At 68.1% G+C, this 57,671-nt stretch carries 49 protein-coding genes and 2 pseudogenes (2 of these 51 only partly in view); 19 read left to right on the top strand and 32 right to left on the bottom strand.

The window, feature by feature from the left end:
- The 10 genes from ACQHI0_RS02370 to hrcA all read right to left on the bottom strand — a co-directional run.
- On the bottom strand, positions 1 to 1,511 hold the 5' portion of the coding sequence (locus ACQHI0_RS02370) for a serine/threonine-protein kinase (RefSeq protein WP_427906292.1). It extends 115 nt beyond the left edge of the window; the window shows 1,511 of its 1,626 coding nt (coding positions 1–1,511); it begins with the start codon at positions 1,509 to 1,511; its stop codon lies off the left edge, out of view.
- A 183-nt stretch (positions 1,512 to 1,694) separates the two neighbouring features.
- Positions 1,695 to 4,529: a hypothetical protein gene (locus ACQHI0_RS02365; protein WP_427906291.1), complete on the bottom strand. Its 2,835-nt coding sequence runs from the start codon at positions 4,527 to 4,529 to the stop codon at positions 1,695 to 1,697.
- A gap of 90 nt (positions 4,530 to 4,619) precedes the next feature.
- A complete protein-coding gene (gene era / locus ACQHI0_RS02360) occupies positions 4,620 to 5,531 on the bottom strand; it encodes a GTPase Era (RefSeq protein WP_427906290.1) in 912 nt (303 codons plus the stop codon).
- Positions 5,524 to 5,859, bottom strand: coding sequence for a cytidine deaminase (locus tag ACQHI0_RS02355; RefSeq protein ID WP_427906289.1), 336 nt, complete (start codon positions 5,857 to 5,859; stop codon positions 5,524 to 5,526). The genes era and ACQHI0_RS02355 overlap by 8 nt, the downstream gene beginning before the upstream one ends.
- On the bottom strand, positions 5,852 to 7,225 hold the full coding sequence (locus ACQHI0_RS02350) for a hemolysin family protein (protein ID WP_427906288.1): 1,374 nt from the start codon (positions 7,223 to 7,225) through the stop codon (positions 5,852 to 5,854). Before ACQHI0_RS02350 ends, ACQHI0_RS02355 begins: the two co-directional genes overlap by 8 nt.
- Entirely contained in the window at positions 7,222 to 7,770 is a 549-nt protein-coding gene (ybeY, locus tag ACQHI0_RS02345) for an rRNA maturation RNase YbeY (RefSeq protein ID WP_410875054.1), read from the bottom strand. The genes ACQHI0_RS02350 and ybeY overlap by 4 nt, the downstream gene beginning before the upstream one ends.
- A 107-nt stretch (positions 7,771 to 7,877) precedes the next feature.
- Complete coding sequence (locus ACQHI0_RS02340; protein ID WP_427909055.1) at positions 7,878 to 8,942, bottom strand: PhoH family protein; 1,065 nt, start codon at positions 8,940 to 8,942, stop codon at positions 7,878 to 7,880.
- Positions 8,943 to 9,142: 200 nt separating this feature from the next.
- Positions 9,143 to 9,883: a 16S rRNA (uracil(1498)-N(3))-methyltransferase gene (locus ACQHI0_RS02335; RefSeq protein ID WP_427906287.1), complete on the bottom strand. Its 741-nt coding sequence runs from the start codon at positions 9,881 to 9,883 to the stop codon at positions 9,143 to 9,145.
- A gap of 5 nt (positions 9,884 to 9,888) precedes the next feature.
- Entirely contained in the window at positions 9,889 to 11,043 is a 1,155-nt protein-coding gene (gene dnaJ, locus ACQHI0_RS02330) for a molecular chaperone DnaJ (RefSeq protein WP_101463914.1), read from the bottom strand.
- Positions 11,044 to 11,173: 130 nt separating this feature from the next.
- Entirely contained in the window at positions 11,174 to 12,208 is a 1,035-nt protein-coding gene (gene hrcA / locus ACQHI0_RS02325) for a heat-inducible transcriptional repressor HrcA (RefSeq protein ID WP_427906286.1), read from the bottom strand.
- 335 nt (positions 12,209 to 12,543) lie between these two features.
- Between hrcA and ACQHI0_RS02320 the strand changes: the two genes are divergently transcribed.
- Both ACQHI0_RS02320 and ACQHI0_RS02315 read left to right on the top strand, forming a co-directional pair.
- Complete coding sequence (locus tag ACQHI0_RS02320) at positions 12,544 to 12,993, top strand: hypothetical protein (protein WP_427906285.1); 450 nt, start codon at positions 12,544 to 12,546, stop codon at positions 12,991 to 12,993.
- Positions 12,990 to 14,423 carry a hypothetical protein gene (locus ACQHI0_RS02315; RefSeq protein WP_427906284.1) on the top strand — a complete coding sequence of 478 codons (1,434 nt, stop codon included), beginning with the start codon at positions 12,990 to 12,992 and terminating at the stop codon, positions 14,421 to 14,423. The genes ACQHI0_RS02320 and ACQHI0_RS02315 overlap by 4 nt, the downstream gene beginning before the upstream one ends.
- A 66-nt stretch (positions 14,424 to 14,489) precedes the next feature.
- Here the strand turns inward: ACQHI0_RS02315 and ACQHI0_RS02310 are convergent, their stop codons facing one another.
- From ACQHI0_RS02310 to ACQHI0_RS02300, 3 genes are all read right to left on the bottom strand, one after another.
- Positions 14,490 to 14,732 (bottom strand): hypothetical protein, encoded by a 243-nt coding sequence (locus tag ACQHI0_RS02310; RefSeq protein WP_266298616.1) that lies wholly within the window; start codon positions 14,730 to 14,732, stop codon positions 14,490 to 14,492.
- A 249-nt stretch (positions 14,733 to 14,981) separates the two neighbouring features.
- Positions 14,982 to 16,169 carry a radical SAM family heme chaperone HemW gene (gene hemW, locus ACQHI0_RS02305; protein WP_427909054.1) on the bottom strand — a complete coding sequence of 396 codons (1,188 nt, stop codon included), beginning with the start codon at positions 16,167 to 16,169 and terminating at the stop codon, positions 14,982 to 14,984.
- Between the two features lie 180 nt (positions 16,170 to 16,349).
- Complete coding sequence (locus ACQHI0_RS02300; RefSeq protein WP_427906283.1) at positions 16,350 to 16,778, bottom strand: SgcJ/EcaC family oxidoreductase; 429 nt, start codon at positions 16,776 to 16,778, stop codon at positions 16,350 to 16,352.
- 434 nt (positions 16,779 to 17,212) lie between these two features.
- Here ACQHI0_RS02300 and ACQHI0_RS02295 point away from each other — a divergent pair, with 434 nt between their 5' ends.
- From ACQHI0_RS02295 to ACQHI0_RS02265, 7 genes and pseudogenes are all read left to right on the top strand, one after another.
- Positions 17,213 to 18,997, top strand: a complete 1,785-nt coding sequence (locus ACQHI0_RS02295) for a nitrite/sulfite reductase (RefSeq protein WP_427906282.1) — start codon at positions 17,213 to 17,215, stop codon at positions 18,995 to 18,997.
- Positions 18,998 to 19,017: 20 nt separating this feature from the next.
- On the top strand, positions 19,018 to 19,737 hold the full coding sequence (locus tag ACQHI0_RS02290; RefSeq protein ID WP_427906281.1) for a phosphoadenylyl-sulfate reductase: 720 nt from the start codon (positions 19,018 to 19,020) through the stop codon (positions 19,735 to 19,737).
- Positions 19,734 to 20,687 carry a sulfate adenylyltransferase subunit CysD gene (cysD, locus tag ACQHI0_RS02285; protein ID WP_427906280.1) on the top strand — a complete coding sequence of 318 codons (954 nt, stop codon included), beginning with the start codon at positions 19,734 to 19,736 and terminating at the stop codon, positions 20,685 to 20,687. The genes ACQHI0_RS02290 and cysD overlap by 4 nt, the downstream gene beginning before the upstream one ends.
- Positions 20,687 to 21,982 carry a sulfate adenylyltransferase subunit 1 gene (locus ACQHI0_RS02280; protein WP_427906279.1) on the top strand — a complete coding sequence of 432 codons (1,296 nt, stop codon included), beginning with the start codon at positions 20,687 to 20,689 and terminating at the stop codon, positions 21,980 to 21,982. Before cysD ends, ACQHI0_RS02280 begins: the two co-directional genes overlap by 1 nt.
- A 233-nt stretch (positions 21,983 to 22,215) precedes the next feature.
- A pseudogene (locus ACQHI0_RS02275) lies at positions 22,216 to 22,599 on the top strand (sirohydrochlorin chelatase); the annotation flags it as partial.
- Positions 22,600 to 22,770: 171 nt separating this feature from the next.
- Complete coding sequence (locus ACQHI0_RS02270; protein WP_427909053.1) at positions 22,771 to 23,235, top strand: CbiX/SirB N-terminal domain-containing protein; 465 nt, start codon at positions 22,771 to 22,773, stop codon at positions 23,233 to 23,235.
- A gap of 228 nt (positions 23,236 to 23,463) precedes the next feature.
- The gene (locus ACQHI0_RS02265; protein WP_427906278.1) at positions 23,464 to 24,384 is read left to right on the top strand and encodes a hypothetical protein; all 921 of its coding nucleotides are present in this window, start codon (positions 23,464 to 23,466) and stop codon (positions 24,382 to 24,384) included.
- Between the two features lie 164 nt (positions 24,385 to 24,548).
- On the opposite strand, the gene ACQHI0_RS02260 is transcribed toward ACQHI0_RS02265, so the two are convergent.
- Complete coding sequence (locus tag ACQHI0_RS02260; protein WP_427906277.1) at positions 24,549 to 25,172, bottom strand: TetR/AcrR family transcriptional regulator; 624 nt, start codon at positions 25,170 to 25,172, stop codon at positions 24,549 to 24,551.
- 103 nt (positions 25,173 to 25,275) lie between these two features.
- Here ACQHI0_RS02260 and ACQHI0_RS02255 point away from each other — a divergent pair, with 103 nt between their 5' ends.
- Together ACQHI0_RS02255 and ACQHI0_RS02250 are read left to right on the top strand one after the other, a co-directional pair.
- Positions 25,276 to 26,691, top strand: a complete 1,416-nt coding sequence (locus ACQHI0_RS02255) for an MFS transporter (protein ID WP_427906276.1) — start codon at positions 25,276 to 25,278, stop codon at positions 26,689 to 26,691.
- 15 nt (positions 26,692 to 26,706) lie between these two features.
- Positions 26,707 to 27,402, top strand: a complete 696-nt coding sequence (locus ACQHI0_RS02250) for an SGNH/GDSL hydrolase family protein (RefSeq protein WP_427906275.1) — start codon at positions 26,707 to 26,709, stop codon at positions 27,400 to 27,402.
- Here the strand turns inward: ACQHI0_RS02250 and ACQHI0_RS02245 are convergent.
- Positions 27,386 to 28,357, bottom strand: coding sequence for a helix-turn-helix transcriptional regulator (locus ACQHI0_RS02245; RefSeq protein ID WP_427906274.1), 972 nt, complete (start codon positions 28,355 to 28,357; stop codon positions 27,386 to 27,388). The two genes, ACQHI0_RS02250 and ACQHI0_RS02245, sit on opposite strands and share 17 nt — an antisense overlap.
- Before the next feature lie 94 nt (positions 28,358 to 28,451).
- Here ACQHI0_RS02245 and ACQHI0_RS02240 point away from each other — a divergent pair, with 94 nt between their 5' ends.
- The gene (locus ACQHI0_RS02240; RefSeq protein WP_427906273.1) at positions 28,452 to 28,862 is read left to right on the top strand and encodes a VOC family protein; all 411 of its coding nucleotides are present in this window, start codon (positions 28,452 to 28,454) and stop codon (positions 28,860 to 28,862) included.
- A gap of 99 nt (positions 28,863 to 28,961) precedes the next feature.
- Here ACQHI0_RS02240 and ACQHI0_RS02235 read toward each other — a convergent pair whose 3' ends face one another.
- Both ACQHI0_RS02235 and ACQHI0_RS02230 read right to left on the bottom strand, forming a co-directional pair.
- On the bottom strand, positions 28,962 to 29,759 hold the full coding sequence (locus ACQHI0_RS02235; protein WP_427906272.1) for an HAD family hydrolase: 798 nt from the start codon (positions 29,757 to 29,759) through the stop codon (positions 28,962 to 28,964).
- A gap of 370 nt (positions 29,760 to 30,129) precedes the next feature.
- On the bottom strand, positions 30,130 to 32,352 hold the full coding sequence (locus tag ACQHI0_RS02230; protein ID WP_427906271.1) for an Hsp70 family protein: 2,223 nt from the start codon (positions 32,350 to 32,352) through the stop codon (positions 30,130 to 30,132).
- A 526-nt stretch (positions 32,353 to 32,878) separates the two neighbouring features.
- Between ACQHI0_RS02230 and ACQHI0_RS02225 the strand changes: the two genes are divergently transcribed.
- A complete protein-coding gene (locus ACQHI0_RS02225) occupies positions 32,879 to 33,640 on the top strand; it encodes a glucose 1-dehydrogenase (protein WP_427906270.1) in 762 nt (253 codons plus the stop codon).
- A 55-nt stretch (positions 33,641 to 33,695) separates the two neighbouring features.
- On the opposite strand, the gene ACQHI0_RS02220 is transcribed toward ACQHI0_RS02225, so the two are convergent.
- From ACQHI0_RS02220 to ACQHI0_RS02190, 7 genes are all read right to left on the bottom strand, one after another.
- Entirely contained in the window at positions 33,696 to 35,282 is a 1,587-nt protein-coding gene (locus ACQHI0_RS02220; protein WP_427906269.1) for an FAD-dependent oxidoreductase, read from the bottom strand.
- A 12-nt stretch (positions 35,283 to 35,294) separates the two neighbouring features.
- A complete protein-coding gene (locus ACQHI0_RS02215) occupies positions 35,295 to 36,299 on the bottom strand; it encodes an AurF N-oxygenase family protein (RefSeq protein ID WP_427909052.1) in 1,005 nt (334 codons plus the stop codon).
- Between the two features lie 270 nt (positions 36,300 to 36,569).
- The gene (locus ACQHI0_RS02210; protein WP_427906268.1) at positions 36,570 to 37,565 is read right to left on the bottom strand and encodes a sulfate/molybdate ABC transporter ATP-binding protein; all 996 of its coding nucleotides are present in this window, start codon (positions 37,563 to 37,565) and stop codon (positions 36,570 to 36,572) included.
- Positions 37,562 to 38,368: a sulfate ABC transporter permease subunit CysW gene (cysW, locus tag ACQHI0_RS02205; RefSeq protein WP_427906267.1), complete on the bottom strand. Its 807-nt coding sequence runs from the start codon at positions 38,366 to 38,368 to the stop codon at positions 37,562 to 37,564. The genes ACQHI0_RS02210 and cysW overlap by 4 nt, the downstream gene beginning before the upstream one ends.
- A complete protein-coding gene (gene cysT, locus ACQHI0_RS02200) occupies positions 38,365 to 39,165 on the bottom strand; it encodes a sulfate ABC transporter permease subunit CysT (RefSeq protein WP_427909051.1) in 801 nt (266 codons plus the stop codon). Before cysT ends, cysW begins: the two co-directional genes overlap by 4 nt.
- Positions 39,166 to 39,302: 137 nt before the next feature.
- On the bottom strand, positions 39,303 to 40,352 hold the full coding sequence (locus tag ACQHI0_RS02195; protein WP_427906266.1) for a sulfate ABC transporter substrate-binding protein: 1,050 nt from the start codon (positions 40,350 to 40,352) through the stop codon (positions 39,303 to 39,305).
- Between the two features lie 210 nt (positions 40,353 to 40,562).
- Positions 40,563 to 40,652, bottom strand: coding sequence for an Ms4533A family Cys-rich leader peptide (locus tag ACQHI0_RS02190; protein WP_019045829.1), 90 nt, complete (start codon positions 40,650 to 40,652; stop codon positions 40,563 to 40,565).
- Positions 40,653 to 40,726: 74 nt separating this feature from the next.
- Between ACQHI0_RS02190 and ACQHI0_RS02185 the strand changes: the two genes are divergently transcribed.
- Positions 40,727 to 41,776: a M48 family metallopeptidase gene (locus ACQHI0_RS02185; protein WP_427906265.1), complete on the top strand. Its 1,050-nt coding sequence runs from the start codon at positions 40,727 to 40,729 to the stop codon at positions 41,774 to 41,776.
- A gap of 111 nt (positions 41,777 to 41,887) precedes the next feature.
- Here ACQHI0_RS02185 and ACQHI0_RS02180 read toward each other — a convergent pair whose 3' ends face one another.
- Positions 41,888 to 42,118 carry a hypothetical protein gene (locus ACQHI0_RS02180; protein ID WP_427906264.1) on the bottom strand — a complete coding sequence of 77 codons (231 nt, stop codon included), beginning with the start codon at positions 42,116 to 42,118 and terminating at the stop codon, positions 41,888 to 41,890.
- A gap of 140 nt (positions 42,119 to 42,258) precedes the next feature.
- Here ACQHI0_RS02180 and ACQHI0_RS02175 point away from each other — a divergent pair, with 140 nt between their 5' ends.
- A complete protein-coding gene (locus ACQHI0_RS02175; RefSeq protein ID WP_427906263.1) occupies positions 42,259 to 44,223 on the top strand; it encodes a glycoside hydrolase family 15 protein in 1,965 nt (654 codons plus the stop codon).
- 63 nt (positions 44,224 to 44,286) lie between these two features.
- On the opposite strand, the gene ACQHI0_RS02170 is transcribed toward ACQHI0_RS02175, so the two are convergent.
- Together ACQHI0_RS02170 and ACQHI0_RS02165 are read right to left on the bottom strand one after the other, a co-directional pair.
- Positions 44,287 to 46,089: a hypothetical protein gene (locus tag ACQHI0_RS02170; protein ID WP_427906262.1), complete on the bottom strand. Its 1,803-nt coding sequence runs from the start codon at positions 46,087 to 46,089 to the stop codon at positions 44,287 to 44,289.
- Between the two features lie 45 nt (positions 46,090 to 46,134).
- Positions 46,135 to 48,270, bottom strand: coding sequence for a hypothetical protein (locus tag ACQHI0_RS02165; RefSeq protein ID WP_427906261.1), 2,136 nt, complete (start codon positions 48,268 to 48,270; stop codon positions 46,135 to 46,137).
- Positions 48,271 to 48,548: 278 nt separating this feature from the next.
- Between ACQHI0_RS02165 and ACQHI0_RS02160 the strand changes: the two genes are divergently transcribed.
- Genes ACQHI0_RS02160 through ACQHI0_RS02150 form a run of 3 tightly spaced genes read left to right on the top strand, consistent with a single transcriptional unit; the run spans position 48,549 to position 50,982 of the window.
- A complete protein-coding gene (locus tag ACQHI0_RS02160) occupies positions 48,549 to 48,968 on the top strand; it encodes a hypothetical protein (protein ID WP_427906260.1) in 420 nt (139 codons plus the stop codon).
- 35 nt (positions 48,969 to 49,003) lie between these two features.
- The gene (locus ACQHI0_RS02155; RefSeq protein ID WP_427906259.1) at positions 49,004 to 49,696 is read left to right on the top strand and encodes a response regulator transcription factor; all 693 of its coding nucleotides are present in this window, start codon (positions 49,004 to 49,006) and stop codon (positions 49,694 to 49,696) included.
- A complete protein-coding gene (locus tag ACQHI0_RS02150; protein WP_427906258.1) occupies positions 49,693 to 50,982 on the top strand; it encodes a HAMP domain-containing sensor histidine kinase in 1,290 nt (429 codons plus the stop codon). The genes ACQHI0_RS02155 and ACQHI0_RS02150 overlap by 4 nt, the downstream gene beginning before the upstream one ends.
- Before the next feature lie 14 nt (positions 50,983 to 50,996).
- Here the strand turns inward: ACQHI0_RS02150 and lepA are convergent, their stop codons facing one another.
- Positions 50,997 to 52,871, bottom strand: a complete 1,875-nt coding sequence (gene lepA, locus ACQHI0_RS02145; protein ID WP_427906257.1) for a translation elongation factor 4 — start codon at positions 52,869 to 52,871, stop codon at positions 50,997 to 50,999.
- A gap of 126 nt (positions 52,872 to 52,997) precedes the next feature.
- Here lepA and ACQHI0_RS02140 point away from each other — a divergent pair, with 126 nt between their 5' ends.
- The gene (locus ACQHI0_RS02140; RefSeq protein ID WP_427906256.1) at positions 52,998 to 53,549 is read left to right on the top strand and encodes a type II toxin-antitoxin system PemK/MazF family toxin; all 552 of its coding nucleotides are present in this window, start codon (positions 52,998 to 53,000) and stop codon (positions 53,547 to 53,549) included.
- Positions 53,550 to 53,602: 53 nt separating this feature from the next.
- Here the strand turns inward: ACQHI0_RS02140 and ACQHI0_RS02135 are convergent, their stop codons facing one another.
- From ACQHI0_RS02135 to ACQHI0_RS02120, 4 genes and pseudogenes are all read right to left on the bottom strand, one after another.
- Entirely contained in the window at positions 53,603 to 54,379 is a 777-nt protein-coding gene (locus ACQHI0_RS02135) for an aquaporin (RefSeq protein ID WP_427906255.1), read from the bottom strand.
- 66 nt (positions 54,380 to 54,445) lie between these two features.
- Positions 54,446 to 55,288 (bottom strand): transglutaminase family protein, encoded by an 843-nt coding sequence (locus ACQHI0_RS02130; RefSeq protein WP_427906254.1) that lies wholly within the window; start codon positions 55,286 to 55,288, stop codon positions 54,446 to 54,448.
- Positions 55,285 to 56,263 (bottom strand): annotated as a pseudogene (locus ACQHI0_RS02125) (alpha-E domain-containing protein). Before ACQHI0_RS02125 ends, ACQHI0_RS02130 begins: the two are co-directional and overlap by 4 nt.
- Positions 56,264 to 56,267: 4 nt before the next feature.
- A protein-coding gene (locus ACQHI0_RS02120) for a circularly permuted type 2 ATP-grasp protein (RefSeq protein ID WP_427906253.1) crosses the window boundary here: on the bottom strand, positions 56,268 to 57,671 show its 3' portion. Its footprint extends 270 nt past the window's final position; only the last 1,404 of its 1,674 coding nucleotides appear in the window; the start codon falls outside the window, past its right edge; its stop codon occupies positions 56,268 to 56,270.

Here is a 57,671-nt window from a genome sequence, read left to right as displayed (position 1 = left end):
CCGGTGACCACCTTGTCCTGCCCGATATTGTTGCCCCAGTGCAGGTTTCCGGTCCCCGAGGCGCGCTGCCACTGCTCGCTGCCCTCGACCTGGTCGGAGCTCGGCGGGATCAGCATCAGCGAGCGATCGGTATTGCAGATGATGTTCAGCGACAGGACGGGGTCACGATTTCCGACGCAGTGCATGCGCGCCCGCGGGCCGGCGATCTTGTCGGTGGGAATGTGTTCGATTCGCTCGTCGACCATGTAGCAGGCGGTCATCTCCTGATAGCCGATGCCGTACGGGTTGCGGGGCAACAGGTCGGCGAACGCGTCGGCGATGAAGTTGTACGCGCCCCACGCGGTGGCGGGCGGCAGTGGTGGCGGTGAGGTGGTCACCTGCGCGCCCGAAGCGGTGTCGCCGGATCTGGTGGCGCCGAGCGCGGCCGCCGTCACGATGGCGACGACCAGCACCGCCGCGGCTGCCAGCCGCACGCCTCGGCGGCGGATCAACTTCGCGAACGGGGTGCGGCGCGGCAACAACACAGCGGCGAACGGATCGGCGTCCAGCAGTTGCTGGACAGGATAGTTCGGACGGCCGGCGTCGCCCGCGGGCCGGGGCTCCGGGGCGCCCGCCGAGGACAACGAACCGGCCGCGCCGGGCTGGTTTGGGTCGACCGGCGTGCCGTCTTGCCCGGCCAGCGCATCGCGCGACGCCGCTGCCAGTTCACCGCACGAGGCGAAACGCTGCGCGGGGTCCTTCGCCAAGGCCTTGGCGATGACGGCATCGAAGGCCACCGGCAGGCCCGGTCGCAGCGTCGACGGCTGGGGTGGCACCTCGTGCAGGTGGGCATACATCACCGCCGCCGCCGTCTGACGCGGGAACGGGACTGTGCCGGTGAGCAATTGGAACAACGTGCAGCCCAGGGAGTACACATCGGCGCGGCGATCCACCCGGTCACCGCCGAGTTGTTCGGGAGCCACATAGGACAGGGTGGCGGTGAGCCCACCACCCGAGGCCAGCGTCGCGGTGTCCTCGGCCTGACGGGCAATGCCGAAGTCGGTGACCAACACACGATCCTGATGCCCCGGCTGCTCGGCGACAAGAATGTTCGCCGGTTTCACATCACGATGCAGCAGCCCCGCGCGGTGCACCTCATCGAGCCCGCGAGCGGCTTCGACGACGATGTGCACAGCACGTGCCAGGTCGAGCCCCGCGGGTTGGCGACGGATGAGTTCGGCGGCATCGGAACCGGCGACGTACTGCGTGGCGATCCAGAGTCGGCCGTCGGTTTCTCCGCGGTCACGCACGGCGACGAGGTTCGGATGTGCCAGCGCGGCGGCGAGTTCGGCTTCGCGCAGGAACCTGGCGCGGAACTCGGCGTCGGCGGCGTGGTCGTCGGCGAGGACCTTGAGCGCGTCGTGCCGGGGCAGCCGTGGATGGCGGGCCAGGTACACCGTGCCCATGCCACCGGCGCCGAGGCGTCGCTCGATCAGATAACCGGCGAACTCCGCACCGTCGGAAATACTCACCCGCCCGGACTCCCACGTTTCACAAGTCTGCCGGGACCCTTCCGGCAGGTAACCGGGCCGGCGACCCGAACTGCGGTCCCCGCCCGGAAAGCCGACCGGAAACCACCGGGTCCGATCGACGCCCGAGCGGACTATAACAGGATGAATCAGGCCGCGCGGTAGCTGAATTGCGATGCCCGAGCGCTACCGACCTGGTTCAACCCATCCTTCGAGGTCGCTCTTCGTGCCGGGCGGACAGCCGTCCCGGCCGGTTTGCCGGGGGAACATCAGCAGGCAACGTTGGGGGCCCGCGGCGCCGACCGCGGTGGTGACCAGGACCGCGATGGACGAACTATCGGCGACGCGACTGGTCGAGAAGCCGAGAGTCCCGGTGACGCCGCGATAGTCGGACTCGCGCAGCTGGACTGCGATGGCGGTGCGGTTCGGGTCGGCCAGGACGCCGCGACTGTTGCGCACCGCTTGGAGGAACAGCCCGCTCACGTCGAAGGCCAGACCGGTACGGTCGCCTGCCCAGGTGGGCCGGTAGTCGGTGAGGTCGGGGTAGCCGCGCAGGTCCTCGATCAGGTCTGCCAGCTCCGAGCACAGCTGTTCGTGTTCGAACGGGACCGGCTGGTCGCCGAGTTTGCCGATGCCACTGACGCAATCGGCGCCGCCGAGCATCACCGGCGAGGCCTTGGACACGTAGCGCACGGTGAGGTTGGCCGGGAGCGCGGCGGTGGCCTTCGGATCGGTGATCAGCCGGGTCACCGCGTCGTTGCCGAGGATCGCCGGACCGGCGCCACTCACGCAGCCGCGGCTCACCGCCTTGGCGAAGGTCGGGAAGTCATCGTTGCGACCCGCGAAGAACAGCAGCGTGCGGCGGTCGAACCCGGCGGTCTCGCACGGCGCGGGAAAACGGTAGAGCTGCTGCTGTTCGCGCCAGCTCATACTCTCCTGCGCCACACCGCGTGTGGTGAGTTCCTTCCGCACATCCTCGACGAGCGTGGTCACGTACAGATCACTGTCACCCTCGGGGTGATAGATCGCCACCTTGTCGTAGCGGGGAGCACCATCGAGATCGCGGGCGCCCTGCGCGTACTCGGCGACGAGGCGAGCCTGCACGGTATTGCTCGGTGCCGCTTGGAAATACAGCGGCGATGCCTGTTCGAGGCCATCGGCGGACAGCGTCGTCGCCACCGCTGGCACGCCGAGCTCGCCGAGACGAGTGATGGCCCTGCGGGTTTCGTCGTTGCTGCGATCGATTCCGACGACGCCGAGCACGCTGGGGTCACGTGCCACGAGTTCACGCAGCGGATTGTCGACCACCCAGCCGGCATGGCGCATATCGGAACCACCATTGGCGATGATGATGCGCAACAGCGGTTCCGATTCGTCGGAGGCCAGCAAGGCGCGACGCTGCTGCACCGCCAGCCCGGCCAGTTCCTCGACCTGGGCGTGCGGGTAGCGCACATTGGTGTCGACGTAGCTCAGGCCCGCGAAGTACACCAGGGAGACCAACGGCCGGTTCTGGTTGTTCTCGCGCGCGTCGGCCGCATCGGCGTTGAGCCGGAACACTTCTCGCTGCATCGCCGACAACTCGGGGTCGTCGGCGAAGGTCTGGCGGGGGTTGTCGCTGTAGCCGACGCATTCACCGTCGCGCAGGCTCACCGAGACCCCACCGGTCCACGGCCAGTGCGAACACTCGGCACCACGCAGCGGCGGAAAGTACACCAGCGTCGCGGCCACGGCGAGCACGATCGGGATCAGCACGCACAGCCCGACGAACCAGCTGCGCGCCGCCATCGGCGGCGCGGGCGGCAAGGCCAGTCCGCGGAATCGGGCATCGCTGACTCGGGGCATGGTGTCGGGCGGCAGGATCGCGCGCAACGGCAGGAACCAGGCGTCGGCCTGACGATGGGTGCGCCGGTTGTCGATCTCACGCACCCACTCCTGCAGCGGATCCGGCGGTTGCGGGGTCGGCGCGTCGGCGAGACTCTCCAGGGTGCGCAGTGGGCGCAGATCACTGATGTGCGAGAGCTCGCCGACCTCGCGGCTCGGTCCTTCATCGCGCAGTGCGACGACCACCAGTGGATCGAAAAGGCCGGTCTCGTTGCGGATTTCGTTGATCCAGGTGAGAATGCGCGCGCCGTCGCTGCCCTCGGTGAGACCACCGAACAAAGCCACCGGGTACGCGGTGCGCCGCCAGCTCGACGGGCGCCAGATCCGGCGCTTGTAAGCATCACGCAGGTCCTCGAGAAACGCGTGCACAAGGAGCTTGGCGACCTGCTCCTCGTTCTCGTCGATTCGGTGCGGCAAGGCGAGACGGGACGCGAAACCCAGGAAACTGCCGGACAATTCGGGCGCCAGATAGCGCTGGTGCAGGAACCACCGCGTCACCTTCGACATGCCGGGAATGCGCCCGGACACCCACAGCCACAACCGCAGCACCGGCCACAGTGCCAGCACAGCGAAGACCAGGCTCGAAATCATGCCGCCCGCAACACCTTCGGTGGCATCGGAGCGGTCGGTCGACGAACCGCTGCGTAGCAGTTTGGGCAGCCTGCGGCGCAGTTCGTCGGGCGCCTCGGATTCGTCGGACGTCACCCGCTGCCGGGTGAGCCAATCGGCGGTGCGGTAGCGCGGGAACTTGATCGCGCCCATCGCGGTATCGTCGACGGCGAAACCCGCCACGAGGTGCTGCACGATCGGGAGGCAGTGGCCGGGGATCTCCTGATCTCTGGCGTGCGGGCCCGCATCGATGGCGTTGAGGTCAGGGGTGAGCAGCATGGGCGGCAGGTCGGGCGTGTGCAGGTCGAGCTTGACGCGCGGCGTCGCCCGCCTGCCGCCGGATTCACTGAGCCAGCTGTAGATTTCGCCGACCAGCGCGGTGTGTCCGGCCACGCCGACCACCTCGACGATCGGGCGAGGCAACGCGCGCCGCCCGTGCACCAGTGTGCGCAGCACGCGCGGGCGGGCGTCGGGGATCTCGAGCGCCCGCAGCAACTCAAGCAGCTTGCCGACATCATTGGCATCGGGCACTTCTTCGGCCTCCCCGGACGATCAGCGAAGCACACCGAACGAACCGGCGTGTTCGCCGAACGATACCCCGAACCGCCGACACTCAAACGGTCAAAAGCCCAGCTTCCCCAGCTGTTTCGGGTCGCGCTGCCAATCCTTGGCTACCTTCACGTGCAGGTTCAGGTAGATGCGGGTGCCGAGAATGTGCTCGATCTGTTTGCGGGCATTCGTGCCCACGTCCTTGAGGCGGGCGCCGTTCTTGCCGATGATGATCGCCTTCTGGCTGGGCCGCTCCACGTAGAGCAGGGCATGCACTTCGAGCATGTCCTCGTTCGCCTCGTAGGGCTCGATGTCTTCGATGACCACGGCCAGCGAGTGCGGAAGTTCGTCGCGCACGCCTTCGAGGGCCGCCTCGCGGATCAGCTCGGCCATGAGGGTTTCCTCCGGCTCGTCGGTGATCTCGCCGTCGGGATAGAACGCCGGGCCCTCGGGCAACTGCGACGCGATCAGGTCGACGAGCACCTCGACCTGTTCGCCCTTCACGGCCGACACCGGAATGACCTCGGACTCGGGCCCGAGCAGCTTCGACAGTGCCATCAACTGGTGGGCGATCTCGTCGCGGCCCACCTTGTCGATCTTGGTGACCACGCCGAGGATCTTGGTCTTGGGCGCCATCATCCTGATCTGCTCGACGATCCAGCGGTCACCGGGGCCGATCTTCTCGTCGGCCGGGATGCACAGCGCGATGAGGTCGACCTCGGAGTAGGTGTCGCGGACCAGGTCGTTGAGGCGCTGGCCGAGCAGGGTGCGCGGGCGGTGCAGACCGGGGGTGTCGACCAGGATCAGCTGGGCGTCCTCGCGGTGCACGATGCCGCGGATGGTGTGGCGGGTGGTCTGCGGGCGCGAGGAGGTGATCGCGATCTTGGTGCCGACCAGCGCGTTGGTGAGCGTCGACTTGCCGGTGTTGGGGCGGCCGACGAAACAGACGAAGCCGGAACGGAATTCCTTGCCGGAGTCAGCCACCGTGCACCTCGCTCAGCACGGCGCCGCCGCGGTCGGTACGGATGACCGAGGCCGCGGGCGATACCTCGCGCAGCGCGTCGACGCCCGCGTCCTCGGCAGCACCGCCGACGACGACCGCGGCTTCGAAACCCTCGGCGCCGCTCGAGATCGCGGCGGCCACAGCGGCCTGCAACGCGGTCAGGCGCAACGCGGTCAGCGCGACCTCGCCCGCGGCGTAGGTGCGGCCGTCGGTGTCGCGCACCGCGGCGCCGCTCGCGCCACCGGTGCGGCCCAGCGCGCCACGCGCCAGTACCAGCAGTTTGTTGTCCTCGGCGTTCAGTTCACTCATGGTGTTCTCCGTTGTCGTCGGGCACGCGCACCTGGTCGGTGTCGGCGGTTGCCTCGTCAGTCGTGCCCTTACGGGGCTTGTCGGTCTTCTTCTCCGCTTTGTCTTTGTCCTTGTCGGCGGCCCGGCGTACCAGCACGGTGTTGACCCGCATGCGCCCACGCGCGTCGGCGCCACCCTCGCCACGCAGCACCAGCCCGAAGACGGTCACCTTGGAGCCGGGCAGCGGGACGCGGCCCAGCTCGTGCGCGAGCAGCCCGCCCACCGTGTCGACGTCGTCGTCCTCGATGTCGAGGCCGTAGAGCTCCCCCAGGTCTTCCACCGACAGCCGCGACGAGACGCGATAGCGGCCGTCACCGAGGTCTTCCACGGGCGGGGTTTCGTCGGTGTCGTACTCGTCGTTGATCTCGCCGACGATCTCCTCGAGCACGTCCTCGATGGTCACCAGTCCCGCGATGCCGCCGTATTCGTCGACCAGCAGCGCCATGTGATTGCGGCGGCGCTGCATTTCGTCGAGGAGTGCGTCGAGCGGCTTGGAATCGGGAATGAAGATCGCGGGCCGCATCACCTCGCGCACCGACACCTTGCGGGCGCGATCGGCATAGGGCACAAGGTCTTTCAGATAGACCACGCCGAGCACGTCGTCGACGTTCTCGCCGATCACCGGGATCCTCGAATGACCGGAGCGCACCGCAAGTGACATCGCCTGGGCGGCGGTCTTGTCGTCTTCGATCCACACCATCTCGGTGCGCGGCACCATCACCGCGCGCGCCGCGGTATCGCCGAGTTCGAACACCGACTGGATCATCCGGCGTTCGTCGTCGGCCACCACGCCGCGCTCGCGGGCCATGTCGACCACCTCGCGCAGCTCGATCTCGGAAGCGAAGGGTCCGTTGCGAAATCCCTTACCGGGGGTGATCGCGTTGCCGAGCAGAATCAGCAGGCGGCTGACCGGGCTGAGCACCGCGCCGATGATCTGCAGCGGTACGGCGGCGGCGAGCGCGATCGAGTAGGCGTGCTGGCGGCCGAGTGTGCGCGGGCCGACGCCGATCACGACGTAGGAGACAACGACCATCAGCGCCGCGGTGACCAGCAGCGCCGTGCTCTCGTTCCACAGGTCGAGGGTGGCGGCCGCCAGCAGCACCGTCGCGGTGATCTCGCACAGAATGCGCAGCAGGACAACGAGATTCACATAGCGCGGGCGGTCGTCGACGATCTTGCGCAGTCGGGCGGCGCCCGAGCGCTCCTCGCGGACCATGTCGTCGAGCCTGGCCCGCGACACCGTGTTCAGTGCGGAGTCCACGCCCGCGAACACCCCGCCGATACCGATCAACACGATCGCCAGCGGGATCAGGGTCAGAGCTGTCACGCGGGGCCTTCACCGGGTGCGGTGAAACCTGCCTTGCCGAGTAGTCGGTCGTCGCGCTCGGCCAGCTCGGCACGGCGCTGTTCCTCGCTCAGGCTCACGTACCACTCCTCGAGCAGCTGGCCCTGCAGCGCGAACATCTCCTTCTCCTCCTCCGGCTCGGCATGGTCGTAGCCGAGCAGGTGGAGCACGCCGTGGACGGTGAGCAGGGCTAGCTCGTGGTCGAGCGAGTGTTCGGCCTTCTGCGCCTGACCCATCGCGAACTCCGGGCACAGGACGATGTCACCGAGCATGGACGGGCCTGGCTCCGGGCTGTCGGGACGACCGCCGGGCTCGAGCTCGTCCATCGGGAACGACATCACGTCGGTGGGACCGGGCAGATCCATCCAGCGCACGTGCAGGTCGGCCATGGTGTCGAGATCGACGAGCACCATCGACAGTTCGGCCGCCGGATGGACGTCCATCCGGGCGATCACGAAACGTGCGACGCTGACCAGGTCTTCTTCGGGAATGTCCATACCCGATTCGTTGGCGATCTCGATGCTCACCTGTTCAGGGTACGGTGCTGGCCCGACGCCGCCGGGAGCGGCATCGGGCCAGCTTGATCGTGTCCCGCCCCGATCACCGGCCCCGCCCGCCAAGGGCACAGTGACGGTTACCGACGGTCGGTACGACCGGCTGCTCGGCGCTGGGCGCGATTGCCCGGGTAGTGCGGGCCGGGGAGCGCACGGGTCTCGGATTCGAAGCGGTCGTAGGCGTCGACGATGTCGGAGACCAGCCGGTGGCGGACCACGTCGGCGCTGGTGAGCTCCGAGAAGTGGATATCGTCGATATCGGTGAGGATCTCCGCGGCTGCCCGCAGACCCGAGCGCTGCCCGTTGGGCAGGTCGACCTGCGAGATGTCACCGGTGACCACCATCCGCGAGCCGAAGCCGAGGCGGGTGAGGAACATCTTCATCTGCTCGGCCGTGGTGTTCTGCGCCTCGTCGAGAATGATGAACGAATCGTTGAGGCTGCGACCACGCATGTACGCCAGCGGCGCGACCTCGATCACACCCGAGGCCATCAGCTTGGGGATGGCCTCGGGGTCCATCATGTCGTGCAGGGCGTCGTAGAGCGGGCGCAGGTACGGGTCGATCTTGTCGTTGAGCGTGCCGGGCAGGAAACCGAGGCGCTCGCCTGCCTCGACCGCGGGCCTGGTCAGGATGATGCGGGTGACCTGCTTGGACTGCAGCGCCTGCACCGCCTTGGCCATGGCCAGGTAGGTCTTTCCGGTGCCTGCGGGTCCGATACCGAACACGATGGTGTTGGCGTCGATCGCGTCGACATAGCGCTTCTGGTTCAGCGTCTTGGGGCGGATGGTCTTGCCACGGCGCGACAGGATGTCCAGGCTCAGCACCTCGGCGGGCGATTCGGACACGCCCTCGTCGGTGAGCATGGAGATGGTGTGGCGCACCGTCTCCGGGGTGAGCACCCGGTTGCGGCCGGTCATCGCGACGAGTTGCTCGATCACCCGCTCGGCCAGCGCCACATCGCCCGCTTTACCGGTGATGGTGACGGTGTTGCCGCGAACGTGGATGTCGGCCGGGAGCAGTTTCTCCAGCTGACGCAGGTTCTGGTCGGCCGAGCCGAGGAAGCCGAACACCGACTCGGGGGCGAGCTCGATGCTGGAACGCACGGTTCGCGCCGCGGGACCAGCACTGTTACCGCCTGCGCCGATGTTGGATACGGGGTTGGTGGGGTTGCCGATCTCGCCTGAGTTCTTCAAAAGTGGCTACAGCCTGCTTCCGGTTTCGACCTGGTGTTCGATGAGATCAGTTTACCGCCGAGCACTGACACCGCACAGTGGTTAAAAATGCGCCCGTGGTATGCGCTGCGCGACCTCATCGGGATACCCGTTCCCGGCCGGTCCACTCCTGCTCACCAGCGTGCGGTCAACGCCCCCAGCGCGCCGAGCGCGACGGCGGCCGCGGTGGAGGTCCGCAGGACGGTCGGGCCGAGGAGCACGACGTCGGCTCCGGCCGCCGCCAGCGCGGCCAGCTCGGCGTCGTCGAGGCCACCTTCGGGGCCGACGATCAGAACCACTTCGCTCGCCTCGGCCAGCGGCAGTTCGGTGAATCTGCCCGCGCCGGATTCATGCAGGGCAGCGACGATCGCGCCGTCCGCCTTGGCTTTTCGCACCAGCTCCACCAGGTCGCGGGTGCGGTGCAGGCCGGCGATTTCGGGGATGTAGGCGCGCCGGGATTGGCGGGCCGCGGATTTGGCCGCCGCACGCCACTTCTCGATCCCCTTGGCGGCCTTGGCTTCCCAGTTCGCGACGCAGCGCGATGCCTGCCACGGGACGATCAGGTCGGCGCCCGCCTCGGTCATCAGTTCGACGGCCAGCTCGGAGCGATCCGACTTCGGCAAGGCCTGCACCACGGTCACCTGCGGGGTGGGCGGTGTGGCCGTGCGCCGGTCGCGGACCGCCAGCTCCAGGCGATCCTTCTGGGCCGAGACGACTTCTGAGTCGGCGAGCACACCGTGTCCGTCGGACAGGGTGATCGGCTCGCCGACCTTGATCCGGCGCACGGTCGCGGCATGGCGACCCTCCGGACCGTCGAGCACCGCGACGGCACCCGGCTCGGGCACCTCGTCGAGGTAGAAGACCGTCGCGGCCACGTTTGTCAGCGTCCGCTGAACGACGCGCGCAGCCGGGCGAACAGGCCGCTGTTGTGCTCGGACTGCGTCGACATCACCTCGGCGCGATCCTTGTCACGCATGCCCTTGAACTTGCGCAGCAGATCGGTCTGCCTGCCGTCGAGCTTGCTCGGGACGACGATGTCGAGGTGGGCGAGCAGATCACCGCGCGCACCCGAACGCAGCCGCGGCATGCCGTGCGCACGCAGCTGGATGACCTCGCCGGGCTGGGTGCCCGCCGCGATGGTGAGTTCGGTGGGGCCGTCGAGGATGGTGTCGACCACCACGGTGGTCCCGAGGATCGCGTCGACCATCGGCACCCGCACGGTGCAGTGCAGGTCGTCACCGTCGCGCACGAAGGTGTCGTGGGGCTGCTCGACGACCTCGACGTAGAGGTCACCGGCGTGGCCGCCACCGGGGCCGACCTCGCCTTGAGCGGCCAGCCGAACCCGCATGCCGCTGGCGACACCAGCCGGGATGGGCGCGGCGATCTCGCGACGAGCGCGGACCCGGCCGTCGCCGCCGCACTTGTTGCAGGGGTCGGGGATGGTCTCGCCCGCGCCACGGCAGGTGGGGCAGGGACGCGAGGTGAGCACCTGGCCGAGGAACGAGCGCTGCACCGACTGCACCTCGCCCGCGCCGTCGCAGGTCTCACAGCGGACCGGCTTGGAGTTGCCGTTGGTGCCCGAGCCCACGCAGACATCGCACAGGATCGCGGTGTCGACCGTCAGGTGCTTGGTGACACCGACCGCGCATTCGGCCAGGCTCAGCCGGGTGCGGATCAGCGAGTCGGCGCCGGGCTGCACGCGACCGCGCGGTTTGCGCTGGCCACCGCCCTGGCCGCTCATCCCGCCGAAGAAGGCCTCGAAGACGTCGCCGAGGCCGCCGAAGCCCGCGCCGTTGAATCCTGCTCCGCCGCCGCCGTTTTCGAGCGGGTCACCGCCGAGGTCGACGATCCGGCGCTTCTCGGGGTCGGTCAGCACCTCGTAGGCGGTGGAGACTTCCTTGAAGCGGGCCTGTGCGCCCTCGTCCGGGTTCACATCGGGGTGCAGTTCGCGGGCCAGTTTGCGGTAAGCGCGCTTGAGCTCCTGGTCGGTGGCGTTCTTGCCGACGCCGAGCAGTCCGTAGTAATCCCGTGCCACGTGAGTTCTCTAGTCCTTGGTCGGTGTGGGCCGGCCGAGCGCCGGGCGCATCCTTTAGTCGAATCCACTCAACTTTACCGGCCGAAGTATCGACCTTAACAGTCCGGCTGTCTCGGTTCCCGAGCTGGCTTCACCTTTCGGCGAGCACCTCGCCGATATAGCGGGCGACAGTCGCGACCGACGCCATGGTGCCGGGGTAGTCCATCCGGGTGGGGCCGAGCACGCCCATGCCGCCGAGGACGGCACCCGCCGCACCGTAGCCGGTGGAGACCACCGAGGCGCCGCGTATCTGCTCGACCTGGGTCTCCTCGCCGATCTGCACCATCACCTGACCCGGCTGCTGCGCGGCGGCGAGCAGTTTGAGCACGATGACCTGTTCTTCCAGGGCTTCCAGCACGCTGCGCAGGGAACCGGGGAATCCGAAATCGGCGACGTTGCGGGTGAGGTTGGCGGTGCCGCCGAGGACCAGGCGTTCTTCGGGATGTTCGACCAGCGTCTCCACCAGGACGGTGGAGACGCGAACCAGCACGTCGCGGATCTTGGCCGGTGCGCGTTCGGGCACGCCGGCCACCGAGGCGCTGGCCACCGAGAGCAGCTTGCCGTCCATCGCGCCGCCGAGCAGGCCGCGCACGGCGGCGAGGTCGTCATCGGAGATCACCGCGCCGAGGTCGACGATGCGCTGATCGACGCGACCGGTGTCGGTGATCACCACGAGCAGCAGGCGGGCCGGGTTGAGCGCGACCACCTCGATGTGACGCACGATCGAGGCCGAGACGGTGGGGTACTGCACCACGGCGACCTGGCGGGTGAGCTGGGCCAGCAGGCGCACGCCGCGGCGCAGGACGTCGTCGAGGTCGACACCGGATTCGAGGAATTCCATGATGGCCCGGCGCTCGGCGCCCGAGAGGGGTTTCACCTCGGCGATCCGGTCCACGAACTCGCGATAGCCCTTGTCGGTGGGGATGCGTCCCGAACTCGTGTGCGGCTGGGTGATGTAGCCCTCGGCCTCCAGCACCGCCATGTCATTGCGGATGGTGGCGCTGGAGACGCCGAGATTGTGCCGCTCCACGAGCGACTTCGAGCCGATCGGTTCCTTGGTGGCGACGTAATCCGCGACGATCGCTCGCAGGACCTCGAAACGTCGATCTTCGGTGCTCGACGCCATCGACCCCACCTTCCTCGCTCGTGCCCGGTACGTCGTGCGGGCCCGTTCGCACAGGGTCGCACGCAGACGCTCGGAGCGTCTGGTGTCCAGTCTAATTGTCTTGTTCCCGCTCGCCGGATCGCACGGTCGTCCGGCATCGAACTGTCATGCGCGGGATATCCGGCATCGGGGGCGGTGTTCGGGCTGTCGGCACCGGGCGGCCAGGCGAAAAGTTATCCACAGGCCCGAGTTATCCACAGGTGGGATTTCGGGGGTTGTCCGGGTGGGTCCGCCGAAGTAGGTTCGGAACCGAATCAGGGGGTTTACCAGCATTTTTCAGCCATCGAGGGGGAACTGTGGCGCAACCGAGCGCGGGCGGCGAAACATGGAATCTCGGGTCAGGCGCACTCACGATGCGACCGGCGGAGTTCGCGGGGATCGATGCCGCGTGTGACGAACTTCTGCGGGCCATCACGCGGATTCGCGCGCTTGCCGTCGAGGTCGGCGAGCGCGGGCAGTGGGGACTGGGCGAAGACAATGCCCGGCTGATATCCGCATCCACCTTGGTGGCGAGATTGCGTTCGCTGGCGGGGGCGAAAGAAAACAGCATCGCGGCCACCTTGGATGCGCATTCGCGGATTATCGAGGATATTCGGCAGTTGTTCCGCGGCGCGCGCGATCGGATCGTTCATGCCGACCAGGAGTGGACCGGTCAATTCAATTCCATGGAATCGACTGCAGGACAATCTATTCCATCATCTCAGGGGTCGGTGTGGTCGGCCGCGAGAAACCAGGTCTTGCCGTGAGTGCCACGCAATGGCGTGTTCCCGGCGGCGGGGAGAACACGCATTCGTGGCGACACCGCGAGATCGTCGCGGCTTTCGAATCGCTCCAGGTGACCGAGGCCATGGCACAGGCCGAGATGTTCGAACAGATCGCGCGGTGGTGGGACGACAGCCTGTGCGTCTTCCGGCACGCGATGGGCGAGCTACTCGCACAGGCTTGGTCGAGTACGGGCGGCGCGGCGGCTGGTTCCATGGTCGACACTTACGTGACGCAAGCACGCGATCTCAGCGTGGCACTCGAGAAGGTGCCGGAACTCGTTCGGACGGCGGCCGAGGCGATCGTGGCGACCAAATACGCGATTCCGCCACTGATTGCCGCCGAGGCGGGTGCGTCGGCGCAGGCAAACAGGGCGGTCGGCGCGGATTCGGCGTGGTCGGTGAGCGACAGCGTGGACGACGCGGATTCGGCTGCTGCGCACGGTGCGGCGTCCGCGGCGGAGGAGAACGCGCGGGCGGAGATGCGGCAGCGGTACGTCGTGCCGTTCGGCGAGCTGATAGAGCGTATTCCGTTGCTGCCCATGCCAACTCGGCGTATTGGCGCAGTGGGCGAGCCGGGCGATCGGCGGCTGCTGGTCGAGGGCTGCGGGGCGGTTGAACCTGTCGGCGCGACAGCGGAATCCGGCGGCCGCGCTACCCGCCTCGCCGTCGACGCGACGGCGGAGTCGACGGGCCTCGAAGGCGGCGAGGCCGACGGGGCAGGTCTGCGTGGTGGCGGCACTTCGCCTGCGTCGGCGGCGCCGGACCATGTCATGGCCGACGGTATGGGGCAACCTGTCAGCGCCGTGTCGGCGCCCGCGGCTTCGGGCACAACCGGAGGTGTGGCATCGCCGGGTCGTGCAGGTGTTTCGTCGCCGGCCGGCGCAGGTATTTCGGTGCCCGGTGGCGCGGGTATTTCGGTGCCGGGTGGTGCAGGTTCACTCACAGCACCTTGGCGGAATTCCCCTGTGTTCAGCGGCGATCCAGCGACCGCCTCGGCGGGGCGCAGTTCGCCGACAAGTCCGTACGCCGGACTCTCATGGACTGCCGGGGATACAGGTGATCGATCATCGAGTGGGCCGCGATATCAGCCGACCGGTCAGCATGACGCGCAGCGGCCAGGGATAGTCGGGCACAGTGTTCCCGGCTCGGCGGGTTCAGCTATCGGCGCGAATTCACCAGCGGGGCACACGGCAACCCGGTCGGTCGATCGCTACTTCCACTGTGCCGGGGCGCCGCAGACCTTGCCTGCGCCGGCGGAGGATGCGGCGCGCGGGCTACCGGCGTACTTGATCACCTCGGCGAATACCGCGGAACTGCTCGGTGAGCCACGACCGGCGATTGCCGGTGGGGTCATCGGTGCGGATGAACTCGTGCGCGACGAGCAGCGCTCACGATCGGCGACGCGGTGCTGACGGCGATGTCAGCGAATCGCGAGAGCGCCGGCAGTGGCCACCCACATCGGGGTGGCCGGTGCCGGATCAGACGCGGGCAGCCGCGCCGCAGCGGGCGGCGGAGTCGGGGGCGCCGACTTCCTTGCCCGCGAGGGCGTCGAGACCGAGCATCGCCAGCAGCGACGTGCAGTCCTCGGCGTCGTTCGAGTGCGAGGCGACCGTCCGCGCGGCGACCGCGCACTGACGAGCGTTCTCCGCCTTCTCAGCGGAGCGCGCTTCGGCGAATTCGCTCTGCTCGTGGACGAGGGTGATGTGCCGTTCGGTGGACATATAACTCCCTAGGATCGAGCCAAAGCCTACGCCCCTAATCGTTATCTTCCACCCCGAACCCACCGAACATACCCTTAGAGCACCCCAATGCTCTGGGCCTCTCACCAGGTGTGCATTGGCGGAATACACCAGGATGACCGGGCAATCTCTGGTTCGGATCCCAAGCCGAAGAAATCTCGAAATTCAGATCACGATGACATCACCGCCCGCGTGTTTCCCACTCGGTCCGAGTGAGGCAGCGGCGTCAATTCAGTCGAGGAGGTAGCGCACGATGCCGTCGGCGAGCAGGCGCCCGCGGTCCGTGAGGACCAGACGGTCGTCAGCGATCCGGGCGAGGCCGTCGGCCAGGACGCGGTCGAGGGCCACGGTTGCCGAGGGGGCTAGATCAGCGAGGGGCAGGCCGGTGCGGAGGCGGACGGTGAGCATGAGGTGTTCGGTGTAGCGCTCTTCGTCGGTGAGGGCCTCCCAGCCCGCGGCCGGGAGACCGCCGTGGGCGACGCGATCGGCGTAGCGGGCGGGATGTTTGACGTTCCACCAGCGGACACCGCCGACGTGGCTGTGGGCGCCGGGGCCCGCGCCGAGCCAGTCACCACCGTCCCAGTAGCCGAGGTTGTGCCGGCAGCGGGCGGAATCGTTTGCGGCCCAATTGGATACCTCGTACCAGGACAGACCGGCAGCGGCGAGACGGGCGTCGATGCGCTCGTAGCGGGCGGCGAGGACGTCGTCGTCGGGAGCGGGCAGTTCACCACGACGGACCTTGCGCGCCAAGGCAGTTCCATCTTCGACGATCAGAGAGTAGGCGGAGACATGATCGACACCGGCGGCCAGCACCGCGTCCAGACTCAGATCGAGATCGGCATCGGTCTCGCCGGGGGTGCCGTAGATCAGATCGAGGTTCACGTGATCGAACCCGGCCGCGCGCGCTTCCTTCGCCGCGGCGACCGCGCGACCCGGAGTATGCGTGCGGTCGAGCACCTTCAGCACATGCTGTGCGGCGGACTGCATGCCGAGCGAGATCCGGGTGTAGCCGGCCGCGCGCAACCGCTCGAAGAACTCGGGCGAGGTCGATTCCGGGTTCGATTCGGTGGTCACCTCAGCATCGGCGGCCAGGGTGAAATTCGCGCGAACGGCATCGAGCACCGACGCGAGGCCGTCCCCGCCGAGCAGCGAGGGAGTCCCGCCGCCGACGAAGATCGTCGACACCTCGGGGGTCGCGCTCGGCAGTGCGCCGAACTCGGTCGCGGCGGTCGCGAGTTCCCCGCGCAATGCCTCGAGCCACGACTGTGGCGACGCCGAGGTACCCAACTCCCCCGCCGTGTAGGTGTTGAAGTCGCAGTACCCACAGCGCGTGGCGCAGAACGGCACGTGCACGTACACCCCGAACGCGCCGCCCCCGAAATCGCGCAGCACCGGCCGATCGGCATCGACCGTTGTCACGCCGGGAGCCCCGGAAGCAGCGCTGGTAGTCACGCCTCCAGTCTCCCCGGGTCGAGGGAAACCATCGCGCCCGGCCCCTTCGCCGACTCATGCGTGGCCGATTCGCCGCCGCGCCGCAGCCCAGGTCGCCGGATCGGCGAACGGTGGGCTTCGGTGCGCGCCGATCAGCGCCCTGGCGCGTCAGTCCGTCACGACTGGTGTGTTCTGGTTGGCGGTGAGCACCCAGGTGCCCGCTTCCTTGGTCATCACGTACATCGGTGTGCCCTGACCCGACAGCTCGCCGTCGAGGGTGAAGTAGCTCTGGCGAATCTTCACGGCGGCGACATCGGGTCGCAGGAACAGCACGTGCTCGACCTCGTAGGTCGCGGTGCCGTGCGTGGTGGCGCCGGGCAGCACCTGCGCCGTGAACTCGGCGATGGCCGGGCGGCCGAACAGTCGCTTGCCGTGTCCGGTGGTCCAGATCGCGTCTTCCCGGAAGACACCGACGAATTCCTCGGCCAGTTCGTTGGCCTGTGCGTGCGCGATGGTGTCGACGATCGCGCGGATGGCGGCGAGTTCGGTGTCGAGATCGGCGGGCGTCTGACCGGTAACAGTGGCGTCGTTGCTCATGTCACTACTGTGCAACCTCGAGCGCGCTCCAGGTCAACCGAGCTGTGCGGCAGGGCACACGCGCCGCCGCGGGTGCATCACAGGTCGCTTTCCGGCAGCGAACTATGACCCCCGTCACAGAACAGGACGGCCGTCCAGGGAATTTCCCCCAAAAGTGCGGGAAATATCTCCTTGCGGTCGGAACGACCAGGCTGACGTGGCACAATAGGCACATGCACGCAACTGGAGTACGACTCGTGGCCCGTCGCCACGTCGACTTCCAGCGTGTCTGCAGCGCCTGTTGTCGGCCCGGTTTCCACCGGTAGCGCAGCGGCGTCCACGCCCGGGTATCCCCCGGTGCCTTCGACTTTCATCGGCCCGCTGACCGCCTGACGCGAGCCAGCCCCTCGCGCCTTCAGCACGGATGTCCAATCACCCCGCAGGAGCGACCCACCATGACGTCGAGCACCGACGCCGGTTCGACCGAACAGTCGACGGCGCAGGCCCGCACTGAGCGTTCAGCTGCCCAGCGCCCGGCCCGCCCGAGCACCGATGCCCCGGTCGCACCGCGCGCCCGCACCGGCAAGCCGGTCCGCCGCCGGTCCGAAGGCCAGTGGGCCCTCGGCTACCGCGAGCCGCTGAACCCGAACGAGCAGTCCAAGAAGGACGACAACCCGCTCAACGTGCGTTCGCGCATCGAGAACATCTACGCCAAGGGCGGCTTCGACTCGATCGACAAAGCCGACCTGCGTGGCCGTTTCCGCTGGTGGGGTCTCTACACCCAGCGTGAAGAGGGCTACGACGGCACCTTCACCGACGACGACAACATCGACCTGCTCGAAGCGAAGTACTTCATGATGCGGGTGCGTTGCGACGGCGGTGCGCTCTCCGCCGCCCAGCTGCGCACGGTCGGGCAGATCTCCACCGAGTTCGGCCGCGACACCGCAGACCTGTCCGACCGCGAGAATGTCCAGTACCACTGGATCGAGGTCGAGAACGTCCCGGAGATCTGGCGCCGGCTCGAGTCGGTCGGTCTGCACACCACCGAGGCGTGCGGCGACTGCCCCCGCGTGGTGCTCGGTTCGCCGCTCGCGGGCGAGTCGCTCGACGAGATCATCGACCCCACCTGGGCGATCGACGAGATCGTCAAGCGCTACATCGGGAAGAAGGAGTACTCGAACCTTCCCCGCAAGTTCAAGACCGCGATCTCGGGCCAGCAGGACGTGGTGCACGAGATCAACGACGTCGCCTTCGTCGGCGTGAACCACCCCGAGCACGGTCCCGGCCTCGATCTGTGGGTCGGCGGCGGACTGTCCACCAACCCGATGCTGGCTCAGCGCGTCGGCGCTTTCGTGCCGCTCGAAGAGGTCCCCGATGTGTGGGAAGCGGTCGTCTCGCTCTACCGCGACTACGGCTACCGCCGCCTGCGCACCAAGGCCCGCCTGAAGTTCCTGATCAAGGACTGGGGCATCGAGAAGTTCCGTCAGGTGCTCGAGGACGAATACCTGAAGCGCAAGCTCATCGACGGGCCCGCGCCCGAGCAGCCCGCCAAGCCCATCGACCATGTCGGTGTGCAGAAGCTGCGCAACGGCCTGAACTCCGTCGGCTTCTCCCCCATCGCCGGTCGCGTCTCGGGCACCATCCTGAGCAAGGTCGCCGACGCCGCCGAGAAGTACGGCTCGGATCGTATCCGCTTCACGCCGTACCAGAAGCTGATCGTCCTCGACATCCCCGACGACCAGGTCGACGCGCTGATCGACGAGCTCGAACCGCTCGGTCTGCAGGCCCGCCCCTCGGTCTGGCGCCGAAACCTGCTGGCGTGCAGTGGCATCGAGTTCTGCAAGCTCTCCTTCGTCGAGACCCGTAAGCGCTCGCAGGTGCTGGCGCCCGAGCTCGAGCAGCGCCTGGCCGACATCAACGCCGAACTCGACGTGCCGATCACCATCAACATCAACGGCTGCCCGAACTCGTGCGGCCGGTCCCAGATCGCCGACATCGGCTTCAAGGGCCAGCTCGTCGACGACGGCACCGGGAATCAGGTGGAGGGTTTCCAGGTTCATCTCGGAGGCAGCCTCGGCCTGGACAGCGCGTTCGGCCGGAAGTTGCGCCAGCACAAGGTGACCAGTGTCGAGCTCGGTGACTACATCGATCGCGTCGTCCGCAACTTCGTCAAGAACCGGGAATCCGGGGAACGCTTCGCGGTGTGGGCGGTTCGCGCCGACGAAGCCGACCTCCGATAGTCGATGAGGAGATCCCCACTGTGACAACGAATCTCGCGGCCAAGCTGTCCGAAGACGAACTGCGCGCGCTCGCCGAGCAGGGCGCGGCCGAGCTGGGCCCCGATGCCTCGCCCGCCGACCTGATCGCGTGGACCGACCGCAATTTCGGCAACGGCTACATCGTCGCCTCGAACATGCAGGACGGCGTGCTGGTCCACCTGGCCGCGCAGACCCGTCCCGGTGTGGACGTGCTGTTCCTCGACACCGGCTACCACTTCGCCGAGACCATCGGCACCCGCGACGCGGTCGAGGCCGTGTACGGGGTGAACGTGGTGAACGTGGCGCCCGAGGCCAGTGTCGCCGAGCAGGACGCACTGCTGGGCAAGGATCTGTTCGCCCGTGACGCCGCCGAATGCTGCCGACTGCGCAAGGTCGTCCCGCTGAAGCGCTCATTGAGCGGCTACAACGCGTGGATCACCGGCATCCGCCGCGTCGAGGCGCCCACCCGCGCCAACGCGCCGCTGATCTCGTTCGACGAAGCCTTCGGCCTGGTGAAGATCAATCCGATCGCACCGTGGTCCGACGACGAGATGCAGGCCTACATCGAGGCTAACGGCATCCTCGTCAATCCCCTGGTGGAGGAGGGCTACCCGTCCATCGGCTGCGCACCGTGCACGCGCAAGCCCGAGCCGGGGTCCGATCCGCGCAGCGGCCGCTGGGCCGGTATCGCCAAGACCGAGTGCGGATTGCACCAATCATGACTATCACCGGGAGTGAGCCTGTGAGTACCAACACCACCGAACGCGATCTCGGCCTGACCGAGTTCGACACCCTCGCGGCGCTGGAATCCGAGGCGATCCACATCTTCCGTGAGGTCGCGGGCGAATTCGAGCGCCCCGTGATCCTGTTCTCCGGCGGCAAGGACTCCACCGTCCTGCTGCACCTGGCACTCAAGGCCTTCTGGCCCGCGCCGCTGCCGTTCACGCTGCTGCACGTGGACACCGGGCACAACCTCGACGAGGTGCTTGAGTTCCGCGACAAGGTGGTCGAGCGCTACGGCCTTCGCCTGCACGTCGCCTCGGTCGAGGAGTACCTGGCCGACGGCCGTCTGACCGAGCGCCCCGACGGCATCCGCAACCCGCTGCAGACCGTGCCGCTGCTCGACGCCATCACCGAGCACCGCTTCGACGCGGTCTTCGGCGGCGGCCGTCGCGACGAGGAGCGTTCGCGTGCGAAGGAGCGCATCTTCTCGCTGCGCAACGCCTTCGGCCAGTGGGACCCGAAGCGTCAGCGCCCGGAGCTGTGGAACCTCTACAACGGCAAGCACGCTCCCGGTGAGCACGTGCGGGTGTTCCCGCTGAGCAACTGGACCGAGCTCGATATCTGGCGCTACATCGCCCGCGAGGACATCGACCTGGCGTCGATCTACTACGCGCACGAGCGTCCGGTGTACTCCCGCGACGGCATGTGGATGACGCCCGGTGTGTGGGGCGGCCCGAACGAGAACGAGGTCCTGGAGACCCGTTCGGTGCGCTACCGCACCGTCGGCGACGGTTCCACCACCGGCGCCATCATCTCCGACGCCGCCGACAACCAGGCCATCCTGGCCGAGGTCGCGGCATCACGACTTACTGAGCGTGGCGCCACTCGCGGCGACGATCGTGTCTCGGAAGCCGCCATGGAAGACCGCAAGCGAGAGGGTTATTTCTGATGTCCGACCTATTGAGGCTGGCCACCGCCGGTTCTGTCGACGACGGCAAGTCAACCCTGGTCGGGCGGCTGCTCTACGACACGAAGTCCGTGCTGGCCGATCAGATCGACGCCGTCACCCGCGCCTCGGTCGACCGTGGACTGTCCACCCCGGACCTGTCGCTGCTCGTCGACGGCCTGCGCGCCGAGCGTGAGCAGGGCATCACCATCGACGTGGCGTACCGCTACTTCGCTACGCCCAAGCGGTCTTTCGTGCTCGCCGATACGCCGGGGCACGTGCAGTACACCCGCAACACGGTGTCCGGCGCGTCCACCGCGCAGCTGGTGATCCTGCTGACCGACGCGCGTAAGGGCGTCATCGAGCAGACCCGTCGCCATGCGGCCGTGCTCGCGCTGCTCGGTGTGCCGCGGCTGGTACTCGCGGTGAACAAGATCGACCTCGTCGACAACCCGGCCGAGGTGTTCGCCGAGATCTCCGCCGAGTTCAACGACCTCACCTCGAAGCTGGGCTGGGCCACCGAGGACGTCATCGAGATCCCGGTCTCGGCGCTGCACGGCGACAATATCGCCAGCCGCTCCGAGAACACCCCGTACTACACCGGCCCCTCGCTGATCGAGCACCTGGAATCCGTTCCGGTGGACGCTGATTCGACCGGCACGCACGCGCTGGGTCTGCGTTTCCCCGTGCAGTACGTGATCCGCCCGCGCACCGCCGAATACCCCGACTACCGCGGTTACGCGGGTCAGATCGCGGCCGGTTCCGTGTCGCCCGGCGACGAGATCGTGGTACTGCCCTCGGGTAAGAAGACCACCGTCGAGCGCATCGACACGCCGGACGGTGAACTGGCCGTCGCACAGGCCGGGCGCAGCGTGACGCTCATCCTGGCCGATGAGGTCGACATCTCGCGCGGCGACATCATCGCCTCGGCGCACGACGCGCCGGAGTCGATCGACACCTTCGACGCGACGGTGTGCTGGCTCGGCGACAAGGGCCTTCGCCCCGGTGCCCGGCTGCTGCTCAAGCACGGCGCCAAGACCACGCAGGCCATCGTCGGCGCGCTCGTGGAGCGGTTCGACGAGCAGACGCTGACCGCGCAGCCGAGCCCGGAGTCGTTGGAGCTCAACGACATCGGTCGCGTCTCGCTGCGGCTGGCCGAGCCGATCCCGGCCGACGACTACCGCACCAACCGGCACACCGGGTCGTTCCTGCTGATCGACCCCGCCGGTGGCAACACCCTCGCGGCCGGCCTGGTCGGCGACGTGCTGACCTCGGTCGAGGTCGGTACCGCGGTCTGATGTATCGCCTGCCCGCCCCGCCGCGTGGTGCCGTCCCGGTGCCGCGCGGCAGAGGCGGGCCGGTATCGGTCGCCCCGCCGACGGCCGCCGTCGCAGTGCCGCGCGGCAGTGGCGGGCCGGTGCCGATCGCCCCGGTTACGGGTGCCGTCGCAGTGCCGCGCGGCGATGGCGGGCCCACATCGATCGGCCCGGCTACGAGTGCGATCGTGGTGCCTCGTGGCAGTGGCGACAGGCTGTCGGTTACCCCGCTCGGTGGCGGTGGACCCGCATTGATCGCGGTCGCCCACGGCAGCCGTGATCCGCGTTCGGCGGCGACCATGGCGGCAGCGGTCGCCGAAGTAGCCGCCGCTCGACCCGACATCCCGGTCCGGCTCGCCTTCCTGGATCTGAGCGCGCCCTCGGTCGACGAGGTGGTCGACGACCTCGCTACCCGGGGCCACGCCGACGTGATCGTCGTTCCGCTGTTGCTGGGCAACGCCTTCCACGCCCGCGTCGACCTCCCCGCCCTGCTGGCCGACGCCACCCGCCGCCATCCCCACCTCCGCCTCACCCAGGCAGCCGTCCTCGGCCCCGATCCGCTGCTCATCGCGGCACTCGCCGACCGGGTCGCGACGGCGTACCGACTCCCCGTACCGCCCGGCTCGTCGCCCGCCGTGCCGACCCCTCCCGATCCAGCGGCACCGACGCCGCACGGCACATCCGTGTTCCCGGAGTCGGCCACTGACTGCGTGGCGTCGTCCGATCAACCCCATCCGTCGCGCGGCATCCTCACCGGGTCTCGATTCCGGATGCCCGCGGATCGACGCGCGGCGGCGACCGTTCTCCCGGCGCCGACGGCGGCGAGTTCCGGTCTCGCGTCGGTGAGCGTGGTGACACCCGCGACGGGACCACTGGGCGACCCCGCGCTGGGAATCGCTGTCGCCGCTGTCGGTTCGCGCGATGCCGCGGCCAATCGCCGGACCTCGGTGGTGGCGCGGCGGCTGGCGGCCATGACCGGTTGCCTGACCGAAATCTGCTTCGCCACAGTCGAACCCGGTATCGAGCGGGCTGTGGATCACCTGCGAGCCCGCGGGGCCGAGCACATCGTGGTCGCGCCGTGGTTCCTGGCGCCGGGACTACTGACCGATCGACTGGTCACCGCCGCACCCGCCCTCGTGCACGCCGACGTCATCGGAGCGCACTCGGCGCTGGTCGAGGTGATCTGGGCTCGGTACGACAGCTCCGTCGCCACTGATCTCGAACTTTCCGCCTGATTCGGACTCTATCGCGACGAGGCTTTCCTCGGACGCCGAGAGCTGCCGCGCCGACCCACCCTGAGGCAGTGCCTACTCAGGACTAGCTGCGCGGCGTCCGTAGGTTCTCACCACGCTGTACACAAGGCCTTTCCAGTGGCATAGGTCACAGGCCTCACCCTCTTTACTAGATACCCCCCAGGGGTATATGTTCGTATCAACGCACAGCGAACCGAGAGAGGCGAAACGATGACCACCAACGCCCACGCCCACCACACCGCCGGCCCGGTCGAGCACGCAGGCACCGACACGCACGCGGGCCACGTCGGCCACATCCAACATGGCGGCACACACGCAGATCACGCCGAACACGGTGGCGCGCACGCAGGACATGAAGGTCACGCTGCACACGGTGGCGCGCACGCCGGACACGGTGCGGGTTTGCCCGGAGGCCTGCAGATCACGCAGGACGGGTACACCCTCGACCTCGACACCACGATTGCCGACCCGGGCCGGATCGACTTCCGGTTCCGGATCCTCGGACCGGACGGGACTGCGGTGACCGAGTTCGACGCGATTCACGATCGGGAACTGCACCTGATCGTGGCGCGGCGCGAGTTGACCGGGTTCTGGCATGTACACCCGCGACGGGAAGCGGACGGCACCTGGGTGATTCAGCTGGATCTGCCCGAGGCCGGGGCCTACCGGGTGTTCACCGATATCGCGCCTCGCGCGCTCGGCCGCACCATCACCCTCGGCGCCGATCTGGCGATCGCGGGACACTATGCACCGCAACCGGTTCCAGCAGTGAACCGCGCCACCGAGGTCGACGGCTACGAGGTGGCCGTGGACGGCGAGTTGCGCGCCGAGGGCGATCTACTGACGCTCACCGTGCGCAGGGACGGCGAGCCGGTGACGGATCTACAGCCCTACCTGGCAGCCTTCGGCCACCTCGTGATCCTGCGCGCGGGCGACCTCGCCTACGTCCACGTCCATCCCAACGGCGAGCCGGGTGACGGCATCACCCCAGCGGGACCCGAAATCACTTTCCACACAGCGGTTCCCGGCCCGGGTACGTATCGCCTGTTCCTCGACTTCAAACACCACGACGTCGTCCGGACCGCCGCGTTCACTCTCACCACCCAGCACGCACCCGAACATCACCACTGATCCGCCAGGAGAAACCAGCCCGACGCGTCCCGCTCTCGGCGCCGCTACCCAGATCCGGTAGCGGCGCCGTTCTTGCGTCCGGCTCCCGTCGTTCCGACGCGCCACGTCGACCAGGACCAGGCGCGCGGAGTCAGGATGATCCTCGACCGGGCGCGACTTCCCGACTAGGCCCCACTCGGCACGTCGGACAACAAGCGGTTCGCGATGGTGCGTGCGGCCTCGACGCGGGCCGAATCCCCCGTCTGACAGGCGATATTGGCGGCGCTCACGATCGCATCCAGTTCGAAGACCAGGAGGTCGGGGTCGACGTCGGCGAGTTCGCCCATGGCTCGAGCCTTACGGACCTCGGCGGCCAGGAACGACAGCCAATCGTCGTGGTCGGCGACGACGGCGTCGCGCACGGGGCCGGGCTTGCTACTGAATTCGGTGAGGGTGGCCACCCGGAAGCAGCCGCCGGGGAACGGAGGGTCTTCGATGTGGGCGAACCAGCGGTCGATCAGCGCGCGGATCCGGGCTCCGCCGCGTGGAGCGCGCAGGCCAGGGGCGATGACTGCTTCGATGAAGATGTCGCGGCCTGCCTGGACGGCGGCGAGTTGCAGGGCTTCTTTGGTGCCGAAGAGGGTGGCGATGCCACTTTTGCTGATGCCGAGGTCGGTGGCGAGCCTACCGATGCTGAGACCGTCGAGACCCTCGACGGAGGCGAGTTCGGCCGCGCGACGGGCGATGGAGGCACGCGCCCGGGCGCCCTTGGCCAATCGCTGGTCACTCGGTTCGGTCAGCTGGGTCATGTGAGTCATTGTTCCACCACGGGGTTGCGAAGGCGAACGATCGGTCGTACTTTTATTTACGAACGATCGTACGTTCTTATTTCTCTCATCGAAGGAACCTCGCATGACCGACGTGTCCGCTCGGCCCGAAGATCCGCTCAGCACAGCCACTCCCGGCACCGGCGCCGCGGGCCGCACCCTCGCCATCGCCGCGGGTGCGGCATTCATCGCCTTCCTCGACCTCTCCGTCGTCAATATCGCGTTCCCGACGATCGCCCTGAGCTATCCCGGCACCTCCACCGGCACGCTGACCTGGATCGTCAGCGGCTACGCGATCGCGTTCGCGGCACTGCTCACCCCGGCCGGGCGCCTCGCCGACGCGCTGGGCCGGCGCCGCCTGTTCGCACTGGCGCTGGCCGGATTCGCCGTCACCTCCCTGCTGTGCGGGCTCGCGCCCGGCGCGGACTGGCTCATCGCGGGACGGGTTCTGCAGGGCATCGCGGCGGCGTTCATGGTCCCCGCGGCCCTCGGGCTGGTCCTGGAAGCCACACCGAGGGAAAGGATCGGCGCCGCGATCGGCGCCTGGTCGGCGGCCGGTGGGTTCGCGGCGGTGGTCGGTCCGGCACTCGGTGGTGCGTTGGTCGAGGTGTTCGGCTGGCGTGCGGTGTTCCTGATCAATGTGCCGATCGCCTTGATATTGATCGTGCCGGGACTTCGGCTGCCGGGCGGCGGCAAGATCGCGCGCGATTCGACATTGCCCGATCCGCTCGGCACTCTCGCCGTCGCGATCGGGCTCGGTGCGATCGTCGCGGCTGTCACCGAAGGTCAGTCGTGGGGTTGGACCGCACCCGGCACGCTCCTCGCGTTGCTCGGCGGCCTCGCGCTCACGGTGTTCGCGCTGGTTCGCTCGGGTCGGCAGGCCAACCCCGCTGTCGCCGTATCACTGTGGCGGGAACGGCAGTTCGCGTTGGCGAACGCGGGCTCGTTGCTGTTCGGCGCCTCGATGTTCGCGTGGCTGCTGGCCGGTCCGCTGTTCCTCGACGCCATCTGGGGCTATTCCGTACTCGAGTCCGCGGCGGCGCTGACCGTCGGCGCGGTGGCCTCGATGGTGACCGCCGTGGTCACCGGGCGAATTACGGCACCCGCGGGCCAGCGGTGGGTCGGCGTGCTCGGCGGGCTGATGTCGACGGCCGCGCTGGCCTGGATGAGCACCGACGCCTTCGGGCCCGAACCCGCGCTGTGGACGGCGTGGGTCCCCGCCGGGCTGCTCGGCGGCGGTGGGATCGGCATCGTCGTCACGGTTCTCGGCACGGCAGCGGCGAGTTCGGTTCCGCCGCAACAGTTCGCGGCGGGCATCGGCATGAACCTGACCGCTCGCCAGGTCGGTGGCGCGCTCGGCATCGCGGTGCTGGCGGCGATCTTCTCGGCGACATCGGACCCACTTCGCGGCTTTCACATCCTGTTCGCCGTGGGCGCGGCGATCAACCTCGCCGTCGCCCTGCTGCTCGCCTTCCCTTCACCTACCCGTTCGACCACCTGAACCGAGGAGATCGACATGTCTTCCAGCACACCACTGTCCGTGCAATTCCTCGCCGAGGCCGAGGACCCACTGGTCCTCGCACCGGAGCAGGTCACCGCGCTGCTGGCCGGCGCACCGTGGCAACGGTTCGCGGTGCTCGGTGATTCCATCGCCGCGGGGACCGGCGATCCGAGTCCCGGATACGCCCCTACCGGCTGGTCCGATCGGGTCGCGGCCGGTCTGGCTTCGGCGAATCCCACCCTGGCCTACCGCAATACCGGCCGGATCGGCGCGACCAGCGGTCAGGTGATCGACCTCCAGTTGTCCGAAATAATCGAATTCGCACCGGATCTCGTCCATCTCAGCTGCGGCGGCAATGATCTGTTCACCGCGGGCGGCGATGTCGATCGGCTGCGCGAGAATCTGTCGACGATCCTCACCGCGCTGGCCGACACCGGGGCGCGGCTGTCGATATTCACGATGGCCGACGTGTGGTCCGTCGAGCGGATGGCGCCGATGCGGGCCATGCGGCCGCAGATGATCGTGCTCAACGAGATGTTGCGGGCCGCGGCCACCGAGTTCGATGTGGTGCTCACCGAATTCTGGAACCATCCTTTGCAGTCGCGACCCGAGCTGATGAGCGCGGATCTCATCCACTTCACCACGAGTGGGCAAGCGGTCGTCGCCAGCGAGGTGGTCAGATCGCTGGCCGGGCTCATCGACCGGGCGTAGTGGCTGCGGGGCCGTCGACGCTGTTGTCGCGCACCAATTCAGTGCCGAGCGCTACTAGTTCGGATCTGACCTCGGCGGGCCCGACGACCTCCACGTCGGCGCCCCAGCCCGCCAGTTGCCGGGCAACCATTTTCGCGGTGTCGGCGGTGATCTGTGCTCGCACCCGGCCGTCCGGATCAGGGCCGAGCAGGGTGCAGTTGCGGCCCTGCTGGTCGGCCAGGATGGGCGCGAGTTGCGCGGAGACGAGGACCGTCGCGGCGACGGCGGCGCGACGGCCCTCCATCTGCTCGACGATCTGAGACCACTGCGCGTACAGATCGAAATCCGCGGGCCGATCGGCTGTCTCATCGAGGGTGACGACGTCGACGATGCGGTCGAGACGAAAGGTTCGCTGCCCGCGGTCGGTGCCCGCGATGAGGTACCAGACCGTTTCCTTCTCGACCAGGCCCCACGGGTCGATCGTGCGGACCGTGCGTTCACCCTTGCGCAGATAGTCGATGCGTACGCGCCTGCGATCCACCACCGCGCGCTGCACCGTGTCGAGTACCGCCGGTGTCTGCGGATCCGGGCGCCCCCAGCGCGCGGGATCGACGACAACGGCATCGGCGGCCGCGGCCGCATCGGCTCGGAAGGTGTGCGGCAGCGCCCGAACCAGCTTGCGCAGTGCGGATTTCAGTTCGGGCACGGCCTGGGCGGCGGGGCCGGCCAGGAGGAACAGCGCCCTGGTCTCCCCCGCCGTGAGTCCGGAGAGGTCGGTGCGCGCGCCACCGATCAGCGACCAACCGCCGCCGCGACCCGATTGTGGGTAGACCGGGATGCCCGCGGCCGACAATGCCTCCAGGTCACGCCGGGCGGTCGCCACCGAGACCTCGAGCTCGGCGGCAACCTGAGCGGCGGTCACTCGTCCCCGCGCCTGCATCAACAACAGGGTGGCTACCAATCTGTCTGCTCGCATACTCGGTAATTCTGCCAAATAAAGTGCTCATTTGATGAGCACTTTCGCTGGCAAAGTCGTGTTCACACCGAAGCGACAACCGAATGGAGCAGACATGCTGCGCGGAATGGCCACCACCACCTACTACGCCGACGACCTCACCGCCGCCAAGGACTGGTACACCGAATTCCTCGGCATCGCACCGTATTACGAGGTTCCGGGCGGGTACTACGAGTTTCGGCTCGGGCCGTTGCAGGCCGAGCTCGGCATCATCAATCGCGCGTACGCCCCGGCTGGCGCGCGCAACGCGCCGGGCGGGGGTGGCGTGGTGTTCTGGCAGGTCGACGATCTCGCGGCCACCTTCGCCCGATTGCTCGAGTTGGGCGCCACCGAGTACGAGCCGATCACCGAACGCGGCGACGGTGCGGGTTTCGCGACCGCGGCGGTGCTGGATCCGTTCGGCAATGTCCTCGGGATCATGGCGAACCCGCACTACGTCGCGATGACCGCAGCGGCGTCCAGCTGATCGAGCCAGCCGGCGCAGATTCGGGCGACGACGGATGGGGGCGACGCTCAGCCTCCGCCGAGGTCTGCACCGGTAGCCGCCACGATCGCTGTCTGAGGCTCAGGCGAACCAGCGTTCGAGGACGGTGGCGACACCGTCCTCGTCGACGTGGCCGGTCACTTCGTCGGCCAGCGCGAGCACCTCGGCGGGCGACCCGGCCATCGCGACCGAATGCGCTGCCCAGCGCAACATTTCGCGGTCGTTGAAGCCGTCGCCGATGGCCAGGGTCTCATGGGCCTCGACGCCGAGGAGGTGCCGAAGTTGTTCCAGCGCCCAGCCTTTGGACACACCACGGCGGGAGACGGTGAGCCAGGGCCCGTACTCGCCGTGTACCCAGGACGCATCCGGAACGTCGAACGTTTGGAGCAGGCGCAGCATTTCATCGGGAGTGCCGTCGGGCCACCAGCCGTTGAGGCGCGGCGTCGGCACACTGCTCAGCTTGCGATGGTCGACGAGCTGGAAGTCGCCGATCGAGAACTCCCCCGGTCCGTGTCCGGTTGCCCAGGTGCCGACGCCCACTCGTTCCGCGGCGAAGACCATCGCCGGGAACAGCGCGCGCAACGCGAGCACGGCCGGGCCCGGGTCGAACGATTGGACCGCGACCGGCTCGCCGCGCGCCACGTCGATGTGCACAGCGCCGTTGGAACACAACGCATGTCCCTCCGACAGCCCGAGCTCGCCCAGAACCGGGCGCGTGGCGAGCAGGGTTCGCCCGGTGGTCACCACCACGTGCGCTCCCGCCGACACCGCCGCCCGTACCGCCGCGCCCACCCGCGCGCTGATCTCGAACCCCGTCGCCAGCAGGGTCCCATCCACATCGAGCGCGATCAGCTTCGGCGCTCCCCCAACTTCAGCCACCGCCCTATTGTGCCCGCCCCCACCGACACTCACGCCCGATTCACCACCGGCGCCATCCGCGGACACCCGGGCTCGACGTGGCACATCGGCCCGGCGATCGCGCCCGGTGATGACATCGACGCACTGCTCGCCACCAGCACGCTGGTTGCGAACGTTCGGCGATGTCATCCGAAATCTAGATCGCCACCGACCCGCGGTTCCAGCTTCCACGGGCTGTACCACGGCGCGACCATGCCACGGGAGCTCGCTTCGCGCTCGAGCTGGGCCTGTTCCTCGGCGTAGGCCTCCGCGGCCCCCGGGTGGGTCCGCCGTGCCGAAATTCCGCGGTGAGCGCCGGAATTCCACGATGTCGGGGCGCCGACACCATCGGTCAGCGGCGAGAACCTCCTCCGCCGCCGCCACCACCTCCGCCGCCACCCGACCCACCCGAGGATGCTCCACCCGAGCCGCCTGACGAAGCACCACCGGACGAGGCGCCGCCGGAGGATGCGCCGCCGGAGGATGCGCCACTGTCCGATCCACCGGATGACGTGCCACCGCCTGAGGAAGCACCACCGGAAGTGCTGCCGCCGGAGGATGTGCCGCCCGACGCACCACCGGAGGAAGCTCCGCCGCCCGATGTTCCACCACCGGTTGCGCCGCCACCCGAAGCGCCGCCGCCTGTCGAGCCACCCGAAGCACCACCGGAGGCGCCGCTGTCGGAACCGCCACCGGACGCACCGCCGTCGCCGCCGCCGGACGCACCACCCGAGGTACCACCGCTGGACGCGCCACCGCCGCTGCCGCCGGTCGAAGCACCACCACCCGATGTGCCGCCCGTCGCACCACCGGAAGTGTCTGTGCCGCCGGAGGTTCCACCACCGGTCGATCCGCCGCCGGTGGTTCCACCGGTCGTGGTTCCGCCTGAGCCGCCGGAAGTACCCGTATCGGAAGGTGTTGTACCAGTGCCGGTTCCACCGGTGGGGGCAGATCCCCCGATATCGATGGAGACGCCGCCCGTGCTCGGGGCCGAGGTCCCGCCGGTGGGAGTGGTGGTGCCACCGGCCGGTGCGGATGTGCCATCCGTGGGTGCCGTGCCCGGCGCGGGCGCGGTGCCTGCGGCGGGAAGCGTGGCGGGGTCAGTGGCGCCGGGGGTGCCCGGCGCATCAGGGCCGGGGGCCGAGATCGGGCCGCCATGGGGGAGTTCGGGGGCGCCAGGATTGGTCGGCGTGTTCTGGGGCTGGGCGGCCGGCTGGCCGAAGGGTAGGGGGTTGATGAAGCGGGCCGGGTCGCCGTACGTGGTGCGGGCGAGGACAGGCGACTTGCAGTCGTTGCGGACGTCCTGGTGGCCGGGACCGCCACGGTCGGCACCCGCACCGGCGTACCCACCGGGGCGGGACTTGCCGCCGGGCGCCGTCGCGGGGGCGATGAAATTCTCGTACGCGCTGCGAGCCGCGGCCACACCGGCGACCCGGATGCTCCCGCTGACCGGGTCGACCTCGCTGATCAGACCGGCCGTTCGGGCGGCGAGAAGGTCGGCGCTCATGTCGTAGAGCAGTGCGTCGGCAGGCACGGCGAGGACGGGGAAACGGTCGAGGACCGGCATCAAGCCGGGATCGAAGGGGCTGCCGAACACCGTCATCGCCGACATGGCGAGCGCGGAAACGACTGCCGCGCTGGAGAACACCGCGACGTGCGGCACCGGCCCGCTGCTCTGCTCCTCGGGCGCGAAGGTACGCGCCGCCAAACCCGCTGCGCCCGCGGCGATCACCTGTCCGGGGTCGGCGACGGTGACGAGCGGAACGCCGAGTTCGGCGAGGGTGCGAGCGACTTCGGGTGGGCGCGAGGCACCGCCGACCACGAGGATGCGCGACAGGTCGGCCAGCCGCAGGCCCGCCGCCGCCACGCTCTTGCTGACCAGCGGGAAGGTGTCGCGGATGTGTTCGGCGCGCAGCGCGTCGATGTTCACCATGGAGGTGAGCGTCTGCGTCGCGCGCCCCTGCCCCGGTTCGCCGGCGTACCTGGCGACCATCTCACCGAGCGGCTTGCCACCGAAATCGCTGGACCGCGTGGGGGTTCCGACCATCGGGTGGTGCGGCCAGTCGGGGCCGACGCGCAGCACGGTGAGGTCGAGGCTGGTGGCGCCGAGGTCGTAGACGAGCACGAAACCCGGCTCCAGCGGGCCGCGATCGATCTCCAGCCATTCCGCGGCGGCGACCGGTTCGGGTACGAGCAGCACCTCACCGGCGCCTGCGAGGTGCAGGGCCTGGCCAAGTAATGAGACCTGTTTATCGGTATAGACCGCGGGATAGGTCAACACGATCCCGGCCGGTGTTTCGGCCAGCTCGATCAGACCGGTGACCACCGCGGCGATCAGGTTGGTCGCCGAATAGAATCGGCCACCCATCACCATCGGCTCCGGTTCGCGGGTGAGATCCGCGAAATCCGTGATCGCCGAGGCGAACTCGTTGATGGCGCCGATGCGGGGCCTACCCGCCTCGTCGAATGTCAGTGCGGTGCGTCGTGTGCGCACCGCCGGTTTGGCCGGATCGTCGGCGACTACCGCCGAAATCGCATTGGCCACACCGATACTCAAGCCCAGACCTCTGGTCATGTTTTTTGCTATCCCGTCAACGCACCGTGACCACGTCCAGCACGCGAGCGCACCATGTGGCCGCGGTCGTCTTCCAAACAGCTCGCCTAGATTAACTGGCACGTCGGCGAATTGCTGCCCGATTGATACGAAACCCGCAACCATGGGTCACCACAACGCTATTCGCGCAGGTGAGGTGGTTGAAGACGGAATATCCACCCCCCTGAACGTCACCACGGCGATTCACAGACTCCGAGAAGCAGCTACCTGCGAGTAATCGGACACAGCCCCCATTGAATACATTCTTGGAGTTTGTTATCTCGGCCATTCGACGCACTTACCGACCGGTAACCAATTCATTTACTACCAACACGATTTCACTGACGCCGAATTACATTCCTCCATATCGAAGTTGGCCCACTTTTGATGACGCATCAACGCGGCGGCCGATTCCCGCCAGCACGGGCCTACCCCCGCCGGTTGACTGAAAGAGCGGAGAGACACCGACTCCGAGCTCCGAAACCCCAAGGGAAAGAAGGCACTACACATGTCCACTCGATTCGCCGACCAGGTCGTTCTCATCACCGGCGCAGGGTCCGGTATCGGCAGGGCGGTCGCGCTCCGGGTCGCGTCCGAGGGTGCCGCGGTCGTCCTCGGGTCCCGCGGCAAGGATCAGGGTGAGCAGGTCGCCGAGCAGATCAGAGCGGCAGGCGGGCGAGCGCTGTTCGTCGCGACCGATGTCACGATCGACGCCGATGTCGAACGACTGACCCAGGCCGCGCTCACCGAATACGGTCGCCTGGACGCGGCTTTCAACAACGCGGGCGCGATCAACGCTTTCGGACCGATCGCCGAGATCGACGACGACGCCTGGCGCGCCGACATGGAACTCAACCTCAACGGCGTCTTCTACGGTCTGCGCCACCAGGTGCCCGCGATCATGGCCTCGGGGGGCGGCGCGATCCTGAACAACGCCTCCAACCTCGGCGTGGTCGGCATGGCACAGGTTGCCCCCTACGCGGCGGCCAAGCACGCCGTCGTCGGACTGACCAAGTCGGTGGCGCTGGAGACGGCGACCACGGGTGTGCGAGTCAACGCGCTGATCTCCGGCGCGGTCGACACACCGGCCTTCCGCGCGTCGATGGGCGCGACGCCCGAGGGCGAGGCGGCCATCGCCGCGCTGCACCCGATGGGGCGGATCGCACAGCCCGACGAGGTCGCCGCGGTGTGCGCGTTCCTGCTCAGCCGTGAGGCGTCCTTCGTCACCGGTGCTTCCATCACCACAGACGGCGGCTTCACCGCACAGTAGAAATAGCGAATGCCCGCAACGTCTCCCAGTGACGTTGCGGGCCTTCGATTTTCGATCAGCCGCGAGCGAACAGCCGCTTCACGGAGCGTTCCCGTGGCACCGCGGCACCGCCGGCCACAGCTTGCGGGCGACGGGCTCGCACGAGTCGGTCGAACTCGGACGCGTCGCGCGCGGGCGCACGCAGCTTGCCACCGTTGAAATCGTCGGCGAGCTGCTGCACGGTCTCCTGCGCACACGACTTGTTGGTCCCGATGAAGCCGGTCGGACCGCGCTTGATCCAGCCGGTGACATACGTACCGGGGAAGACCTCGCCGCCGGGCGCGGTGAGCACCCGGCCCGCGTCGTTCGGGATCACCGCACGAGCGTCGTCGAACGGCAGATCCGCGGTAGGCACGCCGCGGTAACCGACCGAGGTGAGCACGACACCGGCCTCGAGCAGCGCGGTGTCGCCGGTCGGCGTCGCGGCCACCCGGCCTTCGGCGTCGGTGACGAGCTCGTTGCGCTCGACCCGCACCCCGGTCACCGTGTCGGTACCGACGATTTCCACCGGCGAGGACAGGTATCGGAACACGATGCGCTTGCGCGCACCGAACGGGCGGTTCGCGACGCTGTGCAGCAGGCGCAGCTTCTGCTCGACCTTGTACGGCAGATCGGGCGTGACCGCGGGCAGTTCGCCCTCGATCGCGATGTCGATATCGGCGGCGAGCAGGCCGACGAACTCGGGCACCGTGAACGCCGACTCCGCCGGGCCACGACGGCCGAGGATCACGACCTCCTCGATCTTGCTCTCGCGCAATGCCTTCAGCGCGTACGGCGCGATGTCGGTGTCGGCGAGCAGGGCCGGATCGACGGTCAGGATGCGGGCGACGTCGAGGGCGACGTTGCCGTTGCCGACGATGACGACGCGCTTCTGGTTCAGGTCGAAGGTGTCGTCGGCGTGGTCGGGATGGCCGTTGTACCAGGCGACGAAGTCGGTGGCCGACACATTGCCCGCCAGACCTTCGCCCGGAATGTTCAGCTTGCGATCCGAGGACGCGCCCACGGCGTAGATCACACCGTGGAAGTGCTCGAGCAGCTCGGCGTGGCTGATGTGCTTGCCGATCTCGACATCGAGGTAGGTACCGAAGTCGTCCTGCTTCGACATGATGTCGAACAGGTCGGCGACCTTACGCGTGTGCTTGTGATCGGGTGCCACGCCGAGGCGCGCCAGACCGTAGGCCTGCGGCAGCCGGTCGAACATCGTGACCGCGACGCCGGGCTGGGTGAGCAGCTCGTCGGCGGCGTACATCGCCGACGGGCCCGACCCCACGATCGCGACCCGCAGCGGGGAGCGCTGGGTGTCGATCGCGGGCGGCATCACCGGTGCGGCCAACGTCGGCCGGTCGCGCTGCACGCGGTAGAAGTCGGCGTTGATCTCGATGAACGGCTTCTGCTCGTCGGTCAGCTTCTTCGACGAGGTGATGGCATCGACGGGGCACGCGGTGGCACAGGCGCCACAGTCCACGCACGCCGCCGGATCGACGTAGAGCATCTCCGCGGTACGGAAATCCGGCTCATCCGGGGTGGGATGAATGCAGTTGACCGGGCATGCGTAGACGCACGAGGCGTCACTACAGCATGACTGGGTGACAACATATGGCATATTGCTATCGTCTCAGGCGGCGTGCTTGGCGGAGCGCTTGGGCTCCGAGCGGTAGCGGCTCGACGGTCCGTCGATGCCGAACATCTTCCACACCAGCCGCGAGACCGGGTTCATCACACCGATCTCCTCGGCGAGCGCGCGCACGTCGATGAAGTAGTCGGCGAAGACCTGCTTGGCCTCCTTGGAGCCGTAGAACAGCTCCTTGCGCACGTCGGCGGGCATGTCGAACTGCTTGAAGAACGTCTTCGGCGGGGTCGCGATGGCCCGGCCGAGAATGAACATGATGGTCGGCATGGCGATCGACAGCACGAACTTGTTGAACGAGCGCTGCGCGGGCACGTTCTTCTTGAGGAACTCGTGAGCGAAGGAGATGTGGCGAGCTTCCTCTGCCACGTGGATCGCCATCACGCCGCGCATGATCGGGTGGATGTCGTCGCCCGAGCGCAGGATGTCCTTCTGGATGTGGTCGATCGGCTCCTCGCCGGCGAGCACGGCCATGAAGAACAGGTTCGGCATCAGGGCGCCGACCGGGGAGACCAGGTGGCGCAACTGACGCACCAGCGGGTTCATGCCCGGCACGTCGGCGACGCGGTTCACCATCTCCTGGAACATCAGGGTGTGGTTGTGCTCTTCGATCATCTCGTGCGAGCAGTACCGGAATTCCGGGTCGTTGTTCTTCAGGTTGAAGATGTGCTGCATCATGCCGACGATCAGGATGGCCTCGAACTGCAGACCGACCTTGGCGACATTGGCCTGACGGACCTTGCCGATCTCGATCTTCTTCTCCAACGGCAGCGCCTGGTACCAGGGGTGGCGGCCGATGGGGTCGGCCGAGGTCACCAGGACCCAGCGCTCGGGCTTGCAGTTCGGATCGAAGTCGGGGGCGTCCCAGTCGATGTCCTCGAACGGGTCGAAGTGGCGATCGACCGATGCCTCGGACAGCATCAGCAACTTCTCGGCGTACGCCTGAGCCTCTGCGACTACAGGATCGACGTCAGGGGTGGTGGGCGCAGACATCGTCGTCACTGCCTCTCCTCTAGGGACGTTTACTGTTTCCAATAGTTACACCTACAGAGAGTCACGTCAACTCTGCGGACCACGCGCTTTCGCGTGTTCGGCGCGTCGAAATACCTCGCCGAAAAGCTACTCACCAGTAAAAACGCCTCTACCTGTGACGCTGCGTCATACACAGTCGAGGTCGAGGTGCGGTGAGGCCGGCGAATCTTCTCGCCACAGAAACAGCAAAAGCCCCGCGACGATGAGTCACGGGGCCTTCACCTGCGTCGATCAGGTCAGTGGCAGGTCCGGGATCCGGGTCGCGCGGGCGTAGACCGTCTCGCCCTCGGCCAGGCGCAGGGCCGCCGCGTCGCCGCGGGTGACCTGGGCGGCGAACTGGTCGCCGGTCGCGGCATTGCGCAATTCCAGGCGCACCTCGAAACCGAGGCGCACGATTCGCTCGACCGTGGCCCTGGTGACCCCCGCCGATTCGGCGGTGCCCTCGTGTTCGGCCATCGCCATGCTCGGATCGCGCCCGACGCGGATGTCATGCGGGCGGACCAGGTGACCGTTGAGCCGGGCGACCGCGCCGAGGAACGACATCACGAACTCGTTGGCGGGCCGGTCGTAGACCTCCTCGGGCGAACCGACCTGCTCGATGCGGCCCTTGTTCATCACCGCGATCCGGTCGGCCACGTCCAGGGCCTCCTCCTGGTCGTGGGTGACCAGCACGGTGGTCACGTGGACCTCGTCGTGCAGCCGGCGCAGCCACTGGCGCAGATCGGTGCGCACCTTGGCGTCGAGCGCGCCGAACGGCTCGTCCAGCAGCAGTACCTGCGGGTCGACGGCGAGCGCGCGGGCCAGTGCCATGCGCTGACGCTGACCGCCCGAGAGCTGCGCCGGGTAGCGGTGCTGGAAACCGTCGAGGCCGACGATGCCGAGCAGTTCGTCGACGCGCTTCTCGATTTCCTTCTTCGGCCGCTTGCGGATGGTCAGGCCGAAGGCGACGTTGTCGCGCACGGTCATGTGCTTGAACGCGGCGTAGTGCTGGAACACGAAGCCGATGTCGCGCTTCTGGGGCGCCACGTGGGTCACGTCGTTGCCCGCGATCATCACCACGCCCGAGTCGAGCGATTCCAGCCCGGCGATCGAGCGCAGCAGCGTCGACTTGCCCGAACCGGACGGGCCGAGCAGCGCGGTGAGCTCGCCGGAGGGGATGTCGATGCTGACATCGTCGAGGGCGGCGAAGGAACCGTAGTTCTTGCGCGCGTTGGTCACGGTGATCATTCGGTGCCCCGCTTGCGTTCGAGGAGAGTCATCAGGAGGAGGACGATCAGCGCCATACCCATCAGCAGGGTGGCCGCGCTGTAGGCGCCGAAGGTGTTGTGGTCGTTGATATAACGGCCGTGCACCAGCAGGGTCAGCGTCTGGGATTTTCCGGGTAGGGCGGTGGAGACCATGATCACCGCGCCGAATTCGCCCAGCGCGCGGGCCACGGTGAGCACGACGCCGTAGGTCAGGCCCCAGCGGATGGCGGGCAGGGTGATTCGCCAGAAGGTCTGCCAACGCGAGGCGCCGAGGGTGGCCGCGGCCTGCTCCTGATCGTCGCCGATCTCGTGCAGCACCGGCTCCACCTCGCGCACCACGAACGGCAGCGTGACGAAGATGGTCGCGATCACCATGCCGGGCAGGCTGAAGATCACCTTGAATCCGAGTGATTCCAGCCCGCCGAACCAGCCGCCCGCGCCCCACAGCAGGATCAGCGACACACCGACGACGACCGGCGACACCGCGAACGGCAGGTCGACGATGCCCTGCATCAGACTGCGGCCGGGGAACTTGCTCCGGACCAGGGCCAGCGCCGTGACCACGCCGAACACTACGTTCAACGGCACCACGATGACCACGATGAGCATCGACAGCTGGAACGCCGAGATGGCCGCGGGCGTGCTGATCGAGTCGATGAACGCGCCGATCCCCCGCTCGAACGTGCGCAGCAGGATGATCACCAGCGGCAGCACCAGCAGGATCAGCAGGTAGCCGAGTGCGACCGTGCGCAGCGAGATCCTGGTGAACGCGGACAGTTTCATCGGGCCGCCTCTTCCTTACGCGATGAACGTTCGGCGAGGATCCGCAGCACGAGCAGGCTGACGAACGAGATCACCAGCAGCGCCACCGACACCGCGGCGGCGTTGATCGGCCGGTCGACCTCGATCTGCTGCTGGATGTACTGCGAGGTCATCTGCGTCTCGCGCGGGATGTTGCCACCGATCAGCACCACCGAGCCGTATTCGCCGATCGCCCTGGCGAAGGCGAGGCCGCCGCCGGAGATGATCGCGGGCGCCAGGGTGGGGAGCACGATGCGGCGGAAGGTGATCCAGTTGCTCGCACCGAGCGAGAGCGAGGCCTGCTCGACTTCCTTGTCGACCTCGATCAGCACCGGCTGCACCGAGCGCACCACGAACGGCAGCGTGACGAACGCGAGCGCCACCACCAGACCGGGCTGCGTGGCGTTGAGGTGGATGTCGAACGGGCTGTTCGGGCCGTAGAGCGAGAGCAGCACGATCGAGGCGACGATCGTCGGCAGCGCGAACGGGAGGTCGATCAACGCGTTGACGATGCCCTTGCCGGGGAACTCGTCGCGCACCAGCACCCAGGCGATCAGGGTGCCCATCCCGACATTGATCACGGCGACGATCACCGAGACGCCGATCGTCACCTTCAGCGAGTCGAGCGCCGAGGGCGCGGTGACCGCGTCCCAGAAACCGGACCAGCCGTCCTCGAAGGAGCTGACGGTGAGTGCGGCCAGCGGCAGCAGCACGATGATGCTGAGCCACATCACGGCGACGCCGATGCCGAAGGGACCGACCGAGCCGGTGACACGCAGCCACGACCAGCGTCGGCCCGCGGGCTTGCGTTTTTCAGGTTTGCCAGGGCCGCCGGGATCGGGGGTGTCCCCGGCCCCGGCGGGCCCACTGCTGTCAGTCACAGTTGTCCAGTATCGCGTGTGAGCCGGGTCACCGACTACTTGGTTGCCTGGTCGTAGATGACGGCGACCTTGCCGGTGCCCTGCGCGAACAGATCCTTGTCGACGGCCTTCCAGCCACCGAGGTCGTCGATGGTCCACAGCTTGGCCGGGGTCGGGAAGTCGGCGGCGAACTCGGCGGCGACCTCGGGGTCGACCGGACGGAAACCGGCCTGCGCCCACGCCTTCTGGCCCTCTGCGGTGAAGAGGAAGTCGCGGAACGCGGTGGCCTTGGCCAGGTTCTTGGAGTTCTTCAGCACCGCGACCGGGTTCTCGATCTTGAAGGTGGTCGGCGGGTTGATGTGCTCGATCGGGTCGCCGTTGCGCTCGGAGAAGATGGCCTCGTTCTCGTAGCTCAGCAGCACGTCACCGGTGCCCTGCAGGAAGGTCTCGGTGGCTTCGCGGCCCGACTTCGGCTGCACCTTCACGTGCTCGGGCGAGATCAGCTGCGCCAGGTAGTCCAGACCGGCCTGCTGGTTCTTGCCGCCGTCGCTCTTGGCGGCGTAGGGGGCGAGCAGGTTCCACTTGGCCGAGCCCGAGCTGAACGGGTTCGGGGTGACGACCTCGACACCCGGCTTCAGCAGGTCGTCCCAGTCCTTGATGCCCTTGGGGTTGCCCTTGCGGACCACGAGGGTGACGACCGAGCCGAAGGGGATGCCCTTGGTGGCGTCGGCGTTCCAGCTGTCCTCGACCAGGCCCGCGTCGACGAGGCGGGTGATGTCGGGTTCGACCGAGAAGTTCACGACGTCGGCCTCTGCGCCGTCCTTGACCTTGCGCGATTGGTCGCCCGAGGCGCCGTAGGAGGCTTGGACCTGCACGCCGGTGCCCGCTTCGGTCTTGTTGAACTCGGGCACGATCTTGTCGAAGCCCGGCTTCGGCACGGCGTAGGCGTAGAGGTTGAGGGTGCCCCCGCTGCCGTCGGCGGTCGCTTCTCCGTCGGTCGAGTCGCTGGCGCCACCGCCGCAAGCGGTCAGCGCGAGCGCGGCGACGGCGGTGAGGGCGATGGCGGCGGCGCGGCGGCGCGAGCCGATCCAGGTATTGCGAGACATCGGGGTGAACCTTTCGGGAAAGGACCTGCGGCGCAACGGCTTTCGTGCGGGCAGGGAACGCTCGTGTCGATCGGTAGACCTGCCGTGGCGGATGCACGACAGTTGGCGCGACTCGGGCCCGATGGCCCCCGGGGTGACGGACTACGACTGCGAAAGGAAAGCGCGCGCCAGTCTACTGGGCAGAGGAGCGCAGACGAGTCCGGTGGCCGATCACCGACAGAGAATGTCTGCGACCGCGAGGTTGCCGACAGCGATCAACGCCAACTCATGGCGGATCTGCGGAGCGACACTCGACGACACAGGCAGACTGTAGCAGATTGGGACATGATGATCGCAATCGACGAGAGTTCTCTAACCAGGGGGGATTTCATCCTATGACCATGGCTCCAGACCGGGTTCGCACGCGTTTTCCGGAGATCAGCACGCGCGCTTGGGAACACCCGGCCGACCGCACCGCACTCGTGGCACTGCGCTCGCTGAGCGGCTTCGACACGGTGCTGCGCGCGCTGTCGGGCTTGCTCCGGGAGCGTCAGCACCGGTTGATGTACCTGGCGACCGCCGTACGGGTCGACGACCGCCAGTTCCGCACGCTGCACGAGTTGCGCGCGGACTGCGTCGGCGTGCTCGACGCCCAGTCGACGCCGGAGATGTTCGTGCTGCAGGACCCGTCGGTGAACGCGTTCACGATCGGGATGGACAAGCCGTTCATCGTGGTCACCACCGGCCTGCTCGAACTGATGGACACCGAGGAGTTGCGGTTCGTCGTCGGCCACGAACTCGGTCACGCCCTGTCCGGGCACGCGGTCTATCGCACGATGCTCATGCACCTGATGCGCCTGTCGGCGTCGGTCGGCTGGATGCCGGTCGGCGGCTGGGCCCTGCGCGCGATCGTCGCGGCCCTGATGGAGTGGAGCCGCAAGTCGGAACTGTCCGGCGACCGCGCGGGCCTGCTCTGCTGCCAGGACGTCGAGGCCTCGGTGCGCGTGCACATGAAAACCGCCGGCGGTGCTTGGCTGCACGAGATGAACCACGGCGCCTTCCTCGATCAGGCCGACGACTACATGCGCTCGGGCGACCTGCGCGACGGCGTCCTCAAGCTCCTCAACCTGGAACTGCAATCGCACCCGTTCTCGGTGCTGCGCGCGGCCGAACTCCGCCGCTGGATCCAATCGGGAGACTACGAACGCGTCCTCGGCGGTAGCTACCCCCGCCGCGAACACGACAAGAACGCGCGAATCAGCGACGAGGTCAAAGACGCCGCACGCCACTACCGCGAGTCGTTCGACCAATCCGAAGACCTGCTGGTCCGCACCGTCCGTGACCTCGGCCGCGACGTCGGCTCCGCGGTGAGCACCGTCGGGCAAGAAGTCGGCCGCACAGTATCCGACCTGGGCAAACGCTTCGACGACTGGCGCAAGAACTAGCTGCTGTGCCGGCGCGGGTCAGTGCTCGCGCCGGTCACCGCGTGAAAAACCAGGCGATCACAACCAGAACGAGCAAGCCCACCAGCGCCAGCTGAACGCGAGACCGTGGCATCAGCGGACACCGCTTCCCACGCTCGGACGTTCGGCGACGACCGGCATCGGTTCAGCACGCTCGTCCCGGCGCAGCACCCGGAAGACCACCCGCAAGCCTCGATCGAGCAGGAAGGCGATCGCGAAGCTGATCGGAACCATCCCGACCAGCACCACGAGGAACTGCGGAATAAAGGGCAGCCCAGCTACCCAGAGTTCGAACCCGTCCCACCAACCTGCGATCCGTTGCACGCCGCCCAGCCTAGTCGCTGCCCTCGCGGCCCCTCTTCGCCCGCACCGGCACAGGCGAATTCCCCGCCCACGACCAGCGGATCCGCCGGGATCGCGCCCGCAGCGGTGGACGCGCGCCCGCAGCGCCGTGATCATTGGGTATGGAGTCTTCCAGCGACAGCCTGCCGATTCTGAGTCCGGTCTCCTCCAGCGGCCGTCGCGGCGCCTTTCCGCCGATCGACGACTACGCCTTCCTGTCCGACTGTGAATCCAGCTGCCTGATCGCCAGTAGCGGTTCGGTCGAGTGGATGTGTGTGCCACGCCCCGACTCCCCCAGTATCTTCGGCGCGGTCCTCGACCGCAGCGCAGGCCATTTCCGGATCGGCCCCTACGGCAAGAATGTGCCGGCGGCGCGGCGGTATCTGCCGGGCGGGATGATCCTGGAAACCACCTGGCAGACCGAAACCGGCTGGCTGATCGTGCGCGACGCGCTCGTACTCGGCCCGTGGCACAACAACATCGCCCGGTCCAAGACCCACCGCCGCACCCCGATGGACTGGGATGCCGAACACGTGCTGCTGCGCACGGTCAAGTGCGTGAGCGGCACGGTCGAACTGGAGATGAGCTGCCAGCCCTCGTTCGACTACCACCAGGGCGGCGCGACATGGGAGTACACCGGCAAGGTCTACGAGCAGGCGACCGCACGGGCGTCGAGCGATCCGGATGTCGCGCCGTCGCTGGTTCTCACCACCGACCTGCGACTCGGCTTGGAAGGCAGAGAGGCGCGAGCCCGCACCAGAATGGCCGAGGGCGACCAGGTGTTCGTCGCGCTCACCTGGTCGGAACTGCCCGCGCCAGCTACCTTCGACGAGGCGGCCCAGAAGATGTGGGCGACCGCCGAATGCTGGCGACGCTGGATCACCCAGGGCGACTTCCCGGATCATCCATGGCGCAGCTACCTGCAACGCAGTGCGCTCACCCTCAAGGGTCTCACTTACGCGCCGACGGGCGCACTGCTCGCCGCCTCCACCACCTCGCTGCCGGAAACCCCTGGCGGAGAACGTAACTGGGACTACCGCTACACCTGGGTGCGCGACGCGAGTTTCGCGCTGTGGGGCCTGTACACCCTCGGCTTGGACCGTGAGGCCAACGACTTCTTCGCCTTCCTCGACGACGTCACCACCGGTGAGAACGGCGACGCGCTCCCCCTGCAGGTGCTCTACGGGATCGGCGGCGAACGCCACATCACCGAATACGAGCTGCCGAATCTGTCCGGCTACGACGGCGCGCGCCCGGTCCGCATCGGCAACGCCGCCTACGACCAGGATCAGCACGACATCTGGGGCACCATGCTCGACGCGGTGTACCTGCACGTGAAGTCGCGCGGGCAGGTGCCGGAGTCGTTGTGGCCCTTGCTCGAACGCACCGTGCACGCCGCGATCGCGAACTGGCGCAAGCCCGATCGCGGGATCTGGGAGGTGCGCGGCGAACCGCAGAACTTCACCTCGTCGAAGGTGATGTGCTGGGTGGCGCTGGATCGCGGTGCGCGGTTGGCGCAACTGCACGGCCAGCACGAGCGCGCGGCCGAGTGGTTCGAGATCGCGGAGGAGATCCGCGACGACGTCCTCGAATTCGGTGTCAGCGCCGACGGCGTCTTCACCCAGACCTACGGTGGCGACACTCTCGACGCCTCACTGCTGCTGGTGGTGCTGACCCGTTTCCTGCCGCCCGACGACCCGCGCATCCGCGCGACGGTGCTGGCCATCGCCGACCACCTCACCGTCAACGGGCTGGTGCTGCGCTACCGCACCGAGACCACCGACGACGGCCTCGAGGGCGAGGAGGGGACGTTCACGATCTGTTCGTTCTGGCTGGTCTCCGCGCTGGTGGAAATCGGCGAACTCGAACGGGCAACCAATCTGTGCGAGCGGCTGCTCGGACTGGCCAGTCCGCTACGCCTCTACGCCGAGGAGATCGACTCGCGCACCGGGCGCCACCTGGGCAACTTCCCTCAGGCATTCACCCACCTGGCCCTGATCAACGCGGTGACCCACGTGATCAGGGCGGAGGACCAGCGCAACGCGGGTCAGTTCCAGCCCGCGCACACACCGTCACACCGGCCGTGAACGGAGCCGTTCGCCACCGAACTCCGTGCGGGACAACATGTTCGACCACCCGGGCCGAACGCCTCAATAGGAGAGTCGTTCGGCGCGGGCGCGCAGCCCGGCCACCGTGCGCAGACCCGCGTCGATCTCGGTGATGCGCAGTTCACGATGATCGCCGTAGCGCAGACCGGTTTCCTCGGCGGCGCGCAGTGCCTCGTCGGCGGTACGGCCCACTTCGGCGGCGATCTCGGTGTAGTGGTCGCGCAGCACCCGTTGCAGGGAGCGCAGTCGGTTGCGTGATTCCTTGCCCACCTGGAAGATCACGTCGTCGGCCAGCCGGGCCACCGCCACCTTCGCCTCGGCCTGCCTGCGCTGTTTGCGGTTCTTGCGGTCGTCCCACAGCGCGTTCACGCCCAGCAGCACGCCCGCGCCCGCGGAGTACCAGTTGACCAGTGACATGCCGAGCAGGCTGGTGGCAAGACCGACCATCAGGATGCCGCCGTAGGAACCACGCAGCGCCGTGAGCAGCTGTTGTCCCACTCCGGCTTTGGCGCTTTCGAGGGGTTCCAGCGGTTGCACCGGCTCGAGGACCTCGCCGGGGTTGGTGAGTCGCAGTTCGGGCAGCGGCGGAGTCCGGTTGTCGGGCGGGAACTTCGAGGCCACCTGCTCGGTGAGCTCGACGGCGCGGTAGTGCGCCATCACGAAGTTCTCCTCCACCGCCTCGCAGATCCGCGCGTCGAGTTCGGACGCGAAATCCGACCACTTGCGGGCGGGATCGGTGCGGGTGATCTCGGACTCGGCCTCCCGGACCAGACTGCGCAGCCGATGCCGCAGATCGTGCTCGATATCGGCGCTGAGCTCGGAACTACCGTCGACGAGGGTGACCTGCCAGGTGGCAGTGCGCTGACGCAGCTGATCGGCGGTGGTGCGCGCGGCGGCAAGGCGCTGGGTGATCTCGGCACGCCTGCGCGGATCGCGCAGCGTGTCGGACTCGGCCCGCAGGGTGACGGTGAGCTGGTCGGTGATCAGCGCGATATCGCGCACCGCGGCCGCCACCGCCACCGAATCAGCCTGGGCCACAACATATTCGCGCAGATGATCGATGAGCTGGGGCACGCCCGACTCGGCATCGCGCTGCTGGTCTCCGCGCTCGGTGGCCTCGCGGTGCAGCAGACCCGACACGGGCGCCACCGCGAAGTTCAGCCCGGCATCGTCGAGCAGCGCGCGATTGCGCCGCTGGGTGAGCGACCAGTGCGGATTGCGGTCGATCTTGGTGAGCACGCAGACCACCGACGGGCACACTCGCTCGACCCGGCGCAGGTAGTCCAGCTGGGCCTCGGTGAGTTCGGCGGCGGCGTCGGCGGCGTACAGGACGACGTCGGCGGCGGCGATCATCGACCACGCGGCAGCCTCGTGGGCGGCTGAACCCGGCGCGTCCATCACGACGAGTCCGTCGGCCAGCAGCCGACTCGGCTCGGCGAACTCGGCGCGCAGTACGCCGAGTGTGGTCAGCGCGGGCAGCGGGTTCAGCGGGTCGACGGGCACTCGTTCGACCCGGCCACCCGGCGCCGACTTCACCAGGGTCGCCTTCGGCGCCTGGCCGTATTCGACGATCACCGGCACGCTCGGGCTGCCTTCGGTGGCGCTGACCGGGGACCCGACCATGCTGTTGACCAGCGTGCTCATCCCCGCCTGCGGCTCACCGACGACGACGATCCGGACCCGCGGATCGCTGAGTCTGGCCCGCACCATGCCGAGCCGGGCATCGAGATCGTTGCGGCCGCCCGAACGGACCAGCTCCCGCAGTTCGTCGACGAGCGCGATCACGGGAGCCATCACATCCGGATGCTTCACCGTCGCGGTCTGCAGTCCGGCTGCGGCAGACAACTGTTCCTCACTCTCGTTGCATCAACACGGCCGAGATCGTCGTGTTCAGACCACGAAGTCATACCCGTGGTGCTCGACGGGAAACGCGCCGGCGAGCGGATCGCCGCCGCCGAGACCCGTATCGAACAAACCGGCCGAAACGCCATGGTAGCCGCCGTCGTGCCGGTCGAACTCCGCGGCGATCGGCTTGGTCTCGATGACCGGGGGTTTTACCGGTGCGACGGTCGTCTGCGGAGTGACCACCTTCGGCGGATCGATGTCGACGGTCGGCTGCTTGGTCGGCGCCGTCGGCTGCTGGGTGGGCACCGGCACGGTCGTGTGCGGGGTGGTCTGGCTCGGGACATCGACGGTCGGCGTGGTGCCACCGCCGGTCGACGGAGTCGTGCCACCGCCGGTCGACGGAGTCGTGCCACCGCCCGTCGACGGCGTGGTGCCGCCCGTCGACGGTGTCGTCACGTCGCCCGTCGAGGGTGTCGTCACGCCGCCGGTGCCGGGCTTGGTGGTGAAGTCGTCGTCGGGGGTGGTCGGCTTGGCCGGACCGGTCGGCGACACGGTGATCGGTGTCTTCGTGATGTCGGGCACGGTCGGGACCGTGACCGAGGGCACCTTGACCGTCGTCGGGGTCTCGATGTCGACCGTCGGCACCTTGGACGGGACGGTCACCGGCGCCGTCGTCGGCGTTTGGCCACCGCCGGTGACCTCGGGCAGCACAACGGGTTTCGTCGGTGTGGCCGGGGTGAACAGGGCGGGTACCGAGGCGGCGGGCGCGGTCAGCGGCGAAACAGCGTGCTGGCCGAACACATTCGCGATCGGGGTGGAGGCGACGTCGGGCTGGATGGTGGTCTGCAACGGCGTGCTGACCACGGGGTTGACCGCGACCGGCGCGGGGGCGACGGGTGCGAGCGGCGCGGGCGCGGGGGCGATCGGCGCCGGGGCGGGTGCGGGAGCCGGCGCGAACGGCGTCGCCGCGACGGGCGCGGGGGCAGGCGGGGCGATGGCGGGGGCGGGCGCTACGACGGCCGGGGCAGGCGCTGTCGCGCCCGGCAGGCCGACGCCCGACGGCGACGATCCGGGCAGGCCGGGAGCACCCGACGACGAATTTCCGAGTCCGGTACCCGACGACGAGTTGCCGAGGCCGGATCCGGTCGGCGCGGTGCCCGCGGTGTCGCCGGGGACCTTCAGCCCGTCACCGAGCCATTGGCCGTAATCGTCGAGCTGATCGCCGACCTGGCCGACCTGCACGTCGACCTTCATCTGCGAGGTGGCCCACACCCCGTCGAGCCCGACGTGGACGTCGACCTGCCAGTCGGTGGTCACCATCGCGCCGACCCCGTCGAACATCCCACCGACACCGTCGACCGTGCGGCCGATACCGTCGAAGACGTCGCCGATTCCGTTGAACATGCCGCCGGGGGCATGCGAGTCGGCCGGATCGCCGCTCGGCATACCGACGCTCTCGTAACCCGGGGTGCCGAAACCCTGTCCGGGCAAGCCGTCGTAGCCCGGAATGCCGATGCCACCGCCCGGCAGACCGTCGAAACCGGGCAGGGTGCCGCCGGTACCCGGCAGGTCGAAACCGGGCAGGTTGCCGCCCGTCCCCGGGATATCGAAGCCGGGGAGATCGCCGTGGCCGGGCAGACCCTCGAAACCGGGGAGGTCGAAGCCGGGGTCCGGAGTGTTGCCCGGCAGCGGGTGGGGGCCTGGTCCGGCCGGGGTGTTCCCGTAGCCCGGAATGCCGATGCCGCTGGACTGCTCGTCACTGCCGGGAATCCGGAATTCACGATCGCCGTCGGAGCCGGGAATCTCTGGGCGCCGGTCGGACTCGTCGGGCTTGGCGACCATGGTGGCATCGGGCCGGGGGACGACGACCGGGGTATGCGGCACCACCGGCGCGGGCTCGGGTTCGACAGCCAGGTCGGGGAAGGTCACGATCGGGCTCGGGGCGTCCGGGCTCGGATCGGCGGAGGCGGTCTGCTGCGACCAGCCGGCGTATCGGCTGTCGGCATTGCTGGTGCCCGGCTCGCGCGCGGTCCCGTTCGCCGCGACCAGCGCGCCACCGGTGACGTAGGCGCCTGCCCTGGCCACCCGGGCTACGCCGTTGGCGATCCGGTAGGCCGTGTCGGACCCCTCCGGCTCGTCTGCGCGCGCGGCACCGTCATCGAAAGGCAGATCACGCGTCATCAAAGCTCCAACACTCGCATCGCTGTGGTCCCCCACCACATGCAGCGGCGAAGTCCAGGCTCATCCAACACTAATTTTCGACCGTCGGCCTGTCATTTCGTGCAGGCCGGTTGGTACTCACCTTATGGCGAACAACATCTTTCGGCGAGCCCGGGGAACCAGGGGCGCCGCACTCCAAGAGAACTCTAACGATTGCTCAACAGAGCGTGAAGATCGGCGCCATAACGTCGGGCTCACCGGCCGAGCAGGCCGGAAATCGCACAGTCAGGAGCCCGCCCATGATCGCCACCCGCAACCTCGTCAAGGCCGCCGCACTACTCGGCGGCGCCGCCGTGATCACCGCCACGGTGACCGGCGTCGCCGCCGCCGACCCGGGCAGCCGACCCGGCGACGGCCGAGCGACCACGATCATCTGCACCGCGCCCGGGGGCACCGACGTGCCAGGACCGCCCCCGCTGACCATCGAGCCGGATACCCACTTCGAGCACGTCGTTCCCGGCCGGCCGGGCGAGCAGCCCCGTCAGCTGCGCATCGAACGCGCGGTGCCGGGCAACCCCGCACCCCACATGGACGGAACGGTGGAATGCCGGCAGATCGACCCCGACGGTGACCGCGTCGTCGTCCCTGCGCCCGGCGGTTTCGGCGATGTCGTCCCGGGCAGCGGCTCGGCCGACAGCCGGCCCGCACAGCCCTTCTGACCAGCGATAACAACGGACATCACTAGGGTGAGTGCATGACGGGACAGCAGATCTTGGTCGTCGACGACGAGGTCCGCGTGCTCGCGTCGCTGCGGCGCGGCCTCGAACTCTCGGGCTTCGAGGTGATCACCGCGCCCGACGGCGCCCGCGCACTCACCCTGGTGGGTTCCGCCGTTCCCGCCGCGATGGTGCTCGATGTGAACATGCCCGAGCTGGACGGTGTCGGCGTGGTCACCGCCCTGCGCGCGATGGGTAACGACATCCCCATCTGCGTGCTCAGCGCGCGCAGTGCCGTCACCGACCGGATCGCCGCGCTCGAGCGTGGCGCCGACGACTATCTGACCAAACCGTTCGATCTGGGCGAGCTGGTCGCGCGGCTGCACGCGCTGTTGCGGCGCAGGCCGGTCACCGTGGCGTCCTCGGCCGACACGATCCGAGTCGGCGCGGTGGTGATCGATCTGACCGGGCACCGGGTGCACGCGGGTTCGTCACCGGTAGACCTCACCAAGCGGGAATTCGAGCTGCTGGCGATGCTGGCGCGCAATGCGGGGATCGTGCTCGGGCGCGAGCAGATCCTGTCGACGGTGTGGGGCTACGACTTCACGACCGACACCAATGTGGTGGATGTGTTCGTGTCGTATCTGCGGCGCAAGCTGGAGGCCGACGGTGTCGCGCGGGTGCTGCACACCGTGCGCGGGGTCGGGTTCGTGCTGCGAGATCAGCCGTGAAGGCCTCGTGGTCGTTGCGGGTTCGGGTCGCGCTGGTATCTGCCGTGGTCGCCGCGATCGTGGCGGTCACCCTCGGTCTCACCTATGGCGCGCTGCTGAAGGTGGCGGGTACCAGCCAGCTCGATCAGACCGTATCCAGCATGCGGGTGCAGGTCGCGCAGCGCTTCGACGGTGATCTCGCGAATCCACCGTCCGATCCGGGGGCGCCGGCCGTGCCGGGGCCGCCGGTCCTCGCACCCCTGCAGCGCGAGCACACGATCGTGGTACCCGGCACCCCGCCGGACGAGTCGCTGGCGCAGGTGCAGGGCGCGCCCGGGCTGGTGGTGCGGCTCGATCCCGATCGCGAACTCGTCGACGCCGCCATCACCCGCAGCCAGCTGGTCGGCCTCGGCATCGGCGTGGCCGGAGTGCTCGTCGCGGCCGTATTGGGTTGGGTGCTGGCCGGATTCGCCGCGCGCCCGCTGCGCAGGCTCGCCACCGCCACCCATGAGATCGACACCCTCGACGAGTTGCCGCCGCTGTCCGGACGCGGCGCCAAGGAAGCCGAGGAACTCTCCGACGCGATCAACCGGATGCTGGCGCGCCTCGAGACCGCGCACGGTGAGACCCGCCAGGCGCTGGCCGGCGCCCGCGACTTCGCGGCCGTGTGCGCCCACGAACTGCGCACCCCGCTCACCGCCATGCGCACCGACCTCCAGGTGCTGGCAGGCACCGAATTGCCCGCCGACCAGCGCGGCGCCGTCCTGGCCGACGTGCTGGCCGCCGAGGGCCACATCGCGCGCACCCTCACCGATCTCGAACGCCTTGCCGTCGGCGAGCTCACCGATCAGGGCGCGTTCGAACCGTTCGAGCTGTGCGAAACCCTCGACCGCGCGGTGCAGAACGCGCGCCGCGCGAATCCCGGCGTCGACGTCACCCTCACCGCCTGCGACCCGGTTCCGGTGCACGGCTTGCCCGGCGGGATCATGCTGATCGTCACCAATGCCGTGGCCAACGCGGTGCTGCACGGGCACGCCACCGAGGTCGCCGTCGCGGCGCGAGCCACCGCCGAAGGCGCCGAGATCACCATCGACGACAACGGCGCGGGCATTCCGGAACACCTGTCGCCCACCGCTTTCGACCGTTTCGCCAAACGACCGGGCTCCCCCGGCTCCGGCCTCGGCCTCGCGCTGGTCCGCCAGCAGGCCGCATTGCATTCCGGCACAGCCGAACTCGACCACAGCCCGCTCGGCGGGGTCCGGCTGCGGGTGGAAATAGCTCAGGCGCCGATGAGCACCGGCGCCTGAGTTCGTGGTGGTGCCTACTTCTTCGGCTTGTCCGAGTCCGACGACAGCGCCGCCACGAAAGCTTCCTGAGGGACCTCGACGCGACCGATGGTCTTCATGCGCTTCTTGCCCTCCTTCTGCTTCTCGAGGAGCTTGCGCTTACGGCTGATATCGCCGCCGTAGCACTTGGCGAGCACGTCTTTACGGATCGCCCGAATGTTCTCGCGGGCAATGATCTTCGCGCCGATCGCGGCCTGGATCGGCACCTCGAACTGCTGACGCGGGATCAGTTCGCGCAGCTTGGTGGTCATCTTGTGACCGTAGGCCTGCGCGGCGTCGCGGTGCACGATCGCGCTGAACGCGTCAACCGCCTCGCCCTGCAGCAGGATGTCGACCTTCACCAGATCGGCTTCCTGCTCGCCCGCCTCTTCGTAATCGAGGCTGGCGTAGCCACGGGTACGCGACTTCAGCAGATCGAAGAAGTCGAAGATGATCTCGGCCATCGGCATCGTGTAGCGCAGCTCGACGCGGGTCTCGGACAGGTAGTCCATGCCGCCCAGCTCGCCACGACGCTGCTGACACAGCTCCATGATCGAGCCGATGAACTCGCTCGGCGAGATGACGGTGCACTTCACGATGGGTTCGTACACGTGCCGCGACTTACCCTCCGGCCAGTACGACGGGTTGGTGACGACGTGTTCGGTGCCGTCCTCCATCTCCACCCGGTACACCACGTTGGGCGCGGTGGAGATGAGCTCGAGACCGAACTCGCGCTGCAACCGCTCGCGGGTGATCTCCATGTGCAGCAGACCGAGGAACCCACAGCGGAAACCGAAGCCGAGCGCCACCGAGGTTTCCGGCTCGTAGGTGAGCGCGGCATCGTTGAGCTGCAGCTTGTCGAGCGCGTCGCGCAGATCCGGATAGTCGGAGCCGTCGACCGGGTACAGGCCGGAGTACACCATCGGGCGCGGCTCGCGGTAGCCGGTGAGGGCTTCGGTGGCGCCGTTGCGGGCGCTGGTGACGGTATCGCCGACCTTCGACTGACGCACATCCTTCACGCCGGTGATCAGGTAGCCGACCTCGCCGACGCCGAGTCCCTGGGTGGGCTTGGGTTCGGGCGAGACGATGCCGACCTCGAGCAGCTCGTGGGTCGCGCCGGTCGACATCATCTTGATCTTCTCGCGCGGCGAGATCTTGCCGTCGACCACGCGGATGTAGGTGACCACGCCGCGGTAGGTGTCGTAGACCGAGTCGAAGATCATCGCGCGGGCCGGTGCGTCGGCGTCGCCGACGGGCGCGGGGACTGCCTCGATCACCTTGTCCAGCAGTTCGGTCACACCGACGCCGGTCTTGCCCGAGACGCGCAGCACGTCTTCGGGCTCGCACCCGACGATGTGGGCCAGCTCGGCCGCGTAGCGATCGGGATCCGCGGCGGGCAGGTCGATCTTGTTCAGCACGGGAATGATCGTGAGATCCTTCTCCAGTGCCAGATACAGGTTGGCCAGGGTCTGCGCCTCGATGCCCTGTGCGGCGTCGACCAGCAGGATCGCGCCCTCACAGGCCTCGAGCGCGCGCGAGACCTCGTAGGTGAAGTCGACGTGGCCCGGGGTATCGATCAGGTGCAACACGTGGTCGGTGCCGTCGACCTGCCACGGCAGACGCACGTTCTGCGCCTTGATCGTGATGCCGCGCTCGCGCTCGATGTCCATCCTGTCCAGGTACTGGGCGCGCATAGCCCGATCCTCGACCACTCCGGTCAGCTGCAACATCCGATCGGCCAGGGTCGACTTGCCATGGTCGATGTGGGCGATGATGCAGAAGTTCCGGATCCGGGCAGGATCGGTGAACGTCGTATCGGCAAAACTGGAAGCCACTCCACTCCTCGCGGGGTATAGGCGAACTGGGCCCATCGTCCCATGCACGGACCCACGCCCTTGCCACCGGTGCGCCCGAGCGCGCGTCGACGTCACATTTCGCCGAACCGGTGCCCTGTCACGGGTGCACTCCCGGGGTGAGTCGGCGTTATATTTCACTTCATGGCCAGCAGTTGGAACAGTCTCGGCAAGCAGCTAGGCGTCATCGCCAAGGAGCAGGGGCCCAAAATCGTGCGCAAGCAGGGGCCGCGACTGCTCGAGAAGCTGGTGGACGCACTGTCGACCAAGCCCGGACCCGCCGTGGCGGTGCGCCCGACGGCCTCGACCCCCGTGCCGACCGCCCACCGCGCCCGCCAGATCGTCTACTGCCCGCAGCTCGACGGGCGCGCGGACCCCGGCGAGATCGTATGGACCTGGGTGCCGTTCGAGGAGGATCCGACCAATGGCAAGGACCGGCCGGTGCTGGTGGTCGGGCGCGACCGCAAGACCCTGCTCGGGCTGATGCTGTCGTCCAAGGCCGACCGCGCCCACGACCGCAACTGGGTGGGGATCGGCAGCGGACCGTGGGATCACGACGGCAGGCCGAGCTGGGTGCGCCTCGACCGGGTGCTCGACGTGCCGGAGGACGGCATCCGGCGCGAGGGCGCGATCGTCGAACGCAAGACCTTCGACCTGGTCGCGCACCGGTTGGTCGCCGAATACAGCTGGAGCTGAACAACATCGAACCCCGATCCGAACACCTCGGATCGGGGTTCGATTGTTCGGTCCTAGGTGTGCACGTCCTTGGACCGGCCGAAGATCAGCCCGTAGAGCAGTGCCCCCAGCGCGCCGCCGATCAGCGGGAACACGATGAACGCCCACACCTGCCCCATCGCCCCGTCCTGATAGGGCGCGACGCCGAGGCTGCGCGCCGGATTCACCGAGGTGTTGTCGATCGGCAGCGAGACCAGGTAGATCACCGTGAGCGTGACCCCGATCGAGAGTCCGGCCAGCGGCACATCGGAGATCTGATCGGTCGAAGCCAGCACCACGAACACCAGCAGCGCGGTGAGCATCACCTCGATGATGATGGTGGCGGCCAAGCCGTAGCCGTTCTGCAGGACGACCTCACCGAGCGGCCCCCTCACCGCCGACGGACTGTGCGCGCCCCAGCCGTTGGCGCCGAGGCCGTCGACGGGACGGTCGTAGGCGGGCAGATTGTTGGCCAACGCGAACAGCACGAGCCCGGCGAGGAACGCGCCGACGAGCTGCGCGATGACGTAACCGACCGCCCCGATCGCGCTGATCCGCCCGAGCAGCATGTGCCCGAGCGTGACAGCCGGGTTGACATGGCAGCCCGAGATCGGCCCGATCGCGTAGACCAGAAACATCAGCGACAGTCCGAAGGCGAAGGCGACACCGAGCGGACCTACCCGATCACCCGCCAACACCATGGTGCCGACGCCACAGATCACGAGGATGAACGTGCCGAGCCCCTCGGCCGCCCACTTCTTCGGCTCGGGGACGACGTCGATTTCGGCGATTTCCTGTGCAGTGGGAGACATCGGCTGCCACCTCTCCGGGAGGAATCATCCCCGCGGGGAGCGGGGTCCGCACGAGCCTCTCGGACATTACGCGAGGCGGGTGACCTCCACAACGACCTCGAGGTCCGTCGAGCCGCCGCCGGAGAACACGCCTTTCAGCGGCGGCACGTCGGCGTAGTCACGACCGACGCCCACCGACACGTGCTGTTCGTTGACGGCGAGGTTGTTGGTCGGGTCGTATCCCCACCACTGCCCGGTCCACGCCTCGATCCACGCGTGCGACTGGCCCGCCACCGTCTCGCCGATCTGCGCACCCGGCTTGGGGTGCAGATATCCCGACACGTAGCGACTGGGAATTCCCATGCTGCGCAACAACACCAGCGTCAGGTGCGCGTAGTCCTGGCACACGCCGCGCCGCTCGGCGAAGGCCTGCAGGGCCGAGGTGTGCACCGAGGTCGTGCCCGCGATGTAGTCCATCTCCTTGTGCACCCACTCGGCCGCGCGCACCACCGCCTTGGCGGGCTCCTCCCCACGCGAGAGCTGACGCGCCACGGTCGACAGTTTGCGATCGCGCGGGACATACGCGGTGGGACTGAGCATTTCGTCGAACCGGTCGATCACCCGCCCGCCCGAGAGCTCGTCCCAGCTCAGTTCCTCGGTGGGTTCGGCGAACGGCTCGGTCTCGACCACCGACGAGCCGGTCACCTCGAGTTCGGTGTGCGGTGCGTGCAGGTCGAAGGCGGTGACCGCGGTGCCCCAGTAATCGGTGTAGCGGTAAGCCCTTGTGGCGGGCACGGTTTCGACGCGATTGAGGATCACGTTCTGTCTGCTGTCGGCGCGCGGGGTGAGCCTGGCCTCGTTGAACGACCGCGTCACGGGCGCGTCGTAGACATAACCGGTGGTGTGCACCACCCTGATCCGCCAACTCATAGCTCTCCCTCTACCTGCACGCGGCTGTCCTGCTTGCTGCGCACATCGGTCCACGCCACCCACGGGGCGGCGTGGAAGTACTGGCGTGACACGGCTTCACTGAGCTCACGGCACGATTTCTGCAGTGCGAGCAGCCGGGCTTGCAGATCTTCCAACAACACTCCCGGCGGCAGGAATTCGAGTTCACTGCGGGCGCGTCCGAGCACCCGCTGCGCCTCGTGCCTGGCGCCGACGCGGCTGCCGGGTCGCTGATCGAGCTCGGTCAGGCAGGCCTCGGCTACGCGCAGCGTGTGGAATACCGAACGCGGGAACAGGCGGTCGATCAGGATGAACTCGGCGACCCTGGCAGCGTCGAGGGCACCGCGATGGGTGCGCAGGTAGGTGTCGTGCGCGCCCGCCGAACGCAACACCGTCACCCAGGCGGGTGAGGAGGTCTTGTCGCCGGCACGCGAGAGCAGCAGGCGCACCATCATGTCCACGCGTTCGATGGACCGGCCGAGTAGCAGGAAGCGGTAGCCGTCGTCGCGGCTCAGGGTCGAGTCGGTCAGTCCGGTGAACATCGCCGCCCGGCCCTTGATGTAGGAGAAGAACTCGTGCGGGCCCAGCCCACGCGCGGCACGCTCGGCCGCGGCCATGCCGTTGTAGGTGGCATTGAGGCACTCCCACATCTCACTCGAGGTGACTTCGCGTGCGCCGCGGGCATTCTCGCGGGCTTTGGTGATGGAGTCACTGATCGAGACGCCGTGGTCGTGGCTGTAGGCGACGAGATCGGTGACCGACCACACGTCCAAGCTCAGGCCCTCCGGTGGTTCGATCCCGAGCACCTTGAGCAGCACGCGCGACGTGCGGTCCGCGTCGACGGTGGCATCTTCGAGCAGTTGATGCACCGCCACATCCAGAATGCGCGCTGTGTCGTCGGCGCGCTCGACGTATCGGCCGATCCAGTAGTAGGGATTCGGCGTTTCGAGCAAGCATGTCTCTAGTCCCCGATCAACCGCTGTGTCTGCTGCTGTTGCTGCTGTTGCTGATTGGCCTGCGGTGTGCTGAGTTCGCGGCCGAGTTCGAACGAATCCGCTTGCGGCGGTTCGCTGACCAGTTCGGGTCCGGCCAGTTCCCGATCGACCGAACCCGCGCGCCCGGCCAGCACCCAGGTGTCCTTGCTGCCGCCACCCTGACTGGAGTTCACCACCAGCGAGCCCTCCGGCAGCGCGACCCGGGTGAGACCGCCTGGTAGCACCCAGATGTCGTCACCATCATTGACCGCGAACGGGCGCAGGTCCACGTGGCGGGGGGCGAGATCGTCACCGATCTTGGTCGGCACCGTCGAGAGCTGCACCACCGGCTGGGCGATCCAGCCGCGCGGGTCGGCCTTGATCTTGCGCTTGATCGCGTCCAGCTCGCGCGGCGACGCGTCGGGCCCGATCACGATGCCGTAGCCGCCGGACCCTTCGACCGGTTTGACCACCAGTTCGCCGACCCGGTCGAGCACTTCCTCGCGTTCGTCGTCGAGCCAGCAGCGGAAGGTGTCGACATTGGGCAGGATCGGCTTCTCACCGAGGTAGTACTCGATGATCTTGGGCACGTAGGTGTAGATGAGTTTGTCGTCGCCGACGCCGTTGCCGACCGCGCTCGAGATCACCACGTTGCCCGCCCGGGCGGCGTTGAGCACGCCGGCGACGCCGAGCACGGAGTCGGGGCGGAAGTGCATCGGGTCGAGGAAGGTGTCGTCGATGCGCCGGTAGATCACGTCGACCTGACGCTCGCCCGCGGTCGTGCGCATGTAGACGACGTTGTCGCGGCAGAACAGGTCGCGACCCTCGACCAGCTCCACACCCATCTGCCTGGCCAGCAGCGAATGCTCGAAGTAGGCGGAGTTGTGCACACCCGGCGTGAGCACCACCACTGTGGGGTCGACCTCGTTGGGCGCGGCCGAGGCTCGCAGCGCGCGTAGCAGGTGGCCGGGATAGTCGCCCACCGCGCGGACCCGGTGCGAGGAGAACAGGTCGGGGAAGACCCTGGCCATCGTGCGCCGGTTCTCCATCACATAGGAGACGCCCGACGGCGAGCGCAGGTTGTCCTCGAGTACCCGGAAGTCGCCCTTCTCGTCGCGGACCAGGTCGATGCCGGAGACGTGGATGCGCACGCCGTTGGGTGGCACCAGCCCGGCGGCCTCGCGATGGAAGTGTTCACACGAGGTCACGAGGCGCTTGGGGATGACCTGATCGCGCAGGATGTTCTGTTCGCCGTAGACGTCGGCCAGGAACAGCTCCATCGCGGTGACCCGCTGTTTGATGCCGCGCTCGAGCTTGGCCCACTCCGCGGCGGCGATCACCCGGGGCACCAGGTCCAGCGGGAACGGCCGCTCCTGACCCGACAGGGAGAA

The sequence above is a fragment of the Nocardia sp. FBN12 genome (genome assembly GCF_050320175.1).
Taxonomy (GTDB): domain Bacteria; phylum Actinomycetota; class Actinomycetes; order Mycobacteriales; family Mycobacteriaceae; genus Nocardia.
The sequence above is the reverse complement of the archived record's forward strand: the minus strand, read 5'-3'. Positions and strand labels throughout refer to the sequence as shown.

Coding starts and splice junctions, on each gene's coding strand:
- ACQHI0_RS02355 (WP_427906289.1), bottom strand. CDS start 5,859: ATGAGTGAACTGAACGCCGAGGACAACAAACTGCTGGTACTGGCGCGT.
- hrcA (WP_427906286.1), bottom strand. CDS start 12,208: ATGGCGTCGAGCACCGAAGATCGACGTTTCGAGGTCCTGCGAGCGATC.
- ACQHI0_RS02310 (WP_266298616.1), bottom strand. CDS start 14,732: ATGTCCACCGAACGGCACATCACCCTCGTCCACGAGCAGAGCGAATTC.
- ACQHI0_RS02300 (WP_427906283.1), bottom strand. CDS start 16,778: ATGAGCAACGACGCCACTGTTACCGGTCAGACGCCCGCCGATCTCGAC.
- ACQHI0_RS02295 (WP_427906282.1), top strand. CDS start 17,213: ATGACGTCGAGCACCGACGCCGGTTCGACCGAACAGTCGACGGCGCAG.
- cysD (WP_427906280.1), top strand. CDS start 19,734: ATGACTATCACCGGGAGTGAGCCTGTGAGTACCAACACCACCGAACGC.
- ACQHI0_RS02280 (WP_427906279.1), top strand. CDS start 20,687: ATGTCCGACCTATTGAGGCTGGCCACCGCCGGTTCTGTCGACGACGGC.
- ACQHI0_RS02270 (WP_427909053.1), top strand. CDS start 22,771: ATGCCCGCGGATCGACGCGCGGCGGCGACCGTTCTCCCGGCGCCGACG.
- ACQHI0_RS02265 (WP_427906278.1), top strand. CDS start 23,464: ATGACCACCAACGCCCACGCCCACCACACCGCCGGCCCGGTCGAGCAC.
- ACQHI0_RS02260 (WP_427906277.1), bottom strand. CDS start 25,172: ATGACCCAGCTGACCGAACCGAGTGACCAGCGATTGGCCAAGGGCGCC.
- ACQHI0_RS02255 (WP_427906276.1), top strand. CDS start 25,276: ATGACCGACGTGTCCGCTCGGCCCGAAGATCCGCTCAGCACAGCCACT.
- ACQHI0_RS02250 (WP_427906275.1), top strand. CDS start 26,707: ATGTCTTCCAGCACACCACTGTCCGTGCAATTCCTCGCCGAGGCCGAG.
- ACQHI0_RS02245 (WP_427906274.1), bottom strand. CDS start 28,357: ATGCGAGCAGACAGATTGGTAGCCACCCTGTTGTTGATGCAGGCGCGG.
- ACQHI0_RS02240 (WP_427906273.1), top strand. CDS start 28,452: ATGCTGCGCGGAATGGCCACCACCACCTACTACGCCGACGACCTCACC.
- ACQHI0_RS02230 (WP_427906271.1), bottom strand. CDS start 32,352: ATGACCAGAGGTCTGGGCTTGAGTATCGGTGTGGCCAATGCGATTTCG.
- ACQHI0_RS02225 (WP_427906270.1), top strand. CDS start 32,879: ATGTCCACTCGATTCGCCGACCAGGTCGTTCTCATCACCGGCGCAGGG.
- ACQHI0_RS02220 (WP_427906269.1), bottom strand. CDS start 35,282: ATGCCATATGTTGTCACCCAGTCATGCTGTAGTGACGCCTCGTGCGTC.
- ACQHI0_RS02215 (WP_427909052.1), bottom strand. CDS start 36,299: ATGTCTGCGCCCACCACCCCTGACGTCGATCCTGTAGTCGCAGAGGCT.
- ACQHI0_RS02210 (WP_427906268.1), bottom strand. CDS start 37,565: ATGATCACCGTGACCAACGCGCGCAAGAACTACGGTTCCTTCGCCGCC.
- cysW (WP_427906267.1), bottom strand. CDS start 38,368: ATGAAACTGTCCGCGTTCACCAGGATCTCGCTGCGCACGGTCGCACTC.
- ACQHI0_RS02195 (WP_427906266.1), bottom strand. CDS start 40,352: ATGTCTCGCAATACCTGGATCGGCTCGCGCCGCCGCGCCGCCGCCATC.
- ACQHI0_RS02185 (WP_427906265.1), top strand. CDS start 40,727: ATGACCATGGCTCCAGACCGGGTTCGCACGCGTTTTCCGGAGATCAGC.
- ACQHI0_RS02175 (WP_427906263.1), top strand. CDS start 42,259: ATGGAGTCTTCCAGCGACAGCCTGCCGATTCTGAGTCCGGTCTCCTCC.
- ACQHI0_RS02165 (WP_427906261.1), bottom strand. CDS start 48,270: ATGACGCGTGATCTGCCTTTCGATGACGGTGCCGCGCGCGCAGACGAG.
- ACQHI0_RS02160 (WP_427906260.1), top strand. CDS start 48,549: ATGATCGCCACCCGCAACCTCGTCAAGGCCGCCGCACTACTCGGCGGC.
- ACQHI0_RS02155 (WP_427906259.1), top strand. CDS start 49,004: ATGACGGGACAGCAGATCTTGGTCGTCGACGACGAGGTCCGCGTGCTC.
- lepA (WP_427906257.1), bottom strand. CDS start 52,871: ATGGGCCCAGTTCGCCTATACCCCGCGAGGAGTGGAGTGGCTTCCAGT.
- ACQHI0_RS02140 (WP_427906256.1), top strand. CDS start 52,998: ATGGCCAGCAGTTGGAACAGTCTCGGCAAGCAGCTAGGCGTCATCGCC.
- ACQHI0_RS02135 (WP_427906255.1), bottom strand. CDS start 54,379: ATGTCTCCCACTGCACAGGAAATCGCCGAAATCGACGTCGTCCCCGAG.
- ACQHI0_RS02130 (WP_427906254.1), bottom strand. CDS start 55,288: ATGAGTTGGCGGATCAGGGTGGTGCACACCACCGGTTATGTCTACGAC.